The following is a 57,671-nucleotide window of genomic DNA, read 5'->3' as shown; positions in this document are numbered from 1 at the left end:
GCTTATGGCCGCGACGGAGCATTTGCCGACCGGCTCGGGTTCGATCCCGTTGCACAGGCAGAAAGCGGCTTCGTTTCCATGAACGGTTATCCAGACCGTCTCGGCGTGCGGGCGCTTTCACCGGTCATGGATATCAGCACCGCGATGATGGCCTCCAATGCAATACTTGGTGCACTGGTCGCGCGCGAACGTAGTGGCAAGGGGCAGGCCGTCGAAGTGTCGCTATTTGACAATGCCGTGCTAATGACCGGTTACGCGACGGTGCAACATCTGTTCACTGGCGACGAGCCGCAACGCCACGGCAATACGAGTCCCGATACGTGTCCTTCCGGAGTGTTCAAGGCTTCGGATGGGGCGTTCTATATCAATTGCGGCAACAACAAGATTTTTCATCGTCTGGCGAACCACGTGCTGGAGATGCCGGAGCTGGCAGCCGATCCCGTGCTCGCCGACCGCAATGGACGAATCGCACGGCGCGACGAACTGTTTCGTATTCTCGACGAAGCGTTCATTCGTCACCCGTGGGCTTACTGGCAGCAGCGTATGCGGGAGGCATCGATTCCATGTGGCGAAGTGCGTTCGGTCGGGGAGGCGCTGCGTTCGGCGGAAGCGCGCGAACGCAAGCTCGTGAGCCGTCTCGAGCATCCTGATCTTGGTTGGCTTCCGAACATCAGCCTGCCATTTCGCTTCAGCGAGACGCCAATCGATGATCCATCGCCCGCTCCGCGTATCGGCGAGCATAGCCGCGACATTCTTACCGGCGCGCTCGGCTATGCCGACGATGACGCGAGCGCGCTGCTGGAAAGCGGTGTTGTCTACAGCGGCGTTGAAAACGCGCCTGCCGCGCAGGGAGGAAAAGCGCCCGCTGGGACGTCGGTGGGCTGAGCGACGGGCTTGCGGCAGATCGCGATTGGAATGACCTGACTGGTGGGGGCAGTCTGTATAATCTGTAAGTCCCGTCTTGTGATTTTTCTTCAGTGATATGGAACTGACGTCTCCCGTTGTTCGCGAATCAACTTCACGCTCGGAACTCGTCGGGAAGATGCTGGCGTTTTTCAAGGAGCGCGGCTACGAGAGCGGTGAGCGTTTACCGTCCGAGCGAGCGCTCGCCGAGCGTTTTGGCGTGGGGCGCAATGCGTTGCGCGAAGCGCTTTCGACGCTCAGTGCGCTTCGGGTGATCGAATCGCGGCCGAATTCGGGCATTTATCTTCGTCGCATGTCGACGGACAGTAGCTTTGAGACGATCGTGCTATTGACCGAAATGGGCTCTGAGCCGTCGTTGAAAGAGGTAAAGGAGACCCTGGAGGTACGTTGGGCGCTCGAAATTCGCAGCGTGCAACTGGCATGCGAGCGCCGCACGGAGGCGGATCTCGACAGTCTTGCATCAGTCATCGATGCGACTCAGGCAGTGCTGTCGAGCGACGGCAACATTTCCGCGCAGGACACCGCGTTCCATATGGCGCTTGCGCGCTGCACGCATAACGAGGTGCTTGTGCGGCTGCTCAACTCGTTCTACCGCATTTCTGAAAGCCGGCGCTATGCGTTGTTCGCCGATTCTGAGCGCGGCGCGATTTCTGCTGCGCAGCATATGCGCCTCTATGAAGCGGTGAAGAAGCGCGACGTGAAGAAGGCGACTGCGTTGATGGAGACGCACTTCGCTAGCGCTGTCGAATCGTGGAGCGAAATTCTGGGCGAGGAACCACCGGTGGAAACCAAGCCAGCACGCAAGAAAAAATAGGGTAATAGTGCCGATTCGCAAGAGGCGGATTCTCTGTAAGGAGACTCTGCCTCTTTTTATTTGTGTGCACAAATCAGAACGTGTGCAGAATGCCGAGACGCACAAGTGCCTGATGGTCAGTGGCAGAGGGCGTCAATTGTGTGATTGACGCGACTGCGGGCTGGCCAAGCGAATCGGTTCCGCTGGCTTTCTGGTAGATCGCGATTGCGTACAGCTCGGTGCGCTTCGAGAGGAAATATGTTGCCGAAAGTGTCCCTTGATGGTAGTTAGCGCTGCCGAAGTCGCCGATGCTCCCCTTGTGCGTGTAGCTATACGCTGCATTGACGCTGAACGCAGGCGTGAAGGCATAACTCGCGTTGATTGCGCCGTTGTTGATCACGCCGGTGCCGGCATAGTGCAGCGGATTCGGACCCGCGCTGGTGTCTCCAAGTCCACTGAAGCCGGCGTGTGACCACGTTGCGCCCACACTCATCGCGCCGAAATGGTATTCCATGCCCGCAATCAGCAACTGAAGCGTCGCAGCCGATGCAAATCCTGCGTAGACGGGATTGGATTGTGCCGCGGTGGCAGAACCGAACGAACCGAGATTGTTCGTACTACTATTACCGGAATTGCCACTTGTGCCGAAGTATGAAAGATTCGGATCGCGTGCATTCAGATAACCAGCACCGGCGGAAAACGGGCCATTCGCGTAGGTTGCGGCGAGCGCCCATACCTGATTGCGCCCGGACGCACCCGCCACGCCACCCAGCGAATACATCGCACCCAGCGTTACACCTGCGAATGACGTGCTCTTGAACTTGACGGCATTGTTTAGACGCACCGAGTGGCCGAGATCGTCGAAATCATCGGGATTTGCGCCCATGTGACCCGGAATCTGGCCGGCTTCCGAGAGCGGGGCCAACATGTCGCTGACGATGCTGTACTGGCGTCCCAACGTGACCTGTCCGGCCCCGTTGGCGAGGCCGACGAAGGCTTGGCGACCGAACAGCAGACCACCTTGCGCCAACCCGCCCGTGTTGATGTTGAAACCGTTTTCCAGAGTGAAGATTGCGCGCAGGCCACCACCCAGATCTTCGCTGCCTCGCAATCCCCACCGGCTTCCGCCGATACCCGTCGCACCATCGGACATTGCGAACTGCTGCTTGCCGACAAGCGCACCGCCTGCGCGACCGGTTTGCACGTTGCTCACATAGTTGAGCCCCTCATCGATTAGTCCGTATAGCGTTACCGAACTCTGTGCATGTGCGGCCGAGGTGGCCGTGCTGGCGACCGCGATCGCCAGCAGCATGGGTTTTTTCATTGAGTCTCCAAGTCTCCAGATCGATTCTTTTGCGCGTCATGGACGCATGATGGCTGTCCTAATTGGAGCCATCAGATTGGACCACCATAAGTGGTGGGGCCAATCGTAATGACCTGCGACTTGCGATGTCAATCCTGGGACAACTCCCTAAAGAGCGCGAACGCGAGACTAGTCGAGGGATTCCAGTGTTTCGTTTCGTTTAGCGAATACCCAAGCCGCTTTTTCAATAGCTGAAGCGAAAAAGCGGCTCATAGAATGGCCGCATTCACAGGGGTGGTGAGAGCGGCATACCGTTCTCGCCGCATAACGACAGGCAACGGAACATCGATCCATGAGCAAAAACGACATAGCTGATCTCCTGCGTGTAGGCCCGGAAACCCCGATGGGGAAATTCATGCGGCAATACTGGCTTCCGGCAGCACTTTCCAGCGAGGTAACGGCGGACGGCGATCCCGTGAGGCTGATGATTCTTGGCGAAAAGCTCATCGCCTTTCGCGACAGCTCCGGGCGCGTGGGCATACTAGATCATCGCTGCCCGCATCGCTGCGCGTCGCTGTTCGTCGGACGCAATGAAGAAAACGGCATTCGCTGCGTGTATCACGGCTGGAAATTTGATGTCGACGGAAATTGCGTAGACATGCCAAGCGTTCCGGCTCGCCTTGATTTCAAGGAAAAGGTCCACGCGCGTGCTTACAAGGCCACTGAGCGCAATGGGCTGATCTGGGTATATATGGGTGAGGATCAGGCTAACCCACCGCCATTGCCCGCGATCGAGGCCAATCTGATTCCTGGCAGCAAGATCTGGTGCCTGCAAAGGCAATGCAACTGGCTGCAGGCGCTCGAAGGTGACATCGACACGAGCCATGTCGGATTTCTCCACGTCGGTGCGCTGCAGCCTGAAGATCTACCGGACGCGTCGCCGTTGCGTCCCACCGTTCTCAATCGGGCGCCTGAGTATCGTGTGCAGAACGCAGAATGGGGCGCGATGTATGGTGCTTACCGTTTGGCCGAAGACGGACGGATGTCGTGGCGAGCGGCACATTTCATGTTCCCGTTCTGGACGATGACGCCCAACATCCTGTTCTCGACGCGCGCGATTGCGCGCGCTTGGGTGCCGATGGATGACACGCATGTGATGCTCTTCGACATTACAGGGGGAACCGATGAAGGTAACCCGTTCTTCACGACGAAACTGAAGAATGGCGAGCCAATGTACGAAAAGATCCGGCGTAAGCCAAATGGTACGGGTTGGTACGATCGTTGGCTTCCTGTCGATGGACTGCACAACGACTGGGGAATCGATCGGGAAGCGCAGCGCAACATGATTCATTACACGGGCATTGATAATCCTTCAATGCAGGATCAGGCGATCACGGAAAGCATGGGGCCCATGACAGATCACAGCTTCGAGCATCTCGCGCCCACCGACCAGATGATCGCGACTGTTCGTAGACGCCTCGGACAGGCGCTACGCAATTTCCGCGACGATCCCACCGCTGTACCTTGTGCCTCATCACCCGAAGCATATTTTGGCGCTCGCTCTGGGGCATTCTGGGCTGATCCCGCCGTGGAGTTCTCGGCAGCTTACCGGGCGGAACTCGACAGAGCACATCGTTGGCCGGTGACCGCGAATGATGGTATGGGCCAAGGTGCAGATGAAACCGCGAACTGAGGTGGAAAGTCCGCACCGCCGATAGGCGGCGCAACGAGTCAAACACAATACCCAATGAGGGACAACATGATTGAAGCTGGGCAACAGGTAGGCGAGCGTGCCTTTGAAGGGCGGGTCGCATTGGTAACAGGGGCGGGCCGCGGCATTGGCGCTGCTATTGCACGCGAACTTCACGTGGGCGGGGCGCGGGTTGTGGTGACGGACGTGGATTTCGCCAACGCCGAAGCAGTGGCGAAGGCACTCGACCCGCACGGTGAGACCACTTTCGCGTTTAGGCTCGACGTGCGTGAAAAGCTCGATTTCGAACAGGCGCTGGATGCAGTGCTGCAACGATGGAACAAGCTGGATATCGTCGTGAATAACGCGGGTTATGCAAAACGGACACCGCTCGACGAGATCACGCCAGAGGAATTCGACGAGATCGTAAATATCAATATGCGCAGCGTGTTCCTCAGTTGTCAGATTTTCTCGAAGCCTATGAAAACCGCAGGCTATGGGCGAATCGTAAATGTTACGTCGCTCGCTTCGCATAACGGCGGCACGGTAGCGTCGGCACATTATGCGGCCGCAAAGGGTGGCGCAACGACATTGACGCGCTACTTCGCACGGCAATTGGCCGGCACAGGTGTCACTGTCAATGCTGTGTCGCCTGGGCCGGTTTCGAGTGCCAAGGAACGTCTCGCGCACTTGCGTGACGAGATCAACAAACAGGTACCGGTAGGACGTTTTGCGGAGCCGGAAGAAATCGCTGCGGCTGTCGCACTGCTTGCGTCCGACCGGAGCGGCTATATCGTTGGCGCGACGATCGACGTGAATGGTGGTCTGCACATGCGATAGGTTTCATTGCCGCTCAGGCATCGAAGAATCATAATTCCAAGGAGACATCATGGCAGAGACGAAACCCTTTGCTACCGTAATCGATGCACGACCCATAGGCGGATTTCAGATCGCGATTGCAGCAATCGGTGCACTCGCATTGTTTTGCGAAGGCTTCGATCTGCAGATTATCTCCTACGTCATGCCGCACATCGTCGAGGCATGGCGGATCGAACCCGCCAGGCAGGGCGCGATACTATCTGCGGGTTATAGTGGCATGTTGATCGGCTTCCTCGTGCTAGCGCCGCTTGCATCGAAGATCGGTGCGAAGCGTCTCGCGGTTTGCTGCCTGTTTGTCATGGGTGTGCTTAATTTCGTGACGTTGCTCGCATCGGATGCGCAGACGCTTGTCTTTTGCCGCATCGCCGTTGGCCTTACGCTAGGCGGCGTGGTGCCTCCCACGCTGGCGCTGGTCTCTGAATTCTTTCCGGCACGCCATCGCTCTGCGCTCATCGCAATGCTGTATCTCGGTACGACCAGCGGCATCATGATTGCAGGTGTCGCAGCTTGGGCGACGCTGTCGCGTTACGGTTGGCGTGGTGCCATGGCGATCGGGGGTGTTATGCCGATTGTTGTTGCGCTCGCAGTCTGGTGCGTCTGGTGTGAATCACCGGTCTGGCTGCTTTCTCGCGGTCCCAAAGAGAGTTCGCGCGTAAAAGATATTCTGGCGCGACTGTATCCGCGCACGCCTTTGAGCGATGTGCTTATTTCGGTCGAACCGCCTGCACCGCGCGCGGGCGGCGTGGCGCAACTCTTCGTAGAGAAACGTCTGGTCGGCACGCTTATGCTCTGGGTTGCATTGAGCTTCAATGCGGTCGTCTATTTTTTTGCGCTCAGTTGGATGCCGCTCATTTTGGTCAAGATCGGGGCGACTCAGCAGGATGCGATTTTTGCGTCCACGTTGGGCAATCTGGGTGGTATTGCGGCAATCGCGACAGGCTTCCTGATGGACCGATTCGGAAGCGCACGTGTCGTCACCGCCTACTTTTTGATGGGCGCCGCGTTTGTTCTTCTCCTGGGAACCTTGCTTTCGCCGGCGGTCGTGGTTATCGCGCCTGCGGCGTTCTGCCTTGGCTATTGCGTCAGCGGTCTGCAAAAGGGTGTATCGGCTTTGGCGATCGAGTTCTATCCTCCCGCTCTACGATCGACCGGTCTCGGATGGGTATTAGGCATAGGCCGTAGCGGCGCGATTCTTGGGCCGATGATACCGGGATTTCTCATGCAAGCTGGCTGGCCACCTGCGCATGTTTTCTATCTGATGGCCGTACCGCTAGTTCTGGGGGGCGCAGGCATTGCTCTCATGCGGGCGTGGTATCGGCAGCGTTCGTTGCCGGAGCAGATGCAGATTCACGTGTCTCCATCGATACACGATGACTATCCACGTCAGTCTAAGGGAACAACGATGCGATAGCGTCGGACGCCTGGGTTGTCTATGTTTTTGATGTTATGAAAGGAGTATGAATATATGGATTTCGCAGATCTTACTCGCGTTGGTCCCGGTACGCCTATGGGTACCTTAATGCGGCAATACTGGGTGCCTGCAGCCAAATCGAGCGAGCTGAAGCCGGACGGCGATCCGCTGCGCTTGATGTTGCTTGGCGAGAAGCTGCTTGCCTTTCGGGACAGTGAGGGGCGCGTCGGCATACTGGACCACCGCTGTCCACATCGTTGCGCGTCGCTGTTTCTGGGACGCAACGAGGAAAGCGGTATTCGGTGTGTGTATCACGGCTGGAAATTCGACGTCACAGGACGCTGTGTCGATATGCCAAGCGTGCCCGCGCATCAGGATTTCAAAGAAAAAGTGCATGCAAAGGCGTACCGTACCGCGGAGCGCAACGGGTTGATCTGGGTGTATATGGGCGATGCGGCTGAGCCGCCGCCGTTACCGACTATCGAGGCCAATCTCGTCGGTGATTGCGAAATCTGGTGCCTGCAGCGTGACTGCAACTGGTTACAGGCGCTTGAGGGAGACATCGATACGTCGCATGTGGGCTTTCTGCACGTAGGCTCACTTAACGCGGATGACTTGTCCGACGATCACCCGATGCGACCGACCGTACTCGATCGCGCGCCCGAGTACGTAGTCGCGAACACTGCATGGGGAACCATGTATGGCGGTTACCGTCCGAATGACGACGGATTGCGTTCCTGGCGCGTCGCGCATTTCATGTTTCCGTTCTGGACACAGACACCTAACAACCGCTTCGGGAGCCGTGCGATAGCACGTGCGTGGGTTCCGATGGACGACGAACATTCGATGCTGTTCGATATTACTTGCGGGGTTGACGAGGGTAACCCAGCTTATAGTTCGACAAGAAAGACTGGCGAGCCGCTCTTCGCGCCGTTCGAGTACGCGCCTACTATGACAGACTGGTTTGGCCGCTGGCGTTGTGCCGATGACAGTCGGAATGACTGGGGAATCGACCGGGAGGTCCAGCGCAATGGCGGCCAGTATACGGGCATTGCGAACATCACGATGCAGGACCAGGCTGTGACGGAGAGCATGGGGCCGATCGTCGATCACAGCTACGAGCATCTCTCGCCAACAGACCAGATGATCGCTCGAACCCGGCGGCGCTTGTTGCTTGCGACGGCCACGCTTCGTGACCAAGGCACGTTGCCGCCAGGTGTGCAAGACCCTGAGGTGTTCTTCGGCGCGCGTGCCGGATCGTTTCTGCACGATCCCGTCGTGCCACTCGAGAAGGCGTACGAGGCGCAACTCGAGAGCGCGATCCGCTGGCCTGCGGACAAGGCGGCGGAGTGAACCAGCGGCGCAATGTTTTTGCCAACAGTTCTGATCGGCGACAAGTCGCTTGCGCTGTTCTGCCTGATATGTCGCCCAAGTTGCACCGTTTGGAAAGATCTGCAGTTTTGGGGCGGTCGAAGCCATAAGACGCCGATATGGCAACATGCGAGGTGAGTCCGCTGTTGTATTTAACAGAGTGGCACACCGACACAGCAGGAGTGATTGAATATGAATGACGGACCAAACTTCTACACGGACGCCTCTGACGAGGGGCAACTATGCTCCGGCGCCAGTCGGTGGCAATAGTCTCGCTTGGTCCGATACGCGTCTGTTCTGTGGACAAAATGGTGGTGCGAACTGGGGGGGCACCACCTTCGTTGCTAGTTCCAGTCGGCGACGAGTCGCTCGCGCCGCGAAGTGTAGCTGTCGTCGTGGCTGGAAACCTCCTGCAATACGCTGAGGAAGCGTTGTTGCACCTTGGTGGGTCTCCAACTGCGGCGCACAGTGAGGCCTATCGTGGATGTCGCATGCGCGAGCGGTGCGCCGATCTGCGCGAGCAGACCACTGCGGATTGGTAATGCGGCCTGATCGGGGTTCAGAAGTGTGAGGAAATCGCAGCTTGTGAGCAGCCGGCCGTTGATCATGACCGAACCACATTCAATCGGTGCGCGTGGCAAAGCCCGGCCGGCGAACAGTTCCTCCCACGCATTGCGTACTGGCGAGTTCGGTAGCCCTACGATCCACGGATACGCGGCAAGCTCATGGAGCGACGCGTTTTCCCGCGTAGCAAGCGGATGTCGACTGCTACCGACGACGATCAGACGATCTTCGTAAAGTGGTTTTTGCGCTAAATCGGAGATCTCGTAGTTGGGGACTTCGCCGACAATCAGGTCGATCACGCCATCACGCAGCGGCTCGACGAGCTCGGACCAGTTGCCTTCGTATACGCGGAACGCTGCAGAGTCTGTTTCAGTAGCCATCCGTGCCATCGCTTCGGGAACGACGAGGGCGCGGGCCGTAGGCGTTACGCCGAGGCTGATCAATGCGCCTTCCGGGTGCAAGCCCAGTTCGACGAGGATCGCGGCCAGTTCGGCAACTGCGAGGCGCGTGCCGCGCGCGAGGCGCCGGCCTGATGAATTCAGGTTTACGCCACGCCCTCGTCGATCGATCAGGGTCTCCCCAGCTGCCTCTTCGAGATCACCTACTGCACGGTGTGCCGCGGTGCGCGACATGCCTGTCGCAGTCGCGGCAGCAGCAAAACTGCCGGAGTCAGCAAGTGCGAGAAACGCGCGAAGCTGCGTTAGTGTCATACGTCGTTCGGGGCGAACGGCACCATTCGCGAGGGTTTTTGCTCCAGAGGTGAGATGACCGAGCGCAGCATCCACGCGCTCAGCAACCTGGTCGCCAACTGGAGTGACGAGCATGCCGTCGGCACGCCGCTCGAAGAGCGCGTGGCCGAATTGTTCCTCCAGTTTGAGGATTGCTTGCGTGAGTGCTGGCTGAGACAAGCCGATGCGCTGTGCCGCCGCGCTCACGCTGCCGTGCTCGCGAACTGCCAGCATTGCCTGCAAATGTCGGAGGTTAAGTTGAAAGGGAGCGTGGAGCATTCCGCATTATAGGTGCCAACACCAATGGTCTCGAGGTACTTCATCTTTGATGACTGTTTTAACAGAGTTGGTACTGAATTTCCGTTGAGGTCTGAGGGGCGACGGAAAGTGCCAGTGGCATTTTTCGGTGTCGTTGGCGGTATCGTCGATATATGAGCTAGCTGCATCCTTGTCCAGATAAGGTTGCGGCCGTTGGATTGACAATTGAGTGGGCTTCTACGACCTTTGCTGGCTTTCACACGTGCATGGCCTAAGGACTTTGATCGGTCACATTGCGTGACTGTCGCGGTCAGGCTGAACGGCACGATGGCCTGACAAGTCGGGTCGGCAGTGCATGCTGTCTGATCTGCGGAGGCTGGTAGGGGCAACCCGTTCGTCCACCTTGCTATGTTGGAGAGCGAGGGACTGGGGACGGACTGGTGCAAAGCGGTATCCGACGATGACTATAGGCGGGTTCCACATCGTTCCACGAACAGAACTCCTACGGTGCCGTTTATCGTGACGTAAATGTCCCGCCGCTTCGATATCAGGGGTGAGCGGCATAGTCTCTTCTTGGAAGATGGGTATCGGCGCTGACGCTTGAAGAATGCCCGAAGCTCCTTTGTGACGAAGGCGGGATTCTCTTCCGGCATCCAATGTCCGGAGTCAGGGACGACCAGAAGGCGCGAATCCGTGGCGATCTGCCCGAGATGCTCCTTGAAGGCATCGGCGAGGCTTCTGGCGCCGCCGAAGAACAGAAGCGGGATCGCCATGCGATCGATGGCAACAGCGCGGATCTGTTCCGCCGAGGTCTCTATGGCGCGGCCGAAGGCGAAGCTCGCGGCAAGGCCGCCAGCTTGCGAATAGCAGCGGACATATTCATCGAGGTCGTTGGGTGTGATGGCGTCGACATTCTGGATGGTCTGCGCAAAATGCCAGCTCAGATAGAGGCGCTCGCGCCCCGCGATCAGCGCCTAGGGAAGAAACGGCACCCGATGAAAGCGTTGGTGCCAAAGACGCTGCTCGATCGCCGCCCAGGCGGGAACGTCGAGCCCGAGAAGCGGCAGGGGCGTGTCGAGCAGACCCGCTCGGGATGAAGCCGGGCCAGCGCATAGGCGACGAGGCCGCCCAGATTATGCCCGACCACGTTGACTGACGTCACCTCGAGTGTGTCCAGCAATCCCACCAGATCAGCGCACATCGTTTTCGCGTCATAGCCCCTTTCGGGAGCGGGACGTTCCGAATCGCCGAAACCGCGGAGATCGACCGCGATGACGGTATGTCGCTCCAGAAACGCCGGCATGATGTGGCGCCACTCCCACCAGGTCTGCGGCCAGCCATGCAGGAACAGCACCGCTGGCCGGTACCCCCAACCACCGAATGTAGCGATATGCCGTTCACCCTGTCCTTGCGGTGACGAAAACGGCCTTCGAGACCAAATATGTCATGTGCTGTCATGGCGTGTCTCCTTTCGAGATCGGGCATAGGGATGGGTGCCTGGCAACAGGGTTGGCGCCTGGCCGAGGAACCGGTCGTCCTCCAACTGATCGAGCATGAACGTGGCGACATCGGCACGGGAAAGGCGCGGGACCGGTGCCTCCGCCTGCAGGCTTTTGCCGGCGCGGTAGCGTCCCGTCTTCGAGCCGTCAGTCAGCATCGGCTGACGGACGATCACCCAGGCCAGCCGGCTCTGACGGATCATCGCCTCGTCGAGTTCGTGATCCGCTGCCGTCGCGGCGAGGAGGAGAGGAACGATCACCCGCCGGCGAAGGAAATTCAGACGCTGGCGGTCGACAGTATCGGCCGACAGGTAGACGAGGCGCGGGACATGCGCGGCTTCGAGCACCAGCAGAATGTTGTGCGTTCCGACCGTCAGGCTGGGCATTCGGCGAAACGGATTCGATGCCCCGAGCACGACTATCGCAGCGTCCTGCCCATTGCTTGCTCCACCGCTGCGCGATCGCTGACATCACCCGTTGCCACGCACACCCGCGCCGCGAACTCGCCGAGCTTTTCCGGCGAACGGACGAAGGCGGTGACGACATGCCCGGCGTCTAACGCCTGGGCGGTGATCAGCCGTCCAGGCGTGCCCGTGGCGCCGAAGACGACGAGCTTCACGAGGCGAGCCCTCTCTGGCCCGCGAGCAAGCGGCCCATCAACCACAGAAGGAGCAGCGTGTTGAGTACGTGCGGCATGAAGCGGAACCGTTCGACGCCGATGAGCTGTGCGATCGCCATGTCCGACCAACCATCACGATCGAATCGGCGTTGCGTGGGCAACTGCCATCCGAGTGTGATGCCGATGGCAGCACCGTCGAGCGCTAGCGATGCCAGGATCGGCCAAAGCGGTATGGCCAGTGGCCGCCACATCACGAGCGTGGCGGTCAGCAGGATGCCGACGCCGAAGGGCGCAACCAGGCAGGTGATAATGCGCGGACCAATCGCGCGATGATAATCGCGGAAGTGCTCGTCGCTGACGAGATGCCACGTGCGATAGTTGACGAATCCTTTGATGACGCTGGCGCCGAGCGTATAGAAAGCCAACCCGAAGGCCAGAAGCAGCACTATGTCTGGAACGTTGAGCACCGTTCATCCTTTCAGTACCCCCCAAGTCTCGCGCATGCGCGTGCGTTTCGTTGAAAGATCCAGACCAAGACCAAGCTATGTCATCGAGGAACCCCTTAACCTTCCCTTCTCCCAGGATAGTCCAACCAGACTTCAACGCCAGGACTTTTGCAGACCTTCCCTAACTCTTGCGGGACGGGCCTGAGCGGCCACAATGAGAACTCACCCAGGGCCGTTGCATGGAAGTATGGGTACGATTATGGGTATGTGACGGTTCGTCGAGGTGGGAGTCAAACCTGGCGGCGCTTTCTGGGCAGTAGTTGTAATCGGCTGTCTTCCGCCAGCAGGGCCTTTGGGGATAACCGAGCTTGGCTGCATGGCGCACGCACGACGCAAATTCCTCGATCTGCACGCGGAAAAAAACGAAATTACCTGGCTGCGCTGCAATACGTCGCCCAGCTCCAGGACGTCGCACTCGAGGTGCAACCGCTCGCACCCCATTGCCGATACGCTTCATCAATGGATGACGCCGCAACGGGCACGTGCCAGTGAAGGTTCGGCAAGACACAGGTACTGATCGATAACAACGGGTGTGAAAACCTCAAGGATGTGCTCGCACGCTTGCCGACACATCCTGCTTCCCGTATCGATAAATTGTTGCCGCAGCGGTAGCGGGTAGCCGCATCCATCTAACTTGCACGTCGTCAATACGGAATTGCCGTGTGCCGACCATTCACCTTTCCGGCGCGCGGCATGAAATCCATGAGGATCACTGACATTCAACCCGGATATGAACTCGCCCGTCAAGGGAAGTGGGTAATGACAAGCCACGTGAGCCGTTTACGGAAAAACCCCGATGGAAAAATCTATACGTCGATCCGTCATTGACACCCGTTACGGTATCGTGATTCAATCATGTCGTTCCATATAAGCGTATATCGTTCCTTATAAAGGAACAACTGAGACGGTCTTTGCCTGAAAGATCAGCCCGTAAAAGGAGAGATAGCGATGCCGCATGAAAAAGACCTTGCCCACTGGCATGAACCCGCTGGACACAAGAAAGCCGGTTTTGGCGAGTTCAAGAAGCAACCGACGCCCTATGACATTTTCATGGAAAGCGAAGGTGTTCCGGTCTTCCGTGACATCGGTATCAAGGACGTGCGCGATCTGCCGATGGTGGAATGGAAGCGTAAGGGCGGCCGTGGCCACTACATCCAGCTGCTGGGCACAGAAACGAAGTGGGGCTGCTATGTGGTTGAAGTGCCCGCAGGCGGTGCACTGAACCCCGAAAAGCACATGTTCGAAGAAATCTACTGGGTGGTCGAAGGCCGCGGCACCACCGAGGTTTGGCTCGAAGGCGAAGGCCGCAAGCACGTCTTCGAATGGCAAGCCGGTTCGATGTTCTCGATTCCGATGAACGCATGGTTCCGCATCGTCGACGGCTCGAACTCGGGCGCGATCCTGCTCGCCGGCAACACGGCACCGAATGTGATGAACCAGATCAACAACGTCGAAGCGGTGTTTAACAACCCGTTCGTGTTCCGTGATCGCTTCAGCGCAGACGAAGACTTCTACAAGCCGCGCGACGAGATCGAAACGGATCCGGTCCGCGGTCTTGCCCGTCGTCGTACCAACCTGATTACCGATGCGGTTAACTGCGATCTGCCGCTGGACAACCGTCGTTCGCCGGGCTATCGCCGCGTTGAGCCGTTTATGACGGAAAACTGCTTCTATTTCTGGATCGGCCAGCACGAACAGGGCCGCTACTCGAAGGCCCACGCTCACACGTCGGCAGCAATCCTCATCTGCCTGAAGGGCGAAGGCTATACGTACACGTGGCCGGAAGAATGCGGCGAAAACCCGTGGGCCGACGGTCACGCAGACAAGGTTCGTCGCCTCGACTACGGTTACGGCGGTATGGTTACCGCGGCGCCGGGCGGCGCACGCTGGTACCACCAGCACTTCAGCACGTCCAGGGAGCCGTTCCGTCTGACGGCATGGTTTGGGCCGCACAACCCGGGCCGCGATCCGGGTGCCCCGGGTTCGAAGCACAACGACTACACGGCTCAGGACGTCGGTTCTGGCGGCACGGCTATCCCTTACTGGATGGAAGATCCGTACATTCGTCAAGAGTACGAAGCACGCCTCACGAAGAACGGGGTCCAAAGTCGTATGGATTCGTCGTGGTACGTCAAGCCGGAAAAGAATGTCGGTGACTCGGTGGTCTAACGCGTTCGCGTAGTTAGTCCATAGGGCTGTGTTCTTTCGGGGACACAGCCCTAACTTTTATGTATTGGAGACAAGCATGAACAGTGAGACGCAAGAAGGTCGCATCTTCTTTACCGATACCGGCCGGAGCCTGGAGGAAGAAGACGAAATCGAACTAACCAGCGTGGGCATCGACGTCGGGTCCTCCACTTCCCACATGGTCGTTTCGCGCATCGTTCTCGAGCGCACGACCACGCGTTACATCGTTGCGGAACGTACGATTCTTCACGAATCGGATATCTTGCTTACACCCTATACCGACGACCTGACTATCGATGAGGCCCGGCTGGGTGCGTTCATTGATGAGCAATACCAGAAGGCAGGGGTCACGCCTGAACAGATTGATACCGGCGCCCTGATCCTCACCGGGCTGGCGGTTCGCCGTCGTAACGCACGCGCAATCGCGGATCTGTTTGCCGCGCAGGCGGGCAAATTCGTTTCGGTCTCGGCTGGCGACGGCCTCGAATCCATGCTGGCGGCATTCGGTTCCGGCGCTGTCTTGCGAGCACTGCGTCAAGGCACCCGTCTCCTCCACCTGGATATTGGCGGCGGGACCACGAAGATCGCTATCTGTGAAGAAGGCGAGGTCAAAAGCGTTACCGCTATCGACATCGGCGCCCGCATCATTACCCTCGACGAAAAAGGCCGAATTGCTCGTGTCGAAGCCGCAGGCGAGCGTTTTGCCCGCGAGCTTGGCGCCACGCTGACCGTGGGTGATCCTCCGCTTCCAGGTGTACTGGAGGCCATCGTTGACCGCATGGCCGAGCGCCTGTGTGACGCGTCGATGAAAAACGGCGCGGAACTCGATCCGGCAACTGCTTCATTGCTGCGTCTCCCGCCACTGGCAGGCGCTCGGGTCCCCGATCTCGTCACGTTCTCCGGTGGTGTTTCGGAATACGTTTACGCCCGCGAAACGCGGGTATTCGGTGACTTGGGCTTGATGTTGGCCGCCGCTGTTCGCAAGCGCATCGAAGCCTCGGGAGCCGAAATCAAGGAAACGGATGAGGGTATCCGGGCTACGGTCGTCGGTGCCTCGCAATACACGGTTCAAGTGAGCGGCAGCACAGTTTACGTTGAACCGCAGTCGGTGCTTCCCTTGCGCAATCTCCCGGTGGTGGTTCTCGATCTGGATCTTGAGCCGGATCAACTCGACCCCAAGGACATCGAAAAGGCAGTGACGACAGCGCTCGAGCGGATGGACCTGCAGGAGGACACGAAATGCGTTGCTCTCTTCTACCGGTTTGCCGGGACGGCATTCTATCGCCGGATGGACGCGTTTGTTGTCGGTGTCATGAACGCCATGCGCATGCGGATCGAAGCCGGGCAACCTATCGTCCTGGTCGGAGAGGGCGATGTCGGCGGCTTGATCGGTATCCACTTCAAGCGGGAACGTGGTCTCCCGGTGCCTATCGTTTCCATTGACGGGATCTCGCTCAAGGAATTCGATTTCGTCGACATCGGCGAACTGCTTCCCACGGCCTCAGCGGCACCTGTGGTGATCAAATCCCTGGTGTTCCCGGCGTCAAGCGGCTTGGGCCAAACCGCATTCGAACCCGTGACCGAAATCGAAACCGAAGCCGCGGCCGAATAGGGGACTAGCGATGCCCTATCTGCGCGATCTTTATCCCCCGAGCACGGCTCGCGAATCCGGTTGGATGGATGTCAGTGGAGGTCATCGCGTTTTCTGGGAGGCTCATGGCAATCCCACGGGTATTCCCTTGCTGCATCTATGCGGGGGCCCTGGTGGTTTTCCTGGCCGCCAGGATTCCCGGTTCTTTAACCCCATGGGTTATCGAATTGTGCTCATTCACCCACGTGGGGCCGGTCGTTCTACGCCTGCGGCCAGCGTAGAACATAACACGATGGCCGATCAGATCTCCGATATCGAGCAGCTACGCACCCTGCTTGGTGTTGAACGCTGGATTGTTTCCGGCGCATCCTGGGGGACTACCGTGGCCTTGGTCTATGCGCAAACCCACCGGCAAAGAGTCCGTGCTCTGCTGCTGCGCGGCGTTTTTCTTTGCACCGAAAACGAACTGGAGTGGCTTTACGGAGGGGGCGCCGGTCGCCTGCATCCTGAGGCCTGGGCACGGTTTTCCGGGTGGACCCGGGCCGCAGGGCATCAAGATCTTTTACAGGCCTACGGAGAGGCTTTGAATTGCGGCATCCCCGAAGAGGAATACGAGGCGGCTTATGAGTGGTGCGCCTGGGAAAATCATTTGGCCGGATTTCGGGATCAGGAGCGCGACACGGAGCCGCAAACGAAAGCGCAGGAATTGGCGATGGCTCGCATCTCCGTGCACTACTTCCTGAATGAAGGATTTTTATCACCTCATCAGCTAGTCAGTCATGCAGGTCAATTGCACGACATTCCCGGTACGTTAATTCATGGTAGCTGTGACGAGGTTACCCCTATAGGCGTATACCCTTTAATTCAGGCATGGAGAACGTCAGTGTTTCACCTTGTGGATGGTGGAACCCATGTAAGCAGTGACCATCCAGGAATGATCGATTGCATTATTCGCAACTCAAGTGAGTTGATGAGTTTGAAATAGGTGGCAGGTAACTCCCCATTCCTTAAGTATCGTGTACATCACATACTCCGTCACTCGTGTATGCACTACGCTGGCAGCTGGAGATCATCGACAATGGATTACGAAGTAAATTCACAAACGATTCGCATCACTGAGTTTGTCGACGAACAAAAGATTGGCCCATTCATCTGGACAGTCGTATTCATTGGCTTTCTATGCCAACTTTGTGACGGCTATGATCTTTCGGCCGCCGCATTTGCGGCGATTGGTATCGCCAGCGAGTTCGGGATCGAGAAACACGCCTTGGCCCCTCTGTTCAGTGCCGGTCTCTTCGGTATGCTGTTTGGTGCCCTGGGTTTCGGCTACATCGGCGACCGCTGGGGCCGGCGTGTGGCTATCCTCTCTGCGGCACTGCTTTGTAGTGCGTTTACCCTGCTTAGCGCGACTGCCGAATCCTTTTCTACACTGATCGTTTTCCGCTTCTTCACCGGCGTTGCTCTCGGAGGCCTGCCTGCAAATACAGTGGCTCTGACAGCCGAATACGCACCGCAGCGTAAGCGCGCGTTGTTGATCACGATGATGTTTGTGGGTATGACTTTTGGCGGTGCGCTGCCGGGCCAGCTAGGAAGCATCATTCACCCTACGCAATGGCGCCTGATTTTCACCATCGGTGGTGTGGCTCCGCTGGTAACCGCAGTCCTGGCGTACTTCTTCCTGCCTGAGTCGATCAAGTTCCTGGTCGTACGTAACCCGCACGATCCGCAGATCGTGAAGCTTGCGCGCCGGATCCGTCCGGAGTTGAACATCCCGGTCGAGCCGAGATTTCAGATCCATCACCTTGCGGAAAAGAAATTCCACGTCAGCCAACTCTTTGAAGGCAATCTGCGCGTCATCACTCCACTCATTTGGGTGATGTCGGTCACGAACCTGTTCGCGAACTTCTTCATGAACAGTTGGATGCCGACACTTCTGCATTCGCTGGGTCTGAACCCGCACCAGGCCGAACACGCTGCCTCCATGTACTATCTGGGTGGCGTTCTCGGGGGCCTTCTGATGTCGTTGATGCTTGATCGAGGGCGTCTTTGGGTCGTGCCGCTGTATATGGCGCTCGGAGCCGTGGCGGCCCTGTTCCTGGGGCAGCAAACGCACTCCGTTACGCTCGCCCTTGGCGTGTTCGGTATCGGTCTCTTCATCCTGGGTACGCAGTCGGGTACGAATGCTCTGATGGCCGTTTGCTACCCAACTCAGATTCGCGCTTCGGGTACGGGTTGGGCACACGGTCTGGGACGCTTTGGCGCAATTGCAGGTCCCTTGACCGGCGGCGAACTGATCCGCATGCACGTGCACATGGCACAGATCTTTTGGGCGCCGGCAATCATGTCGGTCATCGGTTGCGTGGCCACGATTTGGCTCTCGCGTGTGGCACGGCATCGCTTCCCGAAGAAGTAACCGAAGACTGTAGTCGTTCCCCGGGGCTTTGTGGAGTTGCCCCTGTAACTCAGGACACACGGACACCGTTAGATGGATGACGCCGCTGTACGCTGAGGAAAGCGAATGCTCTTTGCCGATCCATCGCCGACGGTTGAGTCGTCGCGGTTCCAACGGCAGGTTTCAGAGTGGAACGGCCCTACAGCGCCTTCGTCCATGGACTCGTATTCGGTCGAAGCCGACAGTCGCCGATTGGACACAGCACGGCCGCTGTGGGTCACATTGCGGCCATTCGCAAACCGGTGCCTGTGAACGTTTGCTATCTCTATCGATGAATGAGTCTCACCGACCCGAGCGGCGAGTGGACATGTAAAGACAGGCGCTTGAAATGCGCGCGATAACGTCCACTCGGAACGCCATGTCGGCTTTCGCGCGAGCTTGTGTCGACCAACCAGCCGCATCCAGCTTAGCGGTCTGCATTGGCGTTGCCAGAGATGTTTCTCCCCTTCAACCACAGCCCAAACTCCTTCAGTACCGCCACTACGGGTTCCAGGCGCTGGCCATCTTCCGTCAGCGTGTACTCCACACGCACAGGGGAAGTCGGGAAAACAGTACGCCGAACGAGCCCGGCATCTTCAAGCGCGCGTAGGTCTAGCGTCAGCATCCGTTGCGAGATTTGCGGGACATCACGGCGTAAATCGTTGAATCGCTTCGGGCCATCTATCAAATACGAGGCAATCAGCAAGCGCCATCGACCACCGATCAGGCGCATTGACTCCTCGACAGAACAGCCAGACAGGTTCTCTTTCATGTTGGTCTCGAAACAGTCATCCAGGTATATTTTTTGTACCTAGATGACACTTTACTGCCTTCTTCCATTTTTAAACCTGATTCTTACAATCATGGCTGTTCGCCTTGGCGCCGAGTGCGACACATGTCATCTAACGAATCGAGGACTGACTTATGAAGCTGTATTACATACCAGCCGCATGTTCGCTGTCGCCACACATCGTCGCCAGGGAGTTGGGGCTGGAAATCCAGTTGATAAAAGTCGACTACAAGACACATCGCACCGAGGACGATCGTGACTTCTACGAGATGAGCCCTTTCGGCTATGTTCCGCTGCTGGAACTGGACGACGGTACAACCCTGCGCGAGGGGCCCGCGATTGTTCAGTATCTTGCAGATTTGAAACCGGATGCGAATCTTGCTCCTGCAAACGGCATTGTTGATCGATATCGATTGCAGGAGTGGTTGAGCTTTCTGACATCTGAGATTCACAAAGGCTTTATCCCGTTGCTTTACGCGCGGCTGGCTGGTCAGTACGGCGTCGAGATCGCGAAGCCCAGGTTGGAAAGCCGGTATGCGTGGTTAAACGAACATCTGGCAGGCAACAACTACCTCATGGGCGGCACGTACACTGTCGCCGATGCTTACCTCTATGCGCTCACGCAATGGGGCCAGGCCGCGTGGTTAGAACCCACTTACAACGCGAACATCTCATACGATGGACTGGACAATCTCAAGGGTTGGTATCAGCGAATGCGTCAGCGGCCCGCTGTCAGGAGCGCGCTGGATTTCGAAGGGTTGAAGTAGCCGTCCGCGGTCCAGGCTCGACTGAGCGTCGAGCCTCGGAATGCTGGTTTTCGAACGGACAGTCTTCACGGTCGGGGGAGTGTCCGCGGGACACGCAGGCCCGGCCGTCTGAGATGAGTATTCGAGTAGCACTTCGTGGCCGGTTGCACGCGTTCAGTGTTCGACCTCGTAAGCTATTGGTCACATACATTCGCCTGGGTCAGTGGTAACTCTTTGACTTCTTGGTTACCAAGCGCAACCCGCCACTATCAGCCACCCGCGAGCAATGCGACGTAGCCACCCATATCACCCTAATCTGGAGCCAGTGAGTTCATGCAGACCGAATCGCCAATCCGCGTCCTTCGCCTGATTCCTCGCACCGTGTGGGTTCTGGGCTGTGTCAGCCTGCTGATGGATGTCTCCTCCGAGATCATCCATAGTCTGTTACCTATGTTCCTGATGGTTGGCCTCGGGGCGAACGCCGCCACGATCGGCGTCATCGAGGGTATCGCGGAAGCCACGGCACCCGTCGTCAAGGTCTTCTCCGGAACGCTGAGCGACTATCTCGGCAATCGCAAATGGCTGGCGGTGACGGGGTACGGACTCGGCGCACTCAGCAAGCCGCTGTTTGCGATTGCGCCGACAATCGGCATCGTCGTGACCGCACGGATTATCGACCGGGTTGGCAAGGGAGTGAGAGGCGCGCCACGGGATGCCCTGGTGGCTGACGTGACCCCCGTGCACCTGCGCGGTGCCGCGTATGGATTGAGGCAGTCGCTCGACACCGTGGGTGCGTTTCTCGGGCCGCTGCTTGCCGTTGTCGTCATGCTGACGTGGGCGGACAACTTCCGGCTCGCTTTCTGGCTCGCCGTCATCCCGGGATGGCTCGCTGTCGCACTGCTGACGTTCGGAATCGCAGAGCCTGCACACGCACTCGACACGAAGCGCGTCAACCCGATTCACTGGGATAGCCTGAGGCAGTTGGATCGGACCTACTGGTGGGTCGTCCTGGTTGGCGGTGTGTTCGCGCTGGCGCGTTTCAGCGAAGCGTTCCTGGTGTTGCGCGCGATGCACAGCGGTGTCCCCGTTGCGCTCGTTCCTCTCGTGATGGTCGCGATGAACGTCGTTTATTCTCTCTCCGCTTATCCGTTCGGCAAGCTGGCGGATACGACGAGCCATACGAGGCTGATGGTTGCGGGCTTGTTCGTACTGGTTGTCGCCGACGTTGTACTCGCCGGCAGTGCCCATTGGGGGGCCGTGCTGACTGGAGTCGCGCTTTGGGGCTTGCATATGGGAATGACGCAGGGACTGCTAGCGACGATGGTGGCCCATGCTGCGCCTCCCGGTCTACGAGGTACGGCCTTCGGTTTTTTCAATCTCCTGAGCGGTATCGTGACGCTCGCCTCCAGTGTCATTGCCGGCATCCTGTGGGATCGACTCGGCGCGCCGACTACGTTTTATGCGGGAGCGGCGTTCAGTGTTCTGACTGCGGCACTGCTTCTGTGCAAGTCACGGCCGTCGGAAGCGGCGCGCAGTGGTTTGCAGTAGCGCAGGCACGGAACAACGCGTAGGAGGCAGGTTGCTGTACCGTCGGCCCGTTTGGAGCATTCGATCGGGGTAGCAAGATCGTTGACGACACAGGGCTGCGCCTCTGCTTTATGGCGGCGAAGTCTGAGGGATGGTCTTTGGAAGGACACGCTCACAATGCGGCCATTGCGGCCGTCGGCACGATCGCGGACCATGGGCCGCTATGGGTTGCTCAGCAGTCGTTAGACCGCTCACTACTTATGGATGAAAAGGGAGAATTCAGCCATTGGGTTTTGCTGATCCCCGTGCTAGACCCGCAATATGCCGCGAAAACCCCTCGCTGCGTAGTACGACTGTGCGCCATTGTGATACACGAAAACCGTGTCATAGCGCCTGTCACAGAACAGCGCTCCGCCAAGTTTCCTGATTTCCGGCGGCGTCGCAACCCAACTGGAAGTCTTGGCATCAAAGCAGCCGAGTTTTTGCAGATCGCGGTACTGCGCCTCCGACAGCAACTCGATTCCCATTGCTGCCACCGTGTCCAGGACATTACCCGCTGGTTTGTTCTCCTTTCTGGAATCCAGCGCTTCACGATCAAAGCAAAAGCTTCTCCGGCCGCCGGGACTTTCAGCGGAACAATCACAGAATATGATCTGTCCGGTTTTCTCGTCGTGACCAATGACATCTGGCTCACCACCCGTGGCTTCCATCTCGTGAAGCGACCGCAATTTTTTTGGATCTGACGTCATCCGCGATTGAACCTGCGTCCACTCGATGTCTTTGTGACGGCTCAGATTTTTCTCGAAGCGGGCTTTAAGTGTGGAAATCAGGGATTCACTCTGCTTCTTCGTCAGGCTCATGGAACCTCTCCTCAAGACTCACTACTGACTTTCGATTACGTACGAATGCTGCCTGGGTACCCAACCAGTAGTAGACGGACTCGTCGGTCCATCTACGGTTAATAGTGCGGACAAGCATATCAAGGTTGGCGTTTACCGCGGCCACCAGCAGGTTTGCCAGCCGGCTTACGTGAACTCGCAATTGGCTTGCCGGCGGATTTGCTGCGCGGCTTCTGCACGCTGAACGGGCTACCGCTAGACAAAGCTGTGCCTTTACCCGCGGCCACAGCACGTTGCGCCGCAGGCTTGTGCCTGTTTTCGCCACTTTGCGGGTGCGGCTTTTTGCCGGGCACCTGCGTTGCGCCCGGCGCGGCGAACGGCACCTTGGGCTTCTTCGGTTTTTTCGGTTTCCTGATGATCTGCCCCGTCGCGCTAGTTTGCGGCACGCGGTGTTCAGCTTCAAAACCGGGCTCTTCCTCACGGCGCAGCGTTTGCCGGATCAGCGCTTCAATCGCGGCCAGCTGCGGCGCTTCATCGGCACACACAAGGGACACCGCCACGCCGCTGGCACCTGCACGGCCGGTGCGGCCAATACGGTGCACATAGTCTTGCGCCACGATCGGCAGATCAACGTTGATCACCAGCGGCAGATCGTCGATATCGAGCCCGCGCGCAGCCACATCGGTGGCGACCAGCATCTGTACTTCGCCTGTCTTGAAGCGCTCCAGCGCACGCAGGCGCGCGGGTTGCGGTTTATCGCCGTGGATGGTGTCGACCGCATAGCCCGCGTCATCCAGCATGGCCGCCAGGTAATCCACGCCATTGCGGGTTTTGACGAACACCAGCGCGTGCTCCCAGTTGTTCTCGGCCACAAGGTGCATGAACAGGTCAGGCTTGTTCTTTTTGTCCACCGTCACCACCCACTGCCTGATCTTGCTGGCCGTGGCATTGGGCGGGTTGACGCTGATATCGACCGGGCCGCGCAGAATGCCAGACGCCATGGCGCGGATATCCTCGGTAAACGTGGCGGAGAACAGCAGGGTCTGGCGCTGGGCCGGCAACGCTGCGAAGACGGCGTTGAGTTCGCGCGCAAAGCCCAGATCCAGCATGCGGTCGGCTTCATCCAGCACCAGCGTTTGTACCTGATCAAACTGCACTGCGTTCTGGCGATGGAGATCCAGCAAACGGCCCGGCGTGGCAACGAGCACATCCACGCCTTTGCGCAACTTCATCATTTGCGGGTTGATACTCACGCCGCCATAAGCGGCCAGAAATCGCAAATCGAGGCCTTTGCCGTAACCGACGAAGCTTTGCAGCACCTGTTCGGCCAGTTCACGTGTGGGCACCAGCACCAGAACGCGCGCGCGGTTGCTGGACACCGCCGGGCCGTGTTGCACCAGCCGCTGCAACAGCGGAAGCGCAAAACCCGCCGTTTTGCCGGTGCCGGTCTGTGCCGCCGCCATGACGTCCTTGCCACTGAGCACGGCAGGAATCGCCTTGACCTGCACCGGCGTAGGTGTCCGGTAATTGAGGTCCTGCACATTACGCAGCAAGTGATCGATCAGGCCAAGCGAGGCAAATGACATGGGCGTATTCCGGGCTGAAACTGTAATTCTAGCGGTTGTGTTGAGTGGCAATGGATGAATTGAATGTCTGGGCGTTTCGTGGCCACAGAGTCGATCAATGGATGGCGGTCGGAATCCCGCATGCGACGAATAAATCCTGGCGATCCTATGCAGTCGCCCGAAACCGGGCCGGCATGCGACCGCTCGCCGCGCCGTTGCGTCAAATCTCCGTGTGTTCTGTCATTTCAAGCGCAAGCCATTGCGGAGAATAGGCCTGCTAGAATCACCGGGCCTGATTATTTCGCTATATATAGCTTGCGTCGCCGCATGCCCAGAGGGCGATCGCAAGCGCGAATGGAGAGTGCAATGCCGTTGAGTCTGAATACCCAGGACACCCATTGGCGCATCCATGAACTGGTGTGGGGCGGATTCCACGCCCTTGATGACATCGAGGCGATCATCACGGATGAATATCTCGATCCCGACGACCTTAACGCCGACGACTTGGTCTGGGTGAAATCCGAGGTGGCCCAGGCGACAGCCGCCAAGCGCGCCATGGAAGCCGAATGGTCAAACCCTACCGAATACGACCGCCTGGAGAAAGTGTTCCAGGCGCTTCGGGTTGAACACTTCATCGCCCTGCATTGCGCGGGCAATACCAACCAGGAAGGGAAAGACGATGCGCGGGAGGTGTGGAAGGCCGCGGGCGGCCCAGGCTCCGGGCTGCTAGGCTACTGTTTCTATCACAGCCAGGACGTAGATCGCGCTGTTGATACTGGCCATCTTTACCTGTCTTTCAGCGGCATCGGCCCGACTCCGCAGGCCCGTGACGAGCATACCCTGCTGCTCTCGCGTCGCCTGATCGAACTCCTGCGGGAGGCGGGCTTCGCTACTCACTGGAGCGGTTCGATTGAAGAGCGAATCGACATCGACCTGGGGCAGTGGCGCAAACGTAGCCCGCAATAGAGCCGGCTCTCGCCGACGCTATTCCGCTGGTCACTCAGATGACACGCGCGACGAATTTAATCTCGATCAGCTGACCGACGAACGCCAGGCGCGGCGTCGCCAGCATCGTACTCGTCACGATCGGCATGTTGCTGCCGTAAGCCTGCCGTCGAATGTCGCCCGCCACGGCAAAGGCCGTGTCCACGTCGAGAACCAGGAGCGTTTCCTCGACCACATTTGCCATCGTGAAGCCGAGCAGTTTCAGCACCTTGGTCGCATTCGCGTAGGCCTGGCGCATCTGCAGGCCCATGTTGGAGAAATCGACGACTTTACCGTTGGCATCGACCGGCGCCGGGGCGACCAGCTTGCCCGTATCGTCATGGCTTAGCTGACCCGATACGTAGATCGTGTCGCCGACGCGAATCGCCTGCACGTAGCCGTAGCTCGCTTCCCAGGGCACCCCCAGGTTCACCCATTGCTTATCGGGGCAGGTTGCGGCCGAGGCCGTCGTAGCCAACAGGCCGGACGCCGTTGCTGTTGCTGCTGCTGCTGAAGTCGCGAGGAATCTGCGACGCCCCGAAGTCAGGTCGAGGGCGCTGCCGTTCGCGGGTGCCGTTTTATTGCTCATGCCGTACTCCTTGCTTGACGTGATGGGATGGGGCTTTCACGATGCACACTCTATAAATTCTGCCGCGCTAGATAAACAGCAGGCAGCCTGATGGTTTGTCCACGAGAGAGAGACAATGGATCGTTTCCACGAGATGAAAGTCTTCACGACGGTCGTCGATACGGGCAGCTTCGCCGGCGCGGCCGATTCGATGGCACTTTCAAAGCAGACCGTTTCAAAGCGGGTCGGCGAGCTGGAGAAGCGTCTGGGCGTGCGCCTTCTCCATCGCACCACGCGTCGGCTTTCGATCACCTCGGAGGGCGAGACCTTTCTCGCCCGATGCCGTGCGCTGCTGGCCGGCGTCGATGAGGCCGAGGCCGAACTCGCCGCGCATCACGGTGCGGCGTCCGGGCGGTTGAAGGTCAACGTGCCCATGACGTTCGGCCTGTCTCATCTGGCGCCGCTATGGGGGCGCTTCACCGCCGACAACCCGGATGTGATGCTCGAGGTGACGCTGACCGATCACGTCGTCGACCTCGTCGACGAAGGCTTCGACATGGCCGTGCGTATCGCGCGCATACCCTCCAGCTCACTGGTCGGTCGCAAGCTCGCGTCGACGCGCATGATCCTCTGCGCCTCGCCGGTCTATCTCCAGGCGCGAGGCCGGCCTCTTCATCCCTCGGACCTGCAGCGGCACGACATCATTGCCTATAACCTGTTTTCTCTTGGCGACCAATGGGAGTTCGAGAATGCCGGCGAGATCGTGACGACACGTGTCCTGCCGCGTGTGCGCACGAACAGCGGCGATACCTGCCTTGCCATGGCGCGTCAGCACCGGGGGATCGTCCTGCTGCCCAGTTTCCTGGTCGACGGTGTCATGACGAGCGGGGAACTGGTCGAGGTGCTGCCCGAGCACCGATCCATCGAGTTGGGCGTGTTTGCCCTGTATCCCTCGCGCAAGTTCGTCCCGGCCAAGGTGCGGCAACTGGTCGAGTATCTCGCCGAGTCGTTTCGCGACTCTCCGTGGCGGAACTAATCCTGCTGCTCGCTCACGCTGGCTTGCAGGCCGTCGTGCCGCCGGATTTGCACAATCCGGAGGCAGTCGGATACATTATCGAGTCGGGTACCGTTGAATTCGAAATCTGCCAGGCCCGTCTGCAGGCACAGCCCATGGCGCCTCGCGACCGCATTTCAATTTCAAAAAATGGCGGCTCCGACCCTATGGCCGCCCGGCGATGTATTGCACGGTGATGTGCCCGGAGGCACCGCCCGGCACGTTGAGCCAGCGTGGCAGGCTGGCCGGTACCGGCGCACCCGGCATCAGGCGCGTAGTAAGGAGACAGCGATGGACCAGCGGCAACGCGAGCACATCGAGACAGTAGTCCTGACGACTACCGGCGAGTCGTCAGGCGTCGCGCGCGCACACGATGCCATCATCCAGAGTTCGTGGCGGCGTTGCGTGCATCAGTACGGTCTTGATCCGGCCCGCATGCAGGAAGCGCGCATTCTGCCGCAGATGCGCTTGCGCGAACATCAGCAACGCATCGACGATTTCACGCGGATTGCCCGTCATGGCCTCGAAACCCTGTACGGCCAGGTAGGGGGCATGGGCTACGTGGTGCTGCTGACGGATGCCGACGGCGTCACCGTCGACTACCTCGGCAATGCCAATACGGACGCCGCGCTACGACGCGCCGGCCTTTATCTGGGCGCCGAATGGAGCGAAAACGGTGCGGGCACCTGTGCGGTCGGTACGGCGCTGGCGACGGGTCAGGCCCTGACCGTACATCAGGCCGATCATTTCGATGCGACCCATATTCCGCTGACCTGCACCGCGGCGCCGCTGTTCGATTCGTATGGTCAGCTCAATGCGATTCTCGACATCTCCGCGCTGAGTTCGCCGCAGGCGAAGTACAGCCAGATGCTTGCGCTGCAACTGGTACGCATGTACGCCAATCAGATCGAGGACGCCTATTTCTTGCGCCGGCACCGGCAGGACTGGATGCTCAAGCTCAGTCCGGCGTCCGAGTTCCTCGACGTCAACCCGGAGTACCTGATCGCCCTCGACGCCGATGGCCGGATCTCGGGCCATAACCGTCGCGCCCAGCAAATGCTGATCGCCGAGCCCGGTGTCGAGGCGAGGGGGCTGTCGCTGATCGGCCTGCGCTTCGAGGCGTTGTTCGAGGCGCGTCAGGAAGACCTGGGCCGCTTCGTCTACTCGCGGCCCAGTGAGCAGCGCGTCGTGCGGCTGAGCCATAGCGGAAAACGGCTCTACCTGAGCGTGATGCCGCCGGTGCTGCGTTTGCAGCATGGAATGCCGGACAGCGCATCGCTGCCGCTGCCCCCCGAACTGGAGGCCCTATGCGGTGGCGATGCGATGTTGCAGCAGCAATTGCAGCGTGCCGCCAAGCTGGTCGATTCGCGCATCAACCTGCTCATCAACGGCGAGACCGGCAGCGGCAAGGAGTTTTTTGCCAAGGCGCTGCATCGGGCCAGTTCACGCCGCAATGGTCCATTTATCGCGGTCAATTGCGCGGCGATTCCCGAAACGCTGATCGAGAGCGAGTTGTTCGGGCATCTGCCCAACAGTTTCTCGGGCGCCGGTTCCAGGCCCAAGCGCGGCCTGATCGAGGCGGCAAACGGCGGTACGCTGTTCCTCGACGAGATTGGCGACATGCCGCGCGAGTTGCAGTCGCGTCTGCTGCGGGTGCTGTCCGAGGGCGAGGTGCTGGCGATCGGCGCTTCGCGTCCGGTGCCCGTCGATGTGCGAGTCATTTCGGCCACTCACCACTCGCTCGATCAGCTGATCAGCAGCGGGCGGTTTCGCGAGGATCTGTACTACCGTCTCAACGGTGCGCGTTTTGTGCTGCCGCCGCTGCGCGAGCGCAGCGATCTGGACTGGCTCGTGCAGAAGCTGCTTGCCGTACCGGAGCGCGAGTCCGGTTTCACGATCTCGGACGCGGCGCGCGAGCGGCTGCATCGTCATCGCTGGCCGGGCAATTTGCGCGAACTGCGCAACGCGCTCGAATATGCGCGCGCGGTTTGCAGTCATGGCCACATCGAAGTGGATGACCTGCCCGAAGGTATCGGCGAGGCAGCCGTGGCGGCGCGCGAGGCTGCCGGCGTGGCGACGCATTCGGCCGCGGCGTTGGAACCGGCCGTTCTGCCGCCCGAGGGCATGCTGCTCATGCAGTACCTGCGCGCGTCCGGCTGGAACCTGAGCGCCGTTGCCCGCCAGATCGGCATTAGCCGCATGACGCTGTACCGCCGCATGGCGCGCTATGGCATCCAGTCGCCCAACCGCAGCGACACGGATGCCGGCGAGAGCCGGCGCTAACGGCACGGCCCGCGTTTCACCGATACGACTGTCCACCACGATGCAGTTGCCGCTGTGACACCTGTCTCGGCGGCACGCTCCAATTCGGCGCTTCACGTCGATTCGCGTCCCTTCATGCCCCTTCGCGTCCCTATTCCCGGGGGTATTCCCGTAGATTTTCCGCCCATCCCGGGGGATGCGGCATTGGCATAGTCGTTGCGGTATTTACGCCTGTCAGAACACGCACATCAGGAGACAGGCATGCGCGAACCTTGTCCGGTTCGTCCGCCGCGGGTTGGCATCATTGCCAATCCCATTTCGGCACGCGACATCCGCCGGGTCATCGCCAACGCGAACAGCCTGCAACTGGCCGATCGCGTCAATATCGTGCTGCGGCTGCTGGCCGCGCTGGCCGCCGGTGGGGTTGGCCGCGTGCTGATGATGCCGGACCGCGAGGGGCTGCGGGTCATGCTGCAGCGGCATCTGGCGCGCTCGCAAGGGCCCGATGCCGCGCTGGCGGCCGTCGAGTACCTGGACATGCCGGTTACCGGCAGCGTGGACGACACGCTGCGCGCCGCGCACATGATGCGCGAGGCGGGCGTTGCCGCCATCGTGGTGCTCGGCGGTGACGGCACGCATCGCGCCGTGGTTCGCGAGTGCGGCGAAGTACCGATCGTCGGGATCTCCACGGGTACCAACAATGCCTTTCCCGACATGCGCGAACCCACCATCACCGGCCTCGCGACCGGCCTGTTCGCCAGCGGACGGATTCCAGCCTCGTGCGCGCTCGCGAGCAACAAGCGCCTGGACGTGACGATTCGCGAGCCGAACGGAGCAGTACGGCGCGATATCGCGCTGGTGGACGCGGTCATCTCCCGCGAGCAATACATCGGCGCGCGCGCCGTATGGAAGACCGACACGCTGGCCGCGGTCTACGTGTCGTACGCGAGTCCGCAGGCAATCGGCCTGTCCGCCATCGCCGGCCTGATCGAGCCGATCGGCCGGGACGAATCCGGCGGCCTCGCCGTCGAGCTCGCCAGCCCGGGCCATGGCGCGTTCGAATTGATTGCGCCGATCGCGCCCGGCCTGTTGCGGCCGGTGCCGATCGCCGTCTGGCACCGCCTCGAACATGCCGTGCCGCAGCGTGTGCGGCAGCGCGCCGGCATCGTCGCGCTCGACGGCGAGCGCGAGCTGACCTTCGGTCCGCACGATGAAGTCTTCGTGACCCTGCACGAGAACGCCTTTCACAGCATCGACGTGGCCGCCTGCATGAGCTATGCGGCGGACGCGCAACTGATGCGCAGCGCCGCGGGCGCGAGCCTGCCCGTTGCCGGATTCCGCCCCCTCACTCCCCAAACCTGAAACAGGAGACAGACATGGACGCAGACATCGCAGCAGGGCAGGCCCGCTTGCCGCTCGACAAGGAGACGCTGCTCGCGGTCTACCGCAAGATGCGCACGATCCGCGAGTTCGAAGAGCGGCTGCACGTCGACTTCGGCCGCGGCGACATTCCCGGCTTCGTCCACCTCTATGCCGGCGAGGAAGCGACCGGGGTCGGCATTCTGCACCACCTGGGCGACGGCGACCGCATTGCAAGCACGCACCGCGGCCACGGCCATTGCATCGCCAAGGGCGTGGACCCGGTGGCGATGATGAAGGAGATCTACGGCCGCAAGGGGGGCTCCTGCAACGGCAAGGGCGGCTCGATGCATATCGCGGACCTGTCGAAGGGGATGATGGGCGCCAACGGCATTCTCGGCGCCGGCGCGCCGCTGATCTGCGGCGCGGCGCTGGCCGCGAGGTTCCGCGGCAAAGGCGAGGTCGGCATCACGTTCTGCGGCGACGGCGCGTCGAACCAGGGCACGGTTCTCGAAAGCCTGAACCTGGCCGCCGTCTGGAATTTGCCGGTGATCTTCGTGATCGAGAACAACGGCTATGCCGAATCGACCGCGCGCGAATACGGCACGGCCGTGGATAGCTATGTCGATCGCGCGGCCGGCTTCGGCATTCCGGGCGTGACGGTGGACGGCACCGACTTCTTCGCGGTGCACGAGGCCGCGGGCGAAGTGATCCGGCGCGCGCGCGAGGGCGGCGGGCCATCGCTGCTCGAATGCAAGACAGTGCGCTTCTACGGCCACTTCGAAGGCGATGCGCAGACCTATCGCGCACCCGGCGAACTCGACGAGATTCGCGGCAATAAGGACTGCATCAGGAAGTTCGCGCAGGTGGTGACGCGCGCGGAGGTGATTGCGCGCGATGAGCTGGAGGCGATCGATCGCGAGGTCGCGGCGCTGATCGAGCATTCGGTCGTGGAGGCCAAGGCGGCGCCGCTGCCGGGCCCCGAGGACCTGCTCGCGGACGTCTACGTCAGCTATTGAAAGCACTTTGCGACGACCGATCCCATCATTCAATCAGGAGACTTGACCATGGCCCGCAAACTGAGCATGAAGCTGGCGATCAACGAGGCGATCGACCAGGAGATGACCCGCGACCCGAGCGTCATCATGTTGGGCGAGGACATCGTCGGCGGTGCCGGCGCGAATGGCGAAAAGGACGCGTGGGGCGGCGTGCTCGGCGTGACCAAGGGCTTGTACGCCAAGCACGGCGATCGCCTGCTCGACACGCCGCTGTCCGAGTCCGCCTACATAGGCGCGGCGATCGGCGCGGCCGCGTGCGGCATGCGGCCGATCGCCGAGCTGATGTTCATCGACTTCATGGGCGTGTGCTTCGACCAGATCTACAACCAGGCCGCGAAGTTTCGCTACATGTTCGGCGGCAAGGCCGAAACGCCGGTCGTGATCCGCGCGATGGTCGGCGCCGGCTTTCGGGCCGCCGCCCAGCACAGCCAGATGCTGACGCCGTTGTTCACGCACATCCCCGGCCTCAAGGTGGTGTGCCCGTCCACGCCCTACGACACCAAGGGGCTGCTGATCCAGGCCATCCGCGACAACGATCCGGTGATCTTCTGCGAGCACAAGAACCTGTACGGCTTCGAAGGCGAAGTGCCGGAGAACTCGTATACGGTCCCCTTCGGCGAGGCCAACATCGTGCGCGACGGCAAGCACGTATCGATCGTCACCTACGGCCTGATGGTGCATCGGGCATTGGAAGCCGCCGCGACGCTGGCCAGGGAAGGCATCGAGGCCGAGATCGTCGATCTGCGCACGCTGTCGCCGCTCGATATCGACACCGTGCTGGAAACGGTCGAGAACACCGGCCGTCTGGTGGTGGTGGACGAGGCCAGCCCGCGCTGCAATATCGCCACCGACATTTCGGCGCAGGTCGCGCAGCGCGCGTTCGGCGCGCTCAAGGCCGGCATCGAGATGGTCTGCCCGCCGCATACGCCGGTGCCGTTCTCGCCCGCGCTGGAAGACCTGTACATCCCGAGCGCCGCGCAGATCGCGGAGGCGGCGCGCCGCACGATGCAAGGAGGGAAGAACTGATGGCTGCGATAACCCCGATCGTGATGCCCAAGTGGGGACTCGAGATGCGCGAAGGCACCGTGCAGGACTGGCTGGTCCGGGAAGGCGAGCGCATCGAAGTCGGCACGGCGCTGGTCGACGTGGATACCGACAAGATTTCCAACGCGGTGGAAGCCGCCGATGCCGGACTGCTGCGCCGCATCGTCGCGCAAAGCGGCGAGACGCTGCCGGTCAAGGCGCTGCTCGGCGTGCTGGCGGAGCTGGACGTGAGCGATGCGGACATCGACGCCTACGTCGCCGCGTTCGAGGTGCCGGCCGCCGACAGCGACGACGAAGACGCCGGCCCGGCGTTCGACTATGCGGAGGTGGACGGCATTCGCGTGCGCTACGCGCGTCGCGGGCCGGCGTCGGGCACGCCGGTGCTCTTTATCCACGGCTTCGGCGGCGACCTGAACAACTGGCTGTTCAACCTCGACGCGGTGGCCGAGAAGCATCCGGTGATCGCGCTGGACCTGCCGGCGCACGGGCAGTCCGCGATCAAGCTGGCCGGCACCACGCTCAAGGCGCAGGCGGCTTTCGTCGGCAAGTTCATGGAGGCCATCGGCGTGACGTCGGCGCACCTGGTCGGCCACTCGATGGGTGGCGGCGTCGCGGCGCAGATCGCCGTGGACGCGCCGCAGAAGGCGGCCTCGCTGGCGCTGATCGACAGCGCCGGCTTCGGCGACGAGGTCAACGCCGGCTATACCGACGGCTTCGTGCGTACCGATTCGCGCCGCGAACTCAAGCCCGTGGCCGAGCTGCTGTTCGCCGACCCCGCGCTGGTGAGCCGCCAGCTGCTGGACGACCTGCTCAAGTACAAGCGCCTGGACGGCGTGACCGAAGCGCTCGGCGCGCTGGGTACTCAACTGTTCGGCGGCGGCAGGCAGAGCGAACAGCCCGGCAAGGCGCTAGGCAGCTTCGGCAAGCCGGTGCTGGTGATCTGGGGCCGCGAGGATCAGGTCATTCCGAGCAGCCATGCCAGGGCCGCGCCCGCCGGCGCGACGGTGGAACTGCTGGACGGCGCCGGCCATATGCCGCAGATGGAGAAGGCCAACGAGGTGAATGCACTGCTGCGCCGGCATCTGAACCCGTGAAGCAGGCCGGCGTGCGTTGGCGACGACGCTCCTTCCGAATGCCGTGCCGGGCACGGCATCTCAAGGCAAGCCAGCCGATCTCCAGGACGCCTCGATCCTGTGGCGCAGGCGCAGCAGGGGGCGAGGCGTCCTGGATCACCTCATGTCATGCAGAACCAACCAGGGAATCCGAACCATGAAAGCAGCACGTTTTTATGATCGCGGCGACATCCGCATCGAAGACATCCCCGAGCCTGTCGTGGCGCCGGGCACCGTTGGCATCGACGTGGCCTGGTGCGGTATCTGCGGCACGGATCTGCACGAATTCATGGAGGGGCCGATTTTCATTCCGCCTTGCGGCCATCCGCATCCGATCTCCGGGGAGTCCGCTCCCATCACCATGGGGCATGAGTTTTCCGGCGTGGTGTATGCCGTGGGTGACGGCGTGACCGATATCGAAGTCGGCCAGCATGTGGTGGTGGAGCCCTACATCGTGGCCGACGACGTGCCGACCGGGCCGGGCGACAAGTATCATCTGTCGAAGAACATGAATTTCATCGGCCTGGGGGGCCGTGGCGGCGGCCTGTCCGAAAAGATTGCGGTCAAACGCCGCTGGGTGCATCCGGTTTCCAACGCTATTCCGCTCGATCAGGCGGCGCTGATCGAACCCTTGTCGGTGGGGCACCATGCCTTCACCCGCAGCGGCGCCAAGGCTGGCGATGTCGCGCTGGTCGGCGGCGCGGGCCCGATTGGTCTGTTGCTGTCGGCGATTCTGAAAGCCAAGGGTCTGCGCGTCATCGTGACGGAGCTGAGTGCGGCGCGCAAGGAAAAAGCCCGCGAATCCGGCGTTGCCGATTACATCCTGGACCCGACCGAAGGGGAGGTGGTCGCGGAAGTCATGAAGATCACGGGCGGTAAGGGTGTGGACGTGGCGTTCGAATGCTCCAGCGTGAACAAGGTGCTGGACACGCTGGTGGCCGCGACCGCTGCGTCCGGCGTGGTGGTGATCGTGTCGATCTGGAGCCATCCGGCCACGATCAACGTGCACAGCGTGGTCATGAAGGAACTGGACGTGCGCGGCACGATCGCGTATTGCAACGACCATCAGGCAACCATCAAGCTGGTGGAGGACGGCAAGATCGATCTGGCGCCGTTCATCACCCAGCGCATTCAGTTAGACAAACTGATTTCGCAAGGATTCGAGACCCTGATCCACAACAATGAGTCGGCCGTGAAAATCATCGTTCAGCCCAGACTGAAGTGAGTCGGTGCTTCTCTGCGAGAAGGGCATATCTGCCGATCTGAGCTTTTGCGAGTTTTCGTGAGCCTTCGTGAGCCTATGCCATTTGACATCGTCGACTTCGATGCCGATGCCGCGGACCCCCTCGTCGCGGAGACGGCGCTGCTGCAGCTGGCCGAGACGGGCCGGTGCGTCGCGCACCTGTGGCAGGCCCCGCTGTCGCTGGTGGTGCCGCGCAGTTATCGGCGCTTCGCCGCTCTGGAGAGCGCTCGCGCCGAATTCGCGCGGCACGGGTGCCCGGTTTTTCTGCGCATGTCGGGCGGCGGGCTGGTACCGCAGGGGCCCGGCATTCTCAACCTGAGCCTGGCCTACCTGGTGCGGGGCACCGTGGGCGCGCTTTCCGACGGGGTGTATCGGCATCTATGCGAAATCCTGCGCGAGGCGCTCGGCACGTTGGGGCTTCAGACACATTGGCAGGCGGTGCAAGGCTCATTCTGCGACGGACGCTTCAACCTGGCCTGGGGGCCGCCGGACGATGCACGAAAGCTTGCCGGTACCGCGCAATACTGGCGCGGAGTGCGCTCGGACGTGGGTTCGCATGCGTCGCGGCATGCCGTGTTGGCCCATGCGGTGTTGCTGGTCAGCGCCGATCCGGAGGAGATCAACCAGCGGGCCAATGCTTTCGAGCAGGCCATCGAAAGCGGACGGCGCTATGACGCGCGGCGTGTGGTCAGCGTACAGGAGGCGCTTTCCCGAACCGGTGTGGTGCCGTCCGATGGGCTGATCGACTCGGTCATGTCGGCGCTGCGCGCGAGCGTGATGGCGACGCCGCCGCCCGTCGATAAAGGCGATTAAATGCAGTCCCGCTTTCCTGTGCCAACCGTCCAATGGAGACACGTGATATGGCATCCGTCAAATCAGCATCATCAACCGGAGACACACCATGAATCCCTTTGATTTGAAGCAACTCGGCCTCGACGTCGACTATCCGTATCGCCGGCAGTACGACAACTACATCGGCGGTCGATGGGTGCCGCCTGCCAACGGCGAATACTTCGAGAACGTGTCGCCGATTAACGGCCAGCCGTTCTGCCGCGTACCGCGCTCGCGCGGCGAGGACGTCGAATTGGCGCTCGATGCGGCGCATGCGGCGCGGCGCAAATGGGGCAAGACGTCCGCGGCGGAGCGCTCGAACCTGCTGCTCGCCGCCGCCGACCGGATGGAGAAGAACCTGAAGCTGCTCGCGGTCGCGGAGACGATCGACAACGGCAAACCGCTGCGCGAGACCATGGCTGCCGACCTCCCGCTCGCGGTCGACCACTTCCGCTATTTCGCCGGCTGCATCCGCGCGCAGGAAGGCGGGATCTCCGAGATCGACGACAACACGGTCGCATATCACTTCCACGAGCCGCTCGGCGTCGTCGGCCAGATCATTCCGTGGAATTTTCCGCTGCTGATGGCGGCCTGGAAGCTTGCGCCGGCGCTCGCCGCCGGCTGCTGCGTCGTGATGAAGCCGGCCGAGCAGACGCCCGCCTCGGTGCTCGTGCTCATGGAACTGATTGGCGAGCTGTTCCCGCCGGGCGTGATCAACATCGTGAACGGCTTCGGCAGGGAAGCGGGCGAACGGCTGGCAACCAGCAAGCGGATCGCGAAGATCGCGTTTACCGGGTCGACGCCGGTGGGCAAACACATCCTGCGTGCAGCGGCCGACAATCTGATTCCGTCGACGGTCGAACTCGGCGGCAAGAGCCCGAATATCTTCTTCGCCGACGTGCTGGATCAGGACGATGCGTTCCTCGACAAAGCGCTCGAAGGACTCGCGATGTTCGCGCTGAATCAGGGCGAAGTGTGTACGTGTCCGTCGCGCGTGCTGATTCAGGAGTCGATCTACGAGCGCTTCATCGAGAAGGCAATCGCGCGCGTCGAGCGTATCAAGGCCGGCCATCCGCTTGATATGCAGACGATGATCGGCGCGCAGGCGTCGCAGCAGCAGCTCGACAAGATCCTCTCGTACATCGACATCGGCCGCGACGAGGGCGCGCAGTGCCTGACGGGCGGCGAGCGCACCGCGCCTGTCGCGGAACTCGGCACCGGCTTCTATGTGAAGCCGACCATGCTGCTCGGCAATAACCGGATGCGCGTGTTCCAGGAGGAGATCTTCGGGCCGGTCGCGTCGGTGATGACGTTCAAGGACGAGCAGGAGGCGATCGAACTGGCGAACGACACGTTCTATGGTCTCGGCGCGGGCGTGTGGACGCGCAACGGCACGCGCGCGTATCGCATGGGCCGCGAGATCGAGGCGGGCCGCGTGTGGACGAACTGCTATCACCTGTATCCGGCGCATGCGGCGTTCGGCGGCTACAAGCAGTCGGGCATCGGGCGCGAGACGCACAGGGCCGCGCTGTCGAACTACCAGCAGACGAAGTGCCTGCTCGTCAGCTATCAGGCGGAGGCGCTCGGGTTCTTCTGATCGCGCGGGTTCCTGCGTGAGGAGGAGGCCGGAGCGTCGTGGTGAGAGTGGCGCTCCGGCGAGGGTGTGCCTGGTTCGAATCGGCATCGATGAGTTTCACCGATGCCGTTGCGTCTCGCCCGCGCGAACGGTTCGAAGCCAGATAGCGGATGCGAGCGCGAGCCCCATGCGCTCTAGAAGCTGTGGCGGATGCCCACGCGCACCACGACCTGGTTAGGCGTGTCCGATGGCGTGATGTTGTTGTTGGCCGCCACGGCCTCGGTACCCACCGAATTCGTCCCGCTCGCGTGCTGCCATACGCCGCTCACGTAAAGCAGCGTGCGCTTTGAAAGCAGATAGGTCGAGCCCAGGTTCAACTGGCCGTAATGCGCGTCGCCTGCCCACGTGTAGCTGTAGGCGGCGCCGAGCAGCAGCGCCGGCGTCACGTTGAAGGTGTAGTTGCCTTCCAGCGTGTCGAAGTGCGCGTTGCCGCCGAGTGGTGTCGTCGTGGTGACGACGGCATCGTGGAACTGTGCGTTCGTGTACAACAGCCCAAAGTTCGATGCGCCGAACTGGTACTTCGCCCCACCGCCCGCGATCTGTAGCGAAGATGCGCTCGCATAGCCGCGGTAGATCGGCGTCGTCAGCGGATTCGCGAATGCCTCGTTCGCGACCGGCGGCGCGCTCGCGTTCCACACTGCCGTCGCCGGATTGTTCACCTTGATGTAGGCCGCCGCTACGGAAAGCGGTCCATTGCCATAGGTGAGCGAGAAGTTGACGACCTGATTGCGGCCCATCGATCCCGCGACGTTGCCGAATGCGTAGGCCGCACCGAACTGGAAGCCCGCGAGCGTCGGCGAAAGATACTTGACTGCGTTGTTGAGGTTGAAGTCGCCCCATACGTTGTCGACGTCGCCGGCGTGCGCGCCGAGGCCGCCCGCAAATTTACCCGCCGCCGACAGCGGTACAAGGCTTTCAAACAGCAGGTCGTACTGTTTGCCGAGCCGGATCTGTCCGTACTGGTCGCTGCCCACGCCAACGTAGGCCATCCGCCCGAACAGAGCGCCGTTATTGCCGAGCGCGCCGTTGCTCGGATTGAAGCCGTTTTCCAGCTTGAAAAAGGCATGCAGTCCGCCGCCCAGATCTTCGGTGCCGGTGAGCCCCCACTTGCTGCTGCCGAGACCGCCTTGCGACATGGCCCACGACGATTTGCCGCCCTGATTGTTCGTGTACTGGAGGCCCTCGTCCACGACGCCATATAGCGTGACGGAGCTTTGCGCGTGTGCGAGACTCGCAGCCGCCCCGCATGCCAACATCATCACGACCTTTTTCATTGATTTCCTCCAAATCTTGATACAGTTGTTAGAAACGCTTTTATTCGTTATCCGGAATAAACTGACGGGACACATGCTGCGTGTGCTGTTTCGAGCATGTGTTTGCCAGCGGATAGCCCCTCGCGGGCGCTATCCCACTGGCGCCGCTTTATGCCTGCATGTAGACGGCGTGCGTGTGCGTGTACTCGTACAGACCATGCTTGCCGTCCGCACCGCCAATACCCGAGCGGCGCACGCCCGCGTGAAAGCCTTGCATCGCTTCGAAATTCTCGCGATTGACATAGGTTTCGCCAAAATCGAGTTCACGGCTCGCCTGCATTGCATGCGAGAGGCTGCGCGTGTAGATCGAGGATGTCAGCCCGTAAGCTGAATCGTTCGCCAGGGCGATCGCCTCGTCGAGTCCGTCGACGATCTGGATCGGCAGCACCGGCCCGAAGATTTCCTCGCGCATGATGTTCATGTCGGCGCGGCAATCGACTAGTACGGTCGGTTGATAGTGATAGCCCGACGCGCGCTCGGCGATTGCGCCGCCGGTGGTTGCCGTCGCGCCCTGCGCTATAGCCGTGCGAACCTTCGCTGTTACGTTCTCCAGCGCGCGGGCATTGATGAGCGGGCCCATGTCGAGCCCGTTATCCTTGCCGGGATCGCCATAGCGTGTCGCCGCCATCGCGGACGTGATCCTGTCGATGAACGCCGGGGCCACGGCGCGCTCCACGTAGACGCGTTCCGCGCAGTTGCACACCTGCCCCGTGTTGATGACGCGCGATGCGTGAATCGCCTTGACCGCGAGATCGAGGTCCGCGTCGGCCAGCACAATGGCCGGTGCCTTGCCGCCTAGTTCCAGGTTGACCTTGGTGAGGTTGCCCGCGGCCGCCGCCATGATTTTCGCGCCCGTCGGTACGCTGCCGGTAAAGCTCACCATGTCGATGCGATCGCTCGCAGCGAGTGCGGCGCCGACCTCGCCCGCGCCGCTCACCACGTTGAAGACGCCCGGCGGCAAATCGGTTTCGGCGACGAGCCGCGCGAATTCGAAGCAGTTGTTCGGCGTTTCCTCGCTCGGCTTGATGACGATGGTGTTGCCGGTCAGGAGCGCCGGCGCCATTTTTCGCGCAATGAGGAAGAACGGAAAGTTCCACGGCAGGATGCCCGCGACGACCCCCATGGGTTTGCGGAACAGGAATATGTTTTCACCCGGACGGTCGCTCGTGACAATCTCGCCTTCGATGCGGCGCGCCCACTCAGCCATATAGTCGAGATAGTCGGCGGTGAAATTCACTTCGACTTCGGCGAGGCCGAGAATCTTGCCCTGCTCGAGCATGATGGTGCGCGCAAGATGTGGCGCGTGCTCGCGTACTTTGGTTGCGATCCGCCGCAGAAAGCTCGCGCGATCGAGCGGCGTGCGCTTCGCCCAGGCGGGCTGGGCGCGGCGAGCGGCGTCCACGGCTAGCGCCACTTGTGCGGCGTTAGCCACCGGTACGCGCGAGAGCAGGGCGCCATCTGCGGGATTGACGACATCGAGATGTTCATTAGCCGGCACGAAGGCGCCGTCGATGTAGTGTTGATGGGTCGGCACGGCAGGACTCATGTTGTCTCCATAAATAATTAGAGGTACATATTGTTGAGAATATTGCGGCAGATGTATAAAACCTCTGCAACGAACTCACTTGAAATTCTTGTCCAGTTCCGAAATCTTCAATCCGAGCGTTTCGCTCAGTGCCCAGAGTGCCGCGCTCGACAGTACCGCGCACGCGACCGCGACGACCATCATCGACCAGCCGAGGCCGTGCTGTTTTGCCATGAAGCCGATCAGCATCGGACCGAACGACGCGATACCACGCCCGACGTTGTAGGCGAAGCCGATCCCCGCGCCGCGCACCGCGCCCGGAAACTGCTCGGACAGGATCGCGCCGAGCCCGCCGGCGCATGACGAGATGCTCGCGCCGACCAGGAACACCAGCACATAGCCGGTCGTGAGCGATTGGACCGGCAGGTAGAGAAAGGCGGCGATCGCAATCATCGAAAAGAGGATCGTTGCGGTTTGCGTCGGGCGGCGGCCGAAGCGGTCGTGAAACCAGCCGACTGACACATACCCGATGAAGCCGCCGAGAATCTGGATGAGCATGAACGTCGTCGTGCCGGCGACGTGCAGGCCGCGTTCGGTCCCGAGATAGAGCGGCAGGAATGTGACGATCGAATAGTAGGTGCCGTGACCGCCGACCATGAAAATCGTCGAGAACATCGTCACGCGGCGCAGATCGCGATGAAAGAGGCGTCCGATCGAGGCGAGCGCCGCTTGCTCCGAGCGGCCATTCCCCGATCGGCGTTCATGAATGCCGCGCCGTGCAACGAAGATCGCAATCGCCGGCAGGAGGCCGAGCACGAAGAGCCAGCGCCACGCGACGTCGGCCGGCATGATCGAGAACATCACGAAGTAGGCAATCGTCGACAACGCCCAGCCGATCGCATACGCGCTTTGCATCACCGCCATCATCCGGCCGCGGCGCTCGTCGGCGGTGTACTCCGACAGCAACGCGACACCCACGGGCCACTCGGCGCCGAAGCACAGTCCTTCGAGCGTTCGCCACAGCACCAGCTGCGTGGCATTCTGCGCGGTTGCCGTCAACGCGGTGAATATGCTGAAGCCGACTACCACCCACACCAGCACGCGAACGCGTCCGTAGCGATCCGCGAACGCGCCGCCGAACAGCCCGCCGATGGCCGATGCGACGAGGCTTGCCGTCGAGATCGTGCCGCCCACGCCGACGGAGAGATGCAGTGTCGTCAGGATTGCGCCGAGCGCGAGCGCAAACATCGTGTGATCGAAACCATCGAGTCCCCATCCGAGCGCCGACGCTATCACCACGCGGCGCTGTTGCGAACCCGCTATCCGTGTGAGATCGGTTGGTGACGGCTGGAATTGCAGTGATTGATGTATCGCATGCGGATCTTTCATTGTCTCTCTCCAGGTTATCTATTCGCTTGTCTTGTACTTCGACCGGGTTGCCGCCGCGGCCGCTCAGCGCGATGGGCCGCCGATGCGTTCACACAGGAATGGCGCGAGTGCGTCGCGATTGAGTTCGGCGCCGAGCCCGGGTCCTTCGGGCGGACTCAGGTAGCCCTCCTTGACCGACGCCTCCGGCGCATCGCGCACCGTGTCGATGTAGCCGTCGTGAAAGCGGAAATACGGATACAGCTCGAGCATCGATATATTCGGCAGGTTGATAGCCAGATGCCGGGCGACCTGGGTCGCGAGCGGACTGCCGCACACATGCGGCGCGACGCGCATTCCGAATGCTTCGGCCATGGCGGCGATCTTCTTGGTTTCCATGATGCCGCCCGTGTTGCACGGGTCCGGCTGGACGATGTCGACCGCGCGCGTCTCGATGAGCGCACGCATCTGGTGGCGTCCATAGTTGCGTTCGCCCGCTGCGAGCGGAATCGACGTGCGCGCGGCGACCCACGCCATGGCATCGGCATCGGACGGATCAGTGGGTTCTTCGACGAACTGAATGTCGTACGGCTCGAAGCGGTTGCACAGCCTCGCTGCTTCGGCGGCGCTCAGTCCGCCGCTCAAATCGAGCATCAGGTCGACATCCGGACCGATCGCTTCGCGTACCGCTTTCACGCGTGCTACCGCGAGATCGGCCTGCTCGCGTGTAATGGAGCGCTGGCTGACGTGGCGCATGTTCACGCCAAGCATCTGACCGAGCGGATAGAACTTGAGCGCTGTGTAGCCGTCGGCGAGCGGACGCTCGGTGGCCCGGGCGAATTCGTCGGGTGTCTGCGCGGCTTCGTACCAGCCGTTTGCATAGCAGCGAATGCGATCATTGACTGCGCCGCCGAGCAATTGATAGACCGGCAGGCCGCACGCGCGACCCTTGATGTCCCAAAGCGCCTGTTCCAGTGCGCTCAACGCGGCGAACACGATGGTGCCGCCGCCCTTGGCCCAGAACGTATGGTCGTATACGTGTGTCGAAAATGCTTCGATACGAGCGGGATCGCGGCCGATCAGATCGGGTGCGAGATCCTTCAGCATGCCCGCGGCGGCATGGGCGCCGCGTCCGTAGGCCACGCCCGCTTCGCCGATGCCGCAAATCCCTTCGTCGGTGCTGACCTCGACGATGATCGGATGCAGCTTGCCGCTGCGAGCGAGATAGATATCGACTTGCGTGATCTTCATGGCGGACCGGGTGGGGAATCACCGGCGAGGTCGGACGCCGCGTCGTCGAGCTGCACGCGCGTCACCTTCACGCCCAACTGCCGGTATTGCTGGAACTCGTTGTCCGCAAGACCGTCGTCGGTGATGATTTCGTTGATGTCGGCAACGTCTGCGATACCGTGGATCGCACGTCCCGCGAACCGGCTGCTGTCGATCATGAGCGTGGTCTTGCTCGCGGCGCGGATCATCGCCCGCTTGAGCGTGACCAGTTCAAGGGACGTGTCCGACACGCATTCGTAGTCGACCGCTTGCGCCGACAGAAAGCACTGGTCGACCCGCATGTCATGCAAAAACGACATGCCGGGCTCGCCGAGCAGCGTGTACGCGCGCGGCCGGCATTGGCCGCCCGGCACGATCAGCTTTACGTGCGGCTTGCGCGTCAGCAGGCTCGCGACCATCAGATCGCAGGTCACCACGGTCAACGAGATGTCGAGTTCGCCGACCACTTGCGCAAACTCGTGCATCGTCGAACCGGTATCGATCAGAATGCTCTGGTCCTCGGAGAGCCGTTTCGCCGCTTCGACTGCGATCGCGCGTTTCTCTTCCGACGCCGTGTAGCGCGCTTCGTCGACGCTCGGCTCGTAGGTCGAGCGCTGGCGGATACGCACTGCGCCGCCGTGCGTACGCCGGACCACGCCACGCGCGGCGAGCGCGTCGAGATCGCGCCGGATGGTCGACACCGATGCATTGAACAGGCGCGACAATTCCTGATTCGACCCGCCGACGTTCTGCTCGAACCAGTCGATCATGCGTTGCTGACGCTCTGCCTGAATCATGTCCTCCGGCATGCCGTCGGACTGCGTTTCAGGCTCCTTTTTGCCGTTGGCCGTCATCTTCGTCATCTTCCTTTCTCCTGAAGCATCGCCTAAAGTCCTCGGAGGATACACGAAGTGATAACGCGAACTGGCCGGCCAGGCGAGGCCAGTGCGCGCCGCTTTCCGGCCCCCGCGCAAGCTGCTCGCGGAACGCCGGGCCGGGACATCCGTTACAGGCTTACGCGCATTTTCTCGGTGCGCGCCGCGCCTGCGCCGCGATACGCGGTGACTTCGATTTCGACCAGATATTCCGTGCCCGCGAGCGGCGTCGCGGTGATGGTCGCGGCCGGATCGATGTCCTTGAATTTCTCCGAGACGACCGCCATCACGGCTTCCTTATGGTCGAGGTTCGGTATCGCGATACGCGAGCGCACCACGTCGGCGAGACTCGCGCCGACCGCCTTCAGCGCACCTTCGATGTTGGCGAAGCATTGCAGCGTCTGCTCGGCCGGGTCCTTCGAGATTTCACGCGTGCGGTAGTGACGGCCCGCGGTGTTCGCGACCAACACCCAGTTGTCGACCACCACGGCGCGCGAGTAGCTGTTTTTGTCTTCGTACACGCTGCCTGACTTCAGTTTCTGCACCTGTAGCTCAGCCATCTAAAAAGTCTCCATGAAGGGAAGGTTGCTTCGAAGAGCGATACGGATCACTGCGTCTGCAGCACGAGTTCGCCATACTCGCGCCGCGCGAACGCATCGGAAATGCGCTGCTCGACGAGATCGCGCCGCAGGTCTTCGGGCTTGCGTGCTTGCGGCGGACCGTAGCCGCCGCCGCCCGGCGTCAGGATCTCGACGATGTCGCCGCGCTTCAGCGGCGTTGTTTTGCCCGCCAGCGGCGCGCCGTTGACGCTGCACGACGAGCCTTGCGCCGCGCCGCCGCCTTCGAGGCCCCACGGTTGCGAGCCCAGCCGCGACGTCTCGACGTTGATCTGGCAAGCGCGTTCGGCGCGATACACGCGGCGCAGCCCCATGCCGCCGCGCCAGGTGCCGGCGCCTGCCGAATCGTTGACGAGTTCGTAGCGCAGCAGCGTCAGCGGATATTCCTGTTCGAGTGCCTCGACGGGGAGGTTCGACGTGTTGGTCAGATGCACGTGAATACCGCTCAGGCCGTCGGCGGTGGGCCGCGCGCCGCCGCCGCCGCCGATCGTCTCCAGATAGACCCAGAGTTCGCCGTTATCGGTGCTGCCGCTGAACACCGCCGCGGCGCAGCAGCCGTTGCCGGCCGCCATCACCTTGTTCGGCAGCGCCTGCGCGAGTGCGCCGTAGATCATGTCCGACACGCGCTGGCACGCGGACAGCCGGCTGTTGACCGCCGCCGGATGCTCGCAGTTGAGCAGCGATCCTTTCGGTGCCTCGACGCTGATCGGCCGCGCGAGACCCGCATTCGGCAGGATGGTCGGATCGATGATCGCCTTCACCGCGTAGTAGCAGGTAGCCAGCAGGCCGGTGTAGATGACATTCAGCGCGTTGCGCATCTGCGGCGGCGCGTCGAAGGCAAGATGCATCGAGTCGCCCTTGATGGTGATGGCCACGCTCAGGTCGAGCGAGCCTTCGAAGTGCAGGCTGTCGAAGCGGTCGGTGAAGCGATAGGTGCCGTCGGGAATCGCCGCGATGCCGGCGCGCATCTTGCGCTCGGCGTAGTCCTGCAGTGCCTCGCCGGCGCGCAGGATGCGCTCGGTGCCGTATTTCCCGCACAATGCCTGCAGGCGCTGCACGCCGACGCGGTTGGCGGCCATCTGCGCGCGCAGATCCGACAGCCGTTCGTGCGGCACCTGGCAGTTCAGCAGGATCAGTTCCTGCACATCCTTCTGCAATACGCCTTCGCGATAGAGCCTGACAGGCGGGATACGCAGGCCTTCCTGATAGATGTGCGCGTGGCCGCGATCGGCGAAGTCGGCGTGGTGCGCGGTGTTGATCGCCCACGCAATCAACTGGTCTTCGAAGAACACTGGCTCGGCAAGCACGATGTCCGGCAGGTGCGTGCCGCCGCCTTCGTACGCATCGTTGCCGATGAACACGTCGCCCGGACGGATGTCCGCGAGCGGAAAGCGCTTCATGATGTGCGGCACGGTCTCGAGGAAGCTGCCCAGGTGCATCGGGATGTGCTCGGCCTGGCACAGCGTGTTCCCCGAACGGTCGAAGATCGCGGTCGAGCAGTCGCGGCGTTCCTTGATGTTGGTCGAGTAGCTCGAGCGCACCAGCGCTTCGCCCATTTCCTCGGTGATCGACGCGAGCGCGCTGCCAACGACTTCCACCGTGATCGGATCGATAGACAGGGTCGTGTTCATTTCTGCATTTCCAGAATCAGATTCAGATAGGGGTCGACGCTCGCGCGCATGTTCGGCAGCACAACGGTCGTGGCGTCCATCTGCTCGACGATGGCCGGGCCCGTGAAGGTATTGCCCGACGCGAGCTTGTCGCGGCTGTAGACCGGACAATCGACGAATGCCGCGGCCTCGGCCATGTAGACCTCGCGCCGGCCGATCTGCGCATGGCTCGCATCCGGACCCACCGCCGGCGCGGGCGTGAACTGCGCCTTGGCGACACGCCCGACGGCCTCGACACGCAGTGTGACGAGCTGGATCGTTTCGCCCTCGGCAACGAAGCCGAAGCGCTGCCGGTGTGCGTTTTCGAAGCCGCTCGCGAGCAGGTCGAGCGTGGCCTGGGTGATCGGTCCCGGCGGCACCGGCACCGATAGCTCGTAGTTCTGGCCGTGATAGCGCATGTCGGCGGTGCGTGTGATCGACTGGCGATCGGACTCGATGCCTTCGCGTGCAAACCAGCCCTGAGCCTGCGTGTCGAGTTCCGCATAGCCGGCTTCGAGCGCATCGAGCGACGCCGCGTCGAGCCGCCGCACGCGCGACAGGGCGAAGTCGGCGCGCAGGTCGGTGAGCAGCAGACCGAGTGCACACAACGCACCCGGCGTGAGCGGCACGATGATGCGCGTCATGTCGAGTTCCTGCGCGAGACGCGCCGCGTGCAGCGGTCCGGCGCCGCCGAATGCCATCAGCGTGTAGTCGCGCGGGTCGTGGCCGCGCTGCACGCTGATTACGCGAATCGCCTTGGCCATGTTCGCGGTCACCACCGAGACGATGCCCTGCGCGGTCTCCATCACGCCGATGCCGAGCTGATCCGCGAGCTTCTGCATCGCATCGAGCGCGAGGTCGCGGCGCACCTTCATGCGTCCGCCGAGAATCTCGACAGGGTTGAGCGTCTGCAGCACGATGTTCGCGTCGGTCACGGTCGGCTCGCTGTTGCCGCGGCCATAGCAGACCGGGCCGGGGTCGGCGCCGGCGCTGCGCGGGCCGACTTTCAGCAGGCCGCCGCTGTCCACATAAGCGATCGAGCCGCCGCCCGCGCCCACCGTATGGATGTCGAGCATCGGCGCCTTGATCGGATAGCCGTGCACATTCGCTTCGCCGGTCAGCGCGCACTGGCCGCCTTGCAGCAGCGCGACGTCGCTGCTCGTGCCGCCCACGTCGAACGTGATCAGATTCGGAAAGCCCGCGAGATTGCCGATTTCCTGCGCCGCGACCACACCCGTGCTCGGCCCGGAGAGGACCGTGCGCACCGGCAGTTCGGCGGCCGTGTCGAAGCCGATGACGCCGCCGTTGGATTGCGTGAGTTGTGGCGCGACGCGCAAACCCAGATCCTCGAAGCGATGCTGGAGGCGCTGGATATACTTCTTCATGATCGGGCCAAGATACGCGTTGACGACCGTGGTCGACAACCGTTCGTATTCGCGGAATTCCGGCGCGATCTGATGGGATGCGCAAATGAACACATCGGGCAGGATCTCGCGAACGATTTCCAGCGCACGGCGCTCGTGCTTCGTGTTCAGGAATCCGTACAGAAAGCAGACGGCGACCGCCTTGACATCCTCGTCGGCCATCTTGCGCGCGGCGGCGCGCAAACCTTCTTCGTCGAGTTCCAGTTCGATTTCGCCGTTCGCGCGCAGCCGTTCCTTGACTTCGAGACGCAAATCTCGCGTGACGAGAGCTTGCGGTTTTTCCGCGTACATGTCGTACAGACTCGGGCGCTTCTGACGGCCGATTTCGAGCAGATCGCGAAAGCCGTCGGTGACGACGAGGCCGGTCTTCACGCCGCGCAGTTCGATCAGCGCATTGGTCGCGACGGTCGTGCCGTGGCCGAGAAAGCCGATATCCTGTGCCTGCGCGTCAACGGTTCCAAGCCCCTCGGTCACGCCGTTGGCGATGCCGAGCGAAGGGTCGGCCGGCGTCGACGGTACTTTCCATATCTGCACGCGGCCACTCGCATCGTCGAACATGCAGACGTCGGTGAAGGTGCCGCCCGAATCAACTCCTATTCGCCAAGCCATGTGATTGCTTCCTGAGTCAGAGAGGTTAAGCCGCCATCAAACCGGCAGCTGAAAAACGCGCGAATCGTTCGAAGCGGAACGGCGCCGGATCGACCAGCGGCGTTTCGTTCATCACCAGTTGCGCCATCAGCTTGCCGGCGCCGGGGCCGAGGCCGAAGCCGTGCCCGGAAAACCCGGTTGCGATGAAGAAGCCGGGCAGTGCGGCGAGAGGTCCAATGATCGGCACCGCATCGGGCGTCACATCGATCATGCCGCCCCACATCTGCAGGATGCGGGCGTTCGCAAATGCCGGGAATGCCTTGGCCAGGTTCGCGAGGCCGTTGCGGATCACCGCCTCGGACGGTTTGGGATCGAGGATGCGATGCTTCTCGAACGGCGTGATCGCATCGAGTGCCCACTGGCGCGGCGTACGCCACTCGTCGATGAACTGCCTGTCGAGACGCAGCTTCAGATCGGCGCGGTTGCGGCGGAAACGCGACCAGTATTCCGGGAAGAGCCGGAAGCTGTCCGGCACGATCGGCACTAGCGTCGAGTTGCGCATGGCGATCGTGTAGCCGCCGTCGAGCCGCTGGCGGAACGAGAAGTTGTCGGCACCGACAGGCATCGCGGTGGGGCCGTTGACGTCGCTGATGCGCGCGGCGCTGCCGAGCACCTTGAGTTGCGGCAACTCGAGGCCGAACGAGCCCGCGAACAGGCGCGACCACGCGCCGCCCGCCAGCACGACCGACGAGCAGCGGATCTCGCCGTGCTCGGTGACCACACCGCTCACGCGCCCCGCTTCGCGCTGGATGCCGCGCACCGCACAACGCGTCGCGATATGCGCTCCCGCTCTTTGCGCGGCATGCGCGATCGCGGGTGCCGCCATCAGCGGCTCCGCTCGTCCGTCGGTTGCCGTGTGCATTCCGCCCGCGAATGTGGTGGAACAGCCGGGGACATATTGCGCGAGATCGTTCTTCCCGAACAGCACCGTATCGATGCCGTATTCCCTGGCGTGCCCGATCCATTCGCGGTACTCGGCCATCTGCGCTTCGTTGCGGCACAGATAGGTGATGCCGGTCTGACGCAGGCCGGTTTCGGCGCCGTACTTCGGCTTGAGTTCGTGCCACAGTCGCAGGCTCTCGATCGACAGCGGAATTTCCGCCGGATCACGGCCCATCTGACGTACCCAGCCCCAGTTGCGCGCCGATTGTTCCGCACCGATCAGTCCTTTCTCGCAGACGACGACGCGCACGTTCTGCTGCGCGAGATACAGCGCCGTGCACACACCGATGATGCCGCCGCCGATGATGACGACCTCGGCCTCGGTGGGCAGTGGTGTTGCGCTGTTGGCGATCGGGTCTGGAATGATCCTGCTCATGGGGTTCCTGTGTTTTTGCGAATGCGATGGAAAGCGAGTGCTGGCGGCTACAGCGTGTCCTCGGATCGGCAATCGACGGGCAGTTCCGCGATTGCCAAACCGATGCCGCGGTTTGCGCCGCAGACCTGCACGACGGAACCGGCCACGCGACGCGGGGATGGCGGGTTCGGCGACAGGGATTGAGAAAACATCGGTGATCGTTTTAGGTTGATTGTGGAAGAGTGTGAGATATCTTATGAACGTTTGTGATTGATTAAAAATAAGTATTTTCCCTGTGACGGTCCTGGGGAATTCCCGCGTTAGCGCAAGAATTCCGGGTATTTCCTGCAAAAAAGAATTCATGCAAGCGAACGACTGGTCTTTTTTGAGATGTAAAAGTGTCTCTTCGTTGATGGAAGATTGTGATCGATTTTGTTGGGTGGCAGGATTTTCTGTGGAAAAACTTCATAATCTATCGTGAGGCGGTCAGATATGGCGATGCCCGCACGTTCGCAACGGAATTCGAGTCGTGGCTTTGCGACAAATCAAAGATCGGATTAGCCGGCAACTTTGAGGCGTGACATCGCCGACCGCTACCTCGTACATGGATAGTGTGAGGGAGCGTTGAGGAAGCCTGAGTTATTTTCGGAGTTCAGTCGTATCGAAAGACGCGGTCAAACGACGAAGCTTTTGCGTCATCCTGTAGCAGGCGGCGATCCGTAACAGAGGGAGTCAAATCCGGTGGGACGTTGCGGGCGGGTCGTGCGAGTCGGCTGTCTTCCGCCAGTTGGGCCTCACGCGCTATTCCGGATACTTTCTTGGGGCAAGGCACGGAAACGGCTCGCCGGATGCCGCGCCATATAATCGATACATCTCAACCACCAGCGGATCAGCCAGGCTGACAACGTAAGCATGAAAACGCTCGAGATGTTGCGTGCCCTCGATCTGGAATCCGCTCGTCTCTTCCTCATCGCCTATGAGGAGGGGAGTCTCACGCGAGCGGCCGAACGCAGCAACATTGCAGTCTCGGCCGTCACCAAACGCCTCCAGGAGCTCGAATACGTCTTCGGCGTATCGCTGTTCAACCGGCACGCGCGAGGCGTTACGCCGACGCCCGCCGGCGACGAATTCGCGAGACAGGTTCGCCTGCTGACACAGCGCCTGAATGAAACCGCCAGTGCGATGAGAGAGTTCTCGGAGGGAATTCGCGGACGTGTGCGGGTGGCCTCCAGTCAGTCGGCGATCGTCGGTGGCCTCGCCGCCTTCGCCGGCAGGTTTATCCAGGCAAACCCGGAAATTGCCGTGGATGTGCACGAAATCCACGGCTGGTCACTCGTTTCTGAAATCGAAAGTGGCCGCGCCGATCTCGCCCTCAGTCTTTCGGTATTCGACGTGCCATCGTCGATCGCGAAAGTGCCGTACAAGGAAACCAGTCTGGTCGTGGCCGTACCGAAAGACCATCCGCTCGCCACGCGCCAATGGGTCAGGTTCGAGAACCTGATCGACTTCGAGCACGTCACGCTCGGGCCGAAAAGCGCGCTTTGTTCGTTCCTGGTCAATCAGGCAGCCAGTCTCGGGCATGAGCTGAAGTACCGCGCGGTCTCCTCTTTCGATGTCATGCGCTCGATGATCGCTGCCGGCCTCGGCATCGGCATTCTTTCGGAAATCATGGCCATTCCCTTTGCGGGAAATCCGGACGTGCGCTGCATTGCCCTGCGGGAAGAATGGGCACCGCGAAGCATCCAGATTTACTACCGCGAAGATCTCATTCCCCCGTCGGCCCGCCTGTTTCTGAAAGAGTTGCTGATTTCTGCAGGCCACCGTTCTCCATCGGTGAAAGCTGGTTTGAGGAAATAGAAATATCTCGTCCCTGCTCTCCTCCTATACTGCTTTGCAATTGAAAATCTGTTTTGTATAGGTGGAGAACAAATAGATGAAGATTGCAAGCGTCACACCGATTTTCGCCGATCGCTTTCTGTATGTGAAAGTCACAACCGAGGACGGACTGACAGGAATCGGCGAATCCGGCGCATGGGGCCAATATGAAGCCAGTGCGGCAGCCATGGTCAAGTGCGGAGAGTATCTCGTTGGACGAGACGCGCGCCAGATCGAACACCACTGGAATGTATTGCAACGCGCGAATCATTTTACCGGCATGGCTATCATGGGCGCGATCTCCGCAATCGACATCGCCCTGTGGGACATCAAGGGAAAAGCACTCGGCGTTCCGGTCTACGAATTGATCGGTGGCCAGATGCGGCATAAGGTGCGTCTTTACGGACATGTGAAAGCGCGCACCAAAGCGGAGATGCTCGACGAAGCGCTGCTGCGCAAAGAGCAGGGATTCACCGCGCTAGGCCATCTCAACCCGTTCCTCGATGAGGATTACGATCGATATTTCCGCCCTCATGCGAAGAAGATGGAAGAGGCCGTGGGTGTCGTTCGGGAACTTCGCGAAGCGCTTGGTCCCGACGTCGATCTCTGTATCGAGCTGCACCGGCGGCTCAATCCCGCCGAAGCCGTCACCTTTGCGCGCAGAATCGAGCCGTACTTCCCGATGTTCTTCGAAGACCCGCTGAAACCGACAGGCGTGGATGCGATGTCCTGGGTCGCGGATCACATTCCGGTGCCGATTGCCACCGGCGAGCGCTTCTTCAACATGCACCTGTTCCAGTCGATTGTCGCGCGGCGTGGCGTGCAATTCCTGCGCCCATCGATAGGTCTCTGCGGCGGCATCACGGGAGCGAAAAAGATTGCGGCTCTGGCCGAGGTCAACGACATGGAAGTCGTGCCGCATAACCCTCTGTCGCCGCTTAATCTGGTCGCCGAATTGCATCTTGACGCGACGATTCCGAATTTCGCCATTCAGGAATATCCGTCGTCGTCAAAGAACCTGCATGGGACGACCCAACTGCCTGGCCGCGAAATGTTTACCGATTTCCCGGAGCCGAGCAGCGGATTTCTCGATATCCCGACCGCACCCGGACTCGGTATCGACTTCGTCCCCGATATCGAGAAGCGCTTTCCGAAGGTCAATCGGCCGCTCGACATGCGTCCTCATCTCGATGGATCGGTCATCGAACAGTAAGGACCTTTCGTCATGGGCCAGCCCGCGCTGGCCAGGACGAGCGAGGTCGCGAGTCTATGTTCGATCGCAACGTCTAAGCGCGGCGTGTCATTCATGTCCGCCCTGCCTGATCGGGGAAACGTCGATGCCTCGCAAGCTCACGTTTCCCGCTTAAACAGAGCCCCCATGAAGATCAAAAGCGTTTCGGTTATCGCCCTCGAGATCCCGCTCGCGCGCAGTTTTGGCGGGAGCAAATACCGTGTCGACAAGCGGTGCACGATCATCACGCGGATGGAGACCGACACCGGGCTCGTTAGCGAAGTGTATAACGGCGACAACCGGACACATATGCGCGACGTGGTGGACATCATCGAGAAAGAACTGGCGCCGATGCTGATTGGCGAGGACGTTTTTGCCGTCGAGCGCCTCTGGCAAAAAATGTTCAAGGCGGCCGAATGGAATCGCGACCGCAAGCTGGTCATGGAAGCGATTGCCTGCATGGACAGCGCGATCTGGGACCTTCTCGGTAAGGCCGCGGGCGTCAATGTATGCCGATTACTCGGAGGCTATCGCCAGGCGTTGCCGCTTATCTGCATCGGCGGCTACTACGAGGAAGGCAAGACGCTCCGGGATCTTGGCGACGAAATGGAACGGCTTCGCGAAGCCGGACTGGCCGGATGCAAGGTCAAGGTCGGTGGCCTGTCCGCCGAGGAAGACGCCAAACGGGTGGAAGCCGCGCGCAAGGGCGGCGGCGACGAGTTCTGGATCGCGGTCGACGCGAATCGCGGCTGGCCTGTTTCCGAAGCGGTCAAGTTCGCCCGCCTCGTCGAGCAATACAACATCGCGTGGTTCGAGGAGCCGTGTCTTTGGTACGACGACGCCAGCATGATGGCCGAAGTGCGCCGAAGAACGTCGATTCCGATCGACGCGGGACAGAGCGAAATGAGCGCCAGCGGCGTACGGCGGCTGATCGACGCAGGCGCCGTCGACATCATCAACTTCGATGCCTCCGAAGCCGGCGGGATCACGGAATGGCGTCGCGCAGCGGCACTTGCCCAACTCCACGGCCTGCGCGTGGGGCATCACGAAGAATCACAGATCGCGATGCAAATGATCGCATCGATTCCACACGGTGTTTGCGTCGAATGCTTCGAGGCCGACCGCGACCCGATCTGGGCCGGTCTCATTGCCAATCGTCCCAATCCGGTCAACGGCACGATTGCCATTCCGCAGGAACCAGGATTCGGACTCCAGCTGGACTGGGAGATGGTCAAGCGCTACCGGGTGAATTAGCAACCGCCGCTGGCGGCTTCAATAAAGAAAAATACGGGATCGTCTCTCTGCGATTTTTATCTTATTGAGGAAGAGCCGGGTCATGCAAGGAGGAGACGTGGACGTGCTATCGGAACAAACGGAAATTGATGCATCGACCAAAGTAGCGCGCCGGGTCATTTTCGCACTCAGCCTCGCGACCGTTGCAGAAGGGGTGTTTATCGGCGGAATTCTGCCGGTTATTCCCGCCATCGTGCACAGATACCAGATCACCTCCGGAGAGGCGTTCTGGCTGAATGCGGTGTATCTGCTGGCAGTCGGCGTGACGTGTCCGGCACTCAGCCGTTTAGGGGACATTCACGGCCACAAGAAGCTGACCGTTCTGACGATCATCGTCAGTATCATCGGCATCGCGCTCGATGTGGTGGCGCCGAATTTCGGCGTCTTTCTGGTCGGACGTTTCCTGCTTGGATTCTGCCCGGCGATTACGCCGCTGGCGATCGGTATCTTTCGCAACACCCTGAAGGAAGAGGCGGCGCTCTACGGGATAGGCGCGCTCGCCGCGGCCATGACGGTGGGCCACGCAATCGGGCCGGTTCTCGCCGGCTATGTGCTTGGCAGCACGTCGGGCATCGGCTGGGTGTTTGCGAGCTGGATTGCGTTGCTGGGTCCGGCAGCGATCGCCATCGTCTTTCTTGTGCCGACCTCTTCTCTTCCCGACACGCGCCGTACCATGGATTGGCTGGGCGCCATCATGTTGGGCGTCGGCGTTGCCGCGATCCTGTTCGCATTCGCCTATGCGCCCAAGTCGGGATGGGGGAACATCTTCGTGCTCGGCGCCATTATCCCGGGCATTGCCCTATTGATCGTCTGGTACGCGTATGAGAAACGCACGGAGTTTCCTCTCGTCGATCTGCGTATGCTGAATAACCCGAATGCACGGCCATACTATGTGTCGAGTTTTCTTTGGGGAATCGCGTATTACGGATCGCAGACGACCGTGGTGCTTTTTCTCGTTGCCTCGCATGAGAAACTCGGATTTGGCTTCTCTGTCTCCGTCCTGACACTCGGCTGGCTTCTTCTTCCGCAGTACCTGGTCACCATAATCGGTGCGCTAGGTGTTGCCAGAATCGTTCGGTCGTTGGGTGGGTACAAGGTCTGCGGGCTGATCGGCGGCACGACGCTGGGCCTCGGCTTCGCCGGTATGATCGTTGCGAACCACGTACTCTGGCAGTTCATGTTCTTCAGCATGATGACGGGCTTTGGCTCCGGCCTGTTGCAAACGACGCTGTCCGGTCGGGTCAGCCAGGTGTGTCTGCCCGAGGAGCGGGGCATCTCGGCGGGTATGTATCAAACCCTGAAGAACATCGGCGGAGCCATGGCAAGTGCTTTCGGTTCGGCGATTTTCGCGGCATTTCTGATCGACGGAACGAAGATCGCTTCGGAGCGCGCTTACATCATTGTTTTTTGCGGCTGCCTGCTTGTGTCGATCTGTATCGTGGCTGCGCTGCTCACCGAACGTTCTGACTATCAATCATAAATTCGGCGATGCCGGTATCTTGTCCGTCATCGCGAACCCGTCGACACTGGCGAACCATTAAGACAAAGGCGCACTCCGCGATCCGGCAATGGATCTCTCCATTCGGTCTTTCCCGGGATGGTTGAAGCGACCTGCGCGAGAGCCCGTCACATTCAATGAACGCTGATAAGAAGTGACTGGACGCTCATGCCGGGAATGGTAGGGATGCATCGGCATGCAATGGTCACCACGATATAGCTGGCGTTCTGCTTGCAGTACCAGTTTGTCTCCTTACAAACTTTAACGGGCGACTAAGGGAAAGGGAGTATTGAAACGTTATCTCGGATCACCTCTTATAATGAGGCCCGCAGATAAGTCACAACAGAGAAAACTCCATGTCCGACCAACAGGAACCACGCCGTCGCTTTTTGCGGCAGGTGCTGGCCGTCGTACCCGCCGCGACGGTCGCTTCAGGTGCAACTTTTACTCAAAGTGCCTGCAGCAGTAACGCGACACCCGCCACCGGGAACACCGCAGAGTACCAGCCTACTTACTTCACCGCGGCAGAATGGAAATTTTTGCATGCTGCGGTGGACCGGCTGATTCCCGACGATGAACATGGCCCAGGTGCCGTGAAGGCCGGTGTGCCCGAGTACATCGATCGCCAGATGGAAATGCCGTATGGCCACGGCAAGCTCTGGTACATGCAAGGGCCTTTTCATCCCGATGCCGTGCCCGAAATGGGCTATCAGATCAATCTCGCGCCGCGCGACGTCTATCGTCATGGCATCGCGGCCTGCGACGAGTACTGCGTGAAGCAGCACGGCGGCAAGACCTTTGCTGAACTCGACGTGGCGACGCGCGAAGCGGTGCTTCAGGATATGGAGCACGGCAAACTCGCGTTTGAAACTGTTCCTGCACGCACGTTCTTTTCATTCCTGCTCGGCAATACCAAGGAAGGTTTCCTCTCCGACCCGATCTACGGCGGCAATAAGGATATGGCCGGCTGGAAGATGGTCGGTTTCCCGGGCGCGCGCGCGGATTTCATGGATTGGATCGATCAGCCGGGTGCGAAGTATCCGTATGGTCCGGTATCGATTAACGGCAGGCGGGGGTAAGCAGTGGCAATCAGGAAGAACAAGGTCGATTGCGTGATCGTAGGTTTCGGCTGGACCGGCGCGATTCTCGCGCAGGAACTTACGGACGCGGGACTCGACGTGGTCGCGCTCGAGCGCGGCGCGATGCGCGATACGCCAACCGATGCGAACTATCCGAAAGTGATCGACGAGCTCAAGTATGGCGTGCGCGGCGCGTTGTTTCAGGATCTGTCGTCAGAAACGGTGACCATTCGCCACGGCGTGGATGATCTCGCGGTGCCGTACCGTCAACACGGCTCGTTTCTGCTCGGTAACGGCGTGGGCGGCGCGGGCTTTCACTGGAACGGCATGCATTACCGGATGCTGCCTGAAGAACTGCAATTGCGTACGCGTTATGAAGAGCGCTACGGCAAGAAGTTCATTCCGGAAGGCATGCAGGTTCAGGATTTCGGCGTGACCTATGACGAGATGGAGCCGTTCTTCGATTTTGCGGAGAAGGTATTCGGCACGTCCGGCAAGGCCGGTAATCTCAACGGCAACATCCAGGCCGGCGGTAATCCGCTCGAAGGCAGCCGTCGCAACGATTTCCCCACGCCGCCGCTGAAGAACGGCCTCGGCGCGTCGCTGTTCGAAAAGGCCGCGCGCGAAGTGGGCTTCCATCCGTATCCGGCGCCTGCGGCGAATGCGTCGACCCCGTACACGAATCCGTACGGTGTGCGTCTTGGACCGTGCAACTTCTGCGGCTTCTGCGAAGACTTCGGCTGCTATATGTACTCGAAGGCATCGCCCCAAACGACCATTTTGCCGGTGCTGCTCAAGAAGCCTAACTTCGAGCTTCGCGCGAACTCGTATGTCACGAAAGTCATGCTTTCGCCCGACAGGAAGCGCGCGACGGGGGTCACCTATATCGATGCGCAAGGCCGCGAAGTCGAACAGCCCGCGGACATGGTCATCGTCGCCGCGTTCCAGATGCACAACGTGCGCCTGCTGCTGCTCTCGGGCATCGGCAAACCCTACGATCCGAAGACCGGCGAGGGGGTCGTGGGGCGCAACTACGCCTATCAGATGAACGGCGGCATCAACGTGCTGCTGCCGAAGGGCACGCAACTCAATCCGTTTATCGGCAGCGGCGCGGGCGGCGTGGGCATGGACGACTTCAATGGCGACCAGTTCGACCACGGTCCGCTCGGCTTTGTCGGCGGCGCGAGCGTTCGTCATATCCGCACGGGCGGCCGTCCAATCAAGCAGGCGGCGACCGTGCCCGGCACGCCGACCTGGGGCAGCGGCTGGAAGGCCGGTATTTCCGATGCTTACCAGCGCTATATGAGCATCGGTATTTCGGGTTCGGTGATGCCGTATCGC

The 57,671-nt window shown here is 61.0% G+C and carries 45 protein-coding genes and 1 pseudogene (2 of these 46 cut by a window edge); 29 read left to right on the top strand and 17 right to left on the bottom strand.

The features are described from left to right. Both G3N58_RS05440 and G3N58_RS05435 read left to right on the top strand, forming a co-directional pair. A protein-coding gene (locus tag G3N58_RS05440) for a CoA transferase (protein ID WP_205998688.1) crosses the window boundary here: on the top strand, positions 1 to 885 show its 3' portion. It extends 435 nt beyond the left edge of the window; only the last 885 of its 1,320 coding nucleotides appear in the window; the start codon falls outside the window, past its left edge; the stop codon is at positions 883 to 885. 97 nt (positions 886 to 982) lie between these two features. Next, positions 983 to 1,738: a FadR/GntR family transcriptional regulator gene (locus G3N58_RS05435; protein ID WP_205998687.1), complete on the top strand. Its 756-nt coding sequence runs from the start codon at positions 983 to 985 to the stop codon at positions 1,736 to 1,738. 73 nt (positions 1,739 to 1,811) lie between these two features. Here the strand turns inward: G3N58_RS05435 and G3N58_RS05430 are convergent, their stop codons facing one another. Continuing rightward, positions 1,812 to 3,041 (bottom strand): porin, encoded by a 1,230-nt coding sequence (locus G3N58_RS05430; RefSeq protein ID WP_205998686.1) that lies wholly within the window; start codon positions 3,039 to 3,041, stop codon positions 1,812 to 1,814. A gap of 331 nt (positions 3,042 to 3,372) precedes the next feature. Between G3N58_RS05430 and G3N58_RS05425 the strand changes: the two genes are divergently transcribed. The 4 genes from G3N58_RS05425 to G3N58_RS05410 all read left to right on the top strand — a co-directional run bounded on the left by G3N58_RS05425 (position 3,373) and on the right by G3N58_RS05410 (position 8,353). Then, positions 3,373 to 4,713: a Rieske 2Fe-2S domain-containing protein gene (locus G3N58_RS05425; protein WP_205998685.1), complete on the top strand. Its 1,341-nt coding sequence runs from the start codon at positions 3,373 to 3,375 to the stop codon at positions 4,711 to 4,713. A gap of 66 nt (positions 4,714 to 4,779) precedes the next feature. Beyond that, entirely contained in the window at positions 4,780 to 5,550 is a 771-nt protein-coding gene (locus G3N58_RS05420; protein ID WP_205998684.1) for an SDR family NAD(P)-dependent oxidoreductase, read from the top strand. Positions 5,551 to 5,599: 49 nt separating this feature from the next. Next, a complete protein-coding gene (locus tag G3N58_RS05415; RefSeq protein WP_205998683.1) occupies positions 5,600 to 7,000 on the top strand; it encodes an MFS transporter in 1,401 nt (466 codons plus the stop codon). A gap of 54 nt (positions 7,001 to 7,054) precedes the next feature. Then, positions 7,055 to 8,353: a Rieske 2Fe-2S domain-containing protein gene (locus G3N58_RS05410; protein WP_205998682.1), complete on the top strand. Its 1,299-nt coding sequence runs from the start codon at positions 7,055 to 7,057 to the stop codon at positions 8,351 to 8,353. Positions 8,354 to 8,715: 362 nt separating this feature from the next. Here G3N58_RS05410 and G3N58_RS05405 read toward each other — a convergent pair whose 3' ends face one another. Further along, on the bottom strand, positions 8,716 to 9,942 hold the full coding sequence (locus tag G3N58_RS05405; protein WP_277396961.1) for a LysR family transcriptional regulator: 1,227 nt from the start codon (positions 9,940 to 9,942) through the stop codon (positions 8,716 to 8,718). A 635-nt stretch (positions 9,943 to 10,577) separates the two neighbouring features. Between G3N58_RS05405 and G3N58_RS34000 the strand changes: the two genes are divergently transcribed. After that, a complete protein-coding gene (locus G3N58_RS34000; protein WP_241016993.1) occupies positions 10,578 to 11,018 on the top strand; it encodes a hypothetical protein in 441 nt (146 codons plus the stop codon). Between the two features lie 347 nt (positions 11,019 to 11,365). Here the strand turns inward: G3N58_RS34000 and G3N58_RS05395 are convergent. Together G3N58_RS05395 and G3N58_RS05385 are read right to left on the bottom strand one after the other, a co-directional pair. Next, positions 11,366 to 12,039: pseudogene (locus tag G3N58_RS05395) on the bottom strand (NAD(P)H-binding protein). Next, a complete protein-coding gene (locus G3N58_RS05385; RefSeq protein ID WP_205998677.1) occupies positions 12,036 to 12,485 on the bottom strand; it encodes a hypothetical protein in 450 nt (149 codons plus the stop codon). The pseudogene G3N58_RS05395 and the gene G3N58_RS05385 overlap by 4 nt, the downstream one beginning before the upstream one ends. A 1,008-nt stretch (positions 12,486 to 13,493) precedes the next feature. Here G3N58_RS05385 and G3N58_RS05380 point away from each other — a divergent pair. The 4 genes from G3N58_RS05380 (at position 13,494) to G3N58_RS05365 (ending at position 18,736) form a co-directional block, all read left to right on the top strand. Further along, on the top strand, positions 13,494 to 14,714 hold the full coding sequence (locus G3N58_RS05380; RefSeq protein ID WP_167048056.1) for a cupin: 1,221 nt from the start codon (positions 13,494 to 13,496) through the stop codon (positions 14,712 to 14,714). Between the two features lie 76 nt (positions 14,715 to 14,790). After that, positions 14,791 to 16,344 carry an ethanolamine ammonia-lyase reactivating factor EutA gene (locus tag G3N58_RS05375; RefSeq protein WP_205998676.1) on the top strand — a complete coding sequence of 518 codons (1,554 nt, stop codon included), beginning with the start codon at positions 14,791 to 14,793 and terminating at the stop codon, positions 16,342 to 16,344. A gap of 10 nt (positions 16,345 to 16,354) precedes the next feature. Further along, on the top strand, positions 16,355 to 17,308 hold the full coding sequence (locus tag G3N58_RS05370; RefSeq protein ID WP_167284802.1) for an alpha/beta fold hydrolase: 954 nt from the start codon (positions 16,355 to 16,357) through the stop codon (positions 17,306 to 17,308). A 93-nt stretch (positions 17,309 to 17,401) separates the two neighbouring features. Next, the gene (locus tag G3N58_RS05365; RefSeq protein WP_205998675.1) at positions 17,402 to 18,736 is read left to right on the top strand and encodes an MFS transporter; all 1,335 of its coding nucleotides are present in this window, start codon (positions 17,402 to 17,404) and stop codon (positions 18,734 to 18,736) included. A 445-nt stretch (positions 18,737 to 19,181) separates the two neighbouring features. Here G3N58_RS05365 and G3N58_RS05360 read toward each other — a convergent pair whose 3' ends face one another. Further along, positions 19,182 to 19,526: a helix-turn-helix domain-containing protein gene (locus tag G3N58_RS05360; protein ID WP_167048068.1), complete on the bottom strand. Its 345-nt coding sequence runs from the start codon at positions 19,524 to 19,526 to the stop codon at positions 19,182 to 19,184. A gap of 152 nt (positions 19,527 to 19,678) precedes the next feature. Between G3N58_RS05360 and G3N58_RS05355 the strand changes: the two genes are divergently transcribed. Both G3N58_RS05355 and G3N58_RS05350 read left to right on the top strand, forming a co-directional pair. Continuing rightward, complete coding sequence (locus tag G3N58_RS05355) at positions 19,679 to 20,311, top strand: glutathione binding-like protein (RefSeq protein WP_167284800.1); 633 nt, start codon at positions 19,679 to 19,681, stop codon at positions 20,309 to 20,311. Positions 20,312 to 20,623: 312 nt separating this feature from the next. Beyond that, the gene (locus tag G3N58_RS05350; protein ID WP_205998674.1) at positions 20,624 to 21,838 is read left to right on the top strand and encodes an MFS transporter; all 1,215 of its coding nucleotides are present in this window, start codon (positions 20,624 to 20,626) and stop codon (positions 21,836 to 21,838) included. A gap of 287 nt (positions 21,839 to 22,125) precedes the next feature. On the opposite strand, the gene G3N58_RS05345 is transcribed toward G3N58_RS05350, so the two are convergent. Beyond that, entirely contained in the window at positions 22,126 to 22,677 is a 552-nt protein-coding gene (locus G3N58_RS05345) for a DUF4256 domain-containing protein (protein WP_167048077.1), read from the bottom strand. 119 nt (positions 22,678 to 22,796) lie between these two features. After that, complete coding sequence (locus G3N58_RS05340) at positions 22,797 to 24,242, bottom strand: DEAD/DEAH box helicase (protein ID WP_205988226.1); 1,446 nt, start codon at positions 24,240 to 24,242, stop codon at positions 22,797 to 22,799. A gap of 345 nt (positions 24,243 to 24,587) precedes the next feature. Here G3N58_RS05340 and G3N58_RS05335 point away from each other — a divergent pair, with 345 nt between their 5' ends. After that, positions 24,588 to 25,187 carry a hypothetical protein gene (locus tag G3N58_RS05335; RefSeq protein ID WP_205998673.1) on the top strand — a complete coding sequence of 200 codons (600 nt, stop codon included), beginning with the start codon at positions 24,588 to 24,590 and terminating at the stop codon, positions 25,185 to 25,187. Positions 25,188 to 25,221: 34 nt separating this feature from the next. Here G3N58_RS05335 and G3N58_RS05330 read toward each other — a convergent pair whose 3' ends face one another. Further along, the gene (locus G3N58_RS05330; RefSeq protein ID WP_167048086.1) at positions 25,222 to 25,794 is read right to left on the bottom strand and encodes a RidA family protein; all 573 of its coding nucleotides are present in this window, start codon (positions 25,792 to 25,794) and stop codon (positions 25,222 to 25,224) included. 115 nt (positions 25,795 to 25,909) lie between these two features. Here G3N58_RS05330 and G3N58_RS05325 point away from each other — a divergent pair, with 115 nt between their 5' ends. The 9 genes from G3N58_RS05325 to G3N58_RS05285 all read left to right on the top strand — a co-directional run bounded on the left by G3N58_RS05325 (position 25,910) and on the right by G3N58_RS05285 (position 37,333). Continuing rightward, positions 25,910 to 26,809 (top strand): LysR family transcriptional regulator, encoded by a 900-nt coding sequence (locus G3N58_RS05325; protein WP_205998672.1) that lies wholly within the window; start codon positions 25,910 to 25,912, stop codon positions 26,807 to 26,809. 309 nt (positions 26,810 to 27,118) lie between these two features. Further along, complete coding sequence (locus G3N58_RS05320; RefSeq protein WP_205998671.1) at positions 27,119 to 29,110, top strand: sigma-54-dependent Fis family transcriptional regulator; 1,992 nt, start codon at positions 27,119 to 27,121, stop codon at positions 29,108 to 29,110. Positions 29,111 to 29,350: 240 nt separating this feature from the next. Continuing rightward, positions 29,351 to 30,451 carry an NAD(+)/NADH kinase gene (locus tag G3N58_RS05315; protein ID WP_205998670.1) on the top strand — a complete coding sequence of 367 codons (1,101 nt, stop codon included), beginning with the start codon at positions 29,351 to 29,353 and terminating at the stop codon, positions 30,449 to 30,451. A gap of 14 nt (positions 30,452 to 30,465) precedes the next feature. Next, entirely contained in the window at positions 30,466 to 31,467 is a 1,002-nt protein-coding gene (locus tag G3N58_RS05310; protein ID WP_167048094.1) for a thiamine pyrophosphate-dependent dehydrogenase E1 component subunit alpha, read from the top strand. A gap of 48 nt (positions 31,468 to 31,515) precedes the next feature. Continuing rightward, entirely contained in the window at positions 31,516 to 32,532 is a 1,017-nt protein-coding gene (locus tag G3N58_RS05305) for an alpha-ketoacid dehydrogenase subunit beta (RefSeq protein WP_167048097.1), read from the top strand. Next, positions 32,532 to 33,644 carry an acetoin dehydrogenase dihydrolipoyllysine-residue acetyltransferase subunit gene (locus tag G3N58_RS05300; RefSeq protein ID WP_205998669.1) on the top strand — a complete coding sequence of 371 codons (1,113 nt, stop codon included), beginning with the start codon at positions 32,532 to 32,534 and terminating at the stop codon, positions 33,642 to 33,644. Before G3N58_RS05305 ends, G3N58_RS05300 begins: the two co-directional genes overlap by 1 nt. A 175-nt stretch (positions 33,645 to 33,819) precedes the next feature. Then, entirely contained in the window at positions 33,820 to 34,887 is a 1,068-nt protein-coding gene (locus G3N58_RS05295; RefSeq protein ID WP_205998668.1) for a 2,3-butanediol dehydrogenase, read from the top strand. Between the two features lie 75 nt (positions 34,888 to 34,962). Beyond that, positions 34,963 to 35,718: a lipoate--protein ligase family protein gene (locus tag G3N58_RS05290; RefSeq protein WP_205998667.1), complete on the top strand. Its 756-nt coding sequence runs from the start codon at positions 34,963 to 34,965 to the stop codon at positions 35,716 to 35,718. Between the two features lie 88 nt (positions 35,719 to 35,806). Continuing rightward, positions 35,807 to 37,333 (top strand): aldehyde dehydrogenase family protein, encoded by a 1,527-nt coding sequence (locus G3N58_RS05285; RefSeq protein ID WP_205988212.1) that lies wholly within the window; start codon positions 35,807 to 35,809, stop codon positions 37,331 to 37,333. Between the two features lie 173 nt (positions 37,334 to 37,506). Here G3N58_RS05285 and G3N58_RS05280 read toward each other — a convergent pair whose 3' ends face one another. The 9 genes from G3N58_RS05280 to G3N58_RS05240 all read right to left on the bottom strand — a co-directional run bounded on the left by G3N58_RS05280 (position 37,507) and on the right by G3N58_RS05240 (position 49,375). Further along, the gene (locus tag G3N58_RS05280; RefSeq protein WP_167048111.1) at positions 37,507 to 38,646 is read right to left on the bottom strand and encodes a porin; all 1,140 of its coding nucleotides are present in this window, start codon (positions 38,644 to 38,646) and stop codon (positions 37,507 to 37,509) included. Between the two features lie 148 nt (positions 38,647 to 38,794). Then, positions 38,795 to 40,231 (bottom strand): aldehyde dehydrogenase, encoded by a 1,437-nt coding sequence (aldA, locus tag G3N58_RS05275; RefSeq protein ID WP_167048113.1) that lies wholly within the window; start codon positions 40,229 to 40,231, stop codon positions 38,795 to 38,797. A gap of 75 nt (positions 40,232 to 40,306) precedes the next feature. After that, the gene (locus tag G3N58_RS05270; protein ID WP_167048115.1) at positions 40,307 to 41,599 is read right to left on the bottom strand and encodes an MFS transporter; all 1,293 of its coding nucleotides are present in this window, start codon (positions 41,597 to 41,599) and stop codon (positions 40,307 to 40,309) included. Between the two features lie 63 nt (positions 41,600 to 41,662). Then, positions 41,663 to 42,826: a mandelate racemase/muconate lactonizing enzyme family protein gene (locus G3N58_RS05265; RefSeq protein WP_205998666.1), complete on the bottom strand. Its 1,164-nt coding sequence runs from the start codon at positions 42,824 to 42,826 to the stop codon at positions 41,663 to 41,665. Continuing rightward, the gene (locus tag G3N58_RS05260) at positions 42,823 to 43,707 is read right to left on the bottom strand and encodes a DeoR/GlpR family DNA-binding transcription regulator (RefSeq protein WP_167048119.1); all 885 of its coding nucleotides are present in this window, start codon (positions 43,705 to 43,707) and stop codon (positions 42,823 to 42,825) included. The genes G3N58_RS05265 and G3N58_RS05260 overlap by 4 nt, the downstream gene beginning before the upstream one ends. A 143-nt stretch (positions 43,708 to 43,850) precedes the next feature. Next, positions 43,851 to 44,279 (bottom strand): RidA family protein, encoded by a 429-nt coding sequence (locus G3N58_RS05255; protein WP_167048122.1) that lies wholly within the window; start codon positions 44,277 to 44,279, stop codon positions 43,851 to 43,853. A gap of 47 nt (positions 44,280 to 44,326) precedes the next feature. Next, positions 44,327 to 45,967, bottom strand: a complete 1,641-nt coding sequence (locus G3N58_RS05250; RefSeq protein WP_205998665.1) for a hydantoinase B/oxoprolinase family protein — start codon at positions 45,965 to 45,967, stop codon at positions 44,327 to 44,329. Further along, positions 45,964 to 48,018, bottom strand: a complete 2,055-nt coding sequence (locus G3N58_RS05245) for a hydantoinase/oxoprolinase family protein (protein ID WP_205998664.1) — start codon at positions 48,016 to 48,018, stop codon at positions 45,964 to 45,966. Before G3N58_RS05245 ends, G3N58_RS05250 begins: the two co-directional genes overlap by 4 nt. 25 nt (positions 48,019 to 48,043) lie before the next feature. Then, entirely contained in the window at positions 48,044 to 49,375 is a 1,332-nt protein-coding gene (locus tag G3N58_RS05240; RefSeq protein WP_167284789.1) for an FAD-binding oxidoreductase, read from the bottom strand. Positions 49,376 to 50,266: 891 nt separating this feature from the next. Between G3N58_RS05240 and G3N58_RS05235 the strand changes: the two genes are divergently transcribed. From G3N58_RS05235 to G3N58_RS05210, 6 genes are all read left to right on the top strand, one after another. After that, positions 50,267 to 51,211: a LysR family transcriptional regulator gene (locus G3N58_RS05235; RefSeq protein ID WP_167048131.1), complete on the top strand. Its 945-nt coding sequence runs from the start codon at positions 50,267 to 50,269 to the stop codon at positions 51,209 to 51,211. Positions 51,212 to 51,287: 76 nt separating this feature from the next. Beyond that, complete coding sequence (locus tag G3N58_RS05230) at positions 51,288 to 52,442, top strand: mandelate racemase/muconate lactonizing enzyme family protein (RefSeq protein ID WP_205998663.1); 1,155 nt, start codon at positions 51,288 to 51,290, stop codon at positions 52,440 to 52,442. A gap of 93 nt (positions 52,443 to 52,535) precedes the next feature. Next, positions 52,536 to 53,714 carry a mandelate racemase/muconate lactonizing enzyme family protein gene (locus tag G3N58_RS05225; protein ID WP_241016992.1) on the top strand — a complete coding sequence of 393 codons (1,179 nt, stop codon included), beginning with the start codon at positions 52,536 to 52,538 and terminating at the stop codon, positions 53,712 to 53,714. Positions 53,715 to 53,811: 97 nt separating this feature from the next. Next, entirely contained in the window at positions 53,812 to 55,233 is a 1,422-nt protein-coding gene (locus G3N58_RS05220) for an MFS transporter (RefSeq protein WP_167048141.1), read from the top strand. A 374-nt stretch (positions 55,234 to 55,607) separates the two neighbouring features. Then, on the top strand, positions 55,608 to 56,330 hold the full coding sequence (locus G3N58_RS05215) for a gluconate 2-dehydrogenase subunit 3 family protein (RefSeq protein ID WP_167048144.1): 723 nt from the start codon (positions 55,608 to 55,610) through the stop codon (positions 56,328 to 56,330). A 3-nt stretch (positions 56,331 to 56,333) separates the two neighbouring features. Further along, positions 56,334 to 57,671: the 5' portion of a GMC family oxidoreductase gene (locus G3N58_RS05210; protein ID WP_167285555.1), read on the top strand. It continues 438 nt past the right edge of the window; 1,338 of the gene's 1,776 nt are visible here — the first part of the coding sequence; it begins with the start codon at positions 56,334 to 56,336; its stop codon lies beyond the right edge, outside the window.

It is taken from the genome of Paraburkholderia sp. Ac-20342, from assembly GCF_017104985.1.
Lineage (GTDB): Bacteria > Pseudomonadota > Gammaproteobacteria > Burkholderiales > Burkholderiaceae > Paraburkholderia.
Note: the sequence above shows the minus strand (reverse complement) of the source record. Positions and strands in the feature narration are given on the sequence as shown.

Coding starts and splice junctions, on each gene's coding strand:
- G3N58_RS05245 (WP_205998664.1), bottom strand. CDS start 48,018: ATGGCTTGGCGAATAGGAGTTGATTCGGGCGGCACCTTCACCGACGTC.
- G3N58_RS05285 (WP_205988212.1), top strand. CDS start 35,807: ATGAATCCCTTTGATTTGAAGCAACTCGGCCTCGACGTCGACTATCCG.
- G3N58_RS05260 (WP_167048119.1), bottom strand. CDS start 43,707: ATGACGAAGATGACGGCCAACGGCAAAAAGGAGCCTGAAACGCAGTCC.
- G3N58_RS05300 (WP_205998669.1), top strand. CDS start 32,532: ATGGCTGCGATAACCCCGATCGTGATGCCCAAGTGGGGACTCGAGATG.
- G3N58_RS05340 (WP_205988226.1), bottom strand. CDS start 24,242: ATGTCATTTGCCTCGCTTGGCCTGATCGATCACTTGCTGCGTAATGTG.
- G3N58_RS05240 (WP_167284789.1), bottom strand. CDS start 49,375: ATGAGCAGGATCATTCCAGACCCGATCGCCAACAGCGCAACACCACTG.
- G3N58_RS05370 (WP_167284802.1), top strand. CDS start 16,355: ATGCCCTATCTGCGCGATCTTTATCCCCCGAGCACGGCTCGCGAATCC.
- G3N58_RS05270 (WP_167048115.1), bottom strand. CDS start 41,599: ATGAAAGATCCGCATGCGATACATCAATCACTGCAATTCCAGCCGTCA.
- G3N58_RS05320 (WP_205998671.1), top strand. CDS start 27,119: ATGGACCAGCGGCAACGCGAGCACATCGAGACAGTAGTCCTGACGACT.
- G3N58_RS05425 (WP_205998685.1), top strand. CDS start 3,373: ATGAGCAAAAACGACATAGCTGATCTCCTGCGTGTAGGCCCGGAAACC.
- G3N58_RS05380 (WP_167048056.1), top strand. CDS start 13,494: ATGCCGCATGAAAAAGACCTTGCCCACTGGCATGAACCCGCTGGACAC.
- aldA (WP_167048113.1), bottom strand. CDS start 40,231: ATGAGTCCTGCCGTGCCGACCCATCAACACTACATCGACGGCGCCTTC.
- G3N58_RS05295 (WP_205998668.1), top strand. CDS start 33,820: ATGAAAGCAGCACGTTTTTATGATCGCGGCGACATCCGCATCGAAGAC.
- G3N58_RS05235 (WP_167048131.1), top strand. CDS start 50,267: ATGAAAACGCTCGAGATGTTGCGTGCCCTCGATCTGGAATCCGCTCGT.
- G3N58_RS05415 (WP_205998683.1), top strand. CDS start 5,600: ATGGCAGAGACGAAACCCTTTGCTACCGTAATCGATGCACGACCCATA.
- G3N58_RS05265 (WP_205998666.1), bottom strand. CDS start 42,826: ATGAAGATCACGCAAGTCGATATCTATCTCGCTCGCAGCGGCAAGCTG.
- G3N58_RS05215 (WP_167048144.1), top strand. CDS start 55,608: ATGTCCGACCAACAGGAACCACGCCGTCGCTTTTTGCGGCAGGTGCTG.
- G3N58_RS05225 (WP_241016992.1), top strand. CDS start 52,536: ATGTCCGCCCTGCCTGATCGGGGAAACGTCGATGCCTCGCAAGCTCAC.
- G3N58_RS05365 (WP_205998675.1), top strand. CDS start 17,402: ATGGATTACGAAGTAAATTCACAAACGATTCGCATCACTGAGTTTGTC.
- G3N58_RS05305 (WP_167048097.1), top strand. CDS start 31,516: ATGGCCCGCAAACTGAGCATGAAGCTGGCGATCAACGAGGCGATCGAC.
- G3N58_RS05280 (WP_167048111.1), bottom strand. CDS start 38,646: ATGAAAAAGGTCGTGATGATGTTGGCATGCGGGGCGGCTGCGAGTCTC.
- G3N58_RS05360 (WP_167048068.1), bottom strand. CDS start 19,526: ATGAAAGAGAACCTGTCTGGCTGTTCTGTCGAGGAGTCAATGCGCCTG.
- G3N58_RS05325 (WP_205998672.1), top strand. CDS start 25,910: ATGGATCGTTTCCACGAGATGAAAGTCTTCACGACGGTCGTCGATACG.
- G3N58_RS34000 (WP_241016993.1), top strand. CDS start 10,578: ATGTCCGGAGTCAGGGACGACCAGAAGGCGCGAATCCGTGGCGATCTG.
- G3N58_RS05430 (WP_205998686.1), bottom strand. CDS start 3,041: ATGAAAAAACCCATGCTGCTGGCGATCGCGGTCGCCAGCACGGCCACC.
- G3N58_RS05255 (WP_167048122.1), bottom strand. CDS start 44,279: ATGGCTGAGCTACAGGTGCAGAAACTGAAGTCAGGCAGCGTGTACGAA.
- G3N58_RS05375 (WP_205998676.1), top strand. CDS start 14,791: ATGAACAGTGAGACGCAAGAAGGTCGCATCTTCTTTACCGATACCGGC.
- G3N58_RS05355 (WP_167284800.1), top strand. CDS start 19,679: ATGAAGCTGTATTACATACCAGCCGCATGTTCGCTGTCGCCACACATC.
- G3N58_RS05290 (WP_205998667.1), top strand. CDS start 34,963: ATGCCATTTGACATCGTCGACTTCGATGCCGATGCCGCGGACCCCCTC.
- G3N58_RS05405 (WP_277396961.1), bottom strand. CDS start 9,942: ATGCTCCACGCTCCCTTTCAACTTAACCTCCGACATTTGCAGGCAATG.
- G3N58_RS05335 (WP_205998673.1), top strand. CDS start 24,588: ATGCCGTTGAGTCTGAATACCCAGGACACCCATTGGCGCATCCATGAA.
- G3N58_RS05410 (WP_205998682.1), top strand. CDS start 7,055: ATGGATTTCGCAGATCTTACTCGCGTTGGTCCCGGTACGCCTATGGGT.
- G3N58_RS05435 (WP_205998687.1), top strand. CDS start 983: ATGGAACTGACGTCTCCCGTTGTTCGCGAATCAACTTCACGCTCGGAA.
- G3N58_RS05230 (WP_205998663.1), top strand. CDS start 51,288: ATGAAGATTGCAAGCGTCACACCGATTTTCGCCGATCGCTTTCTGTAT.
- G3N58_RS05315 (WP_205998670.1), top strand. CDS start 29,351: ATGCGCGAACCTTGTCCGGTTCGTCCGCCGCGGGTTGGCATCATTGCC.
- G3N58_RS05250 (WP_205998665.1), bottom strand. CDS start 45,967: ATGAACACGACCCTGTCTATCGATCCGATCACGGTGGAAGTCGTTGGC.
- G3N58_RS05310 (WP_167048094.1), top strand. CDS start 30,466: ATGGACGCAGACATCGCAGCAGGGCAGGCCCGCTTGCCGCTCGACAAG.
- G3N58_RS05330 (WP_167048086.1), bottom strand. CDS start 25,794: ATGAGCAATAAAACGGCACCCGCGAACGGCAGCGCCCTCGACCTGACT.
- G3N58_RS05345 (WP_167048077.1), bottom strand. CDS start 22,677: ATGAGCCTGACGAAGAAGCAGAGTGAATCCCTGATTTCCACACTTAAA.
- G3N58_RS05350 (WP_205998674.1), top strand. CDS start 20,624: ATGCAGACCGAATCGCCAATCCGCGTCCTTCGCCTGATTCCTCGCACC.
- G3N58_RS05420 (WP_205998684.1), top strand. CDS start 4,780: ATGATTGAAGCTGGGCAACAGGTAGGCGAGCGTGCCTTTGAAGGGCGG.